At 72.6% G+C, this 51,543-nt stretch carries 50 protein-coding genes and 1 riboswitch (1 of these 51 running past the window's edge); of the genes, 26 read left to right on the top strand and 24 right to left on the bottom strand.

Features of this window, described 5'->3' with window-relative positions:
* The first annotated feature begins 219 nt into the window (after positions 1-219).
* The gene (locus V6N00_RS14695; RefSeq protein ID WP_334233412.1) at positions 220-1,146 is read left to right on the top strand and encodes a hypothetical protein; all 927 of its coding nucleotides are present in this window, start codon (positions 220-222) and stop codon (positions 1,144-1,146) included.
* A gap of 3 nt (positions 1,147-1,149) precedes the next feature.
* Here V6N00_RS14695 and V6N00_RS14690 read toward each other — a convergent pair whose 3' ends face one another.
* Positions 1,150-2,106, bottom strand: a complete 957-nt coding sequence (locus V6N00_RS14690; protein WP_334233410.1) for an SDR family NAD(P)-dependent oxidoreductase — start codon at positions 2,104-2,106, stop codon at positions 1,150-1,152.
* Between the two features lie 165 nt (positions 2,107-2,271).
* Here V6N00_RS14690 and V6N00_RS14685 point away from each other — a divergent pair, with 165 nt between their 5' ends.
* Together V6N00_RS14685 and V6N00_RS14680 are read left to right on the top strand one after the other, a co-directional pair.
* Positions 2,272-3,711 carry an anthranilate synthase component I family protein gene (locus tag V6N00_RS14685; protein ID WP_334233408.1) on the top strand — a complete coding sequence of 480 codons (1,440 nt, stop codon included), beginning with the start codon at positions 2,272-2,274 and terminating at the stop codon, positions 3,709-3,711.
* Positions 3,712-3,795: 84 nt separating this feature from the next.
* On the top strand, positions 3,796-5,517 hold the full coding sequence (locus tag V6N00_RS14680) for an HNH endonuclease signature motif containing protein (RefSeq protein ID WP_334233406.1): 1,722 nt from the start codon (positions 3,796-3,798) through the stop codon (positions 5,515-5,517).
* Between the two features lie 128 nt (positions 5,518-5,645).
* Here the strand turns inward: V6N00_RS14680 and V6N00_RS14675 are convergent, their stop codons facing one another.
* The 3 genes from V6N00_RS14675 to V6N00_RS14665 all read right to left on the bottom strand — a co-directional run bounded on the left by V6N00_RS14675 (position 5,646) and on the right by V6N00_RS14665 (position 7,465).
* The gene (locus tag V6N00_RS14675; protein ID WP_334233404.1) at positions 5,646-6,509 is read right to left on the bottom strand and encodes an aldo/keto reductase family oxidoreductase; all 864 of its coding nucleotides are present in this window, start codon (positions 6,507-6,509) and stop codon (positions 5,646-5,648) included.
* A gap of 90 nt (positions 6,510-6,599) precedes the next feature.
* Positions 6,600-7,088 (bottom strand): SRPBCC family protein, encoded by a 489-nt coding sequence (locus tag V6N00_RS14670; protein WP_334233403.1) that lies wholly within the window; start codon positions 7,086-7,088, stop codon positions 6,600-6,602.
* Positions 7,085-7,465 (bottom strand): ArsR/SmtB family transcription factor, encoded by a 381-nt coding sequence (locus V6N00_RS14665; protein ID WP_334233402.1) that lies wholly within the window; start codon positions 7,463-7,465, stop codon positions 7,085-7,087. The genes V6N00_RS14670 and V6N00_RS14665 overlap by 4 nt, the downstream gene beginning before the upstream one ends.
* Positions 7,466-7,570: 105 nt before the next feature.
* Here V6N00_RS14665 and V6N00_RS14660 point away from each other — a divergent pair, with 105 nt between their 5' ends.
* A complete protein-coding gene (locus V6N00_RS14660) occupies positions 7,571-9,019 on the top strand; it encodes an MDR family MFS transporter (RefSeq protein WP_334233401.1) in 1,449 nt (482 codons plus the stop codon).
* Here the strand turns inward: V6N00_RS14660 and V6N00_RS14655 are convergent.
* From V6N00_RS14655 to V6N00_RS14635, 5 genes are all read right to left on the bottom strand, one after another.
* Positions 8,937-10,625, bottom strand: coding sequence for a S53 family peptidase (locus V6N00_RS14655; protein ID WP_334233399.1), 1,689 nt, complete (start codon positions 10,623-10,625; stop codon positions 8,937-8,939). The genes V6N00_RS14660 and V6N00_RS14655 overlap by 83 nt on opposite strands.
* Positions 10,626-10,724: 99 nt before the next feature.
* Positions 10,725-12,434, bottom strand: coding sequence for a hypothetical protein (locus tag V6N00_RS14650; protein WP_334233397.1), 1,710 nt, complete (start codon positions 12,432-12,434; stop codon positions 10,725-10,727).
* A gap of 4 nt (positions 12,435-12,438) precedes the next feature.
* A complete protein-coding gene (locus V6N00_RS14645; protein ID WP_334233395.1) occupies positions 12,439-14,787 on the bottom strand; it encodes a transglycosylase domain-containing protein in 2,349 nt (782 codons plus the stop codon).
* A 131-nt stretch (positions 14,788-14,918) separates the two neighbouring features.
* The gene (locus tag V6N00_RS14640) at positions 14,919-15,122 is read right to left on the bottom strand and encodes a cold-shock protein (protein ID WP_334233392.1); all 204 of its coding nucleotides are present in this window, start codon (positions 15,120-15,122) and stop codon (positions 14,919-14,921) included.
* A gap of 89 nt (positions 15,123-15,211) precedes the next feature.
* The gene (locus V6N00_RS14635) at positions 15,212-16,324 is read right to left on the bottom strand and encodes a fatty acid desaturase family protein (RefSeq protein ID WP_334233430.1); all 1,113 of its coding nucleotides are present in this window, start codon (positions 16,322-16,324) and stop codon (positions 15,212-15,214) included.
* 210 nt (positions 16,325-16,534) lie between these two features.
* On the opposite strand from V6N00_RS14635, the gene V6N00_RS14630 reads away from it, so the two are divergent.
* Both V6N00_RS14630 and V6N00_RS14625 read left to right on the top strand, forming a co-directional pair.
* The gene (locus V6N00_RS14630) at positions 16,535-16,936 is read left to right on the top strand and encodes a ChaB family protein (protein WP_334233390.1); all 402 of its coding nucleotides are present in this window, start codon (positions 16,535-16,537) and stop codon (positions 16,934-16,936) included.
* Positions 16,937-16,977: 41 nt separating this feature from the next.
* Positions 16,978-18,150, top strand: a complete 1,173-nt coding sequence (locus tag V6N00_RS14625) for a M20 family metallopeptidase (protein ID WP_334233389.1) — start codon at positions 16,978-16,980, stop codon at positions 18,148-18,150.
* Between the two features lie 26 nt (positions 18,151-18,176).
* Here the strand turns inward: V6N00_RS14625 and thiE are convergent, their stop codons facing one another.
* The gene (thiE, locus tag V6N00_RS14620; RefSeq protein WP_334233386.1) at positions 18,177-18,869 is read right to left on the bottom strand and encodes a thiamine phosphate synthase; all 693 of its coding nucleotides are present in this window, start codon (positions 18,867-18,869) and stop codon (positions 18,177-18,179) included.
* Between the two features lie 14 nt (positions 18,870-18,883).
* Positions 18,884-19,009: riboswitch (TPP riboswitch) on the top strand.
* Here thiE and thiO point away from each other — a divergent pair.
* The 4 genes from thiO to moeB all read left to right on the top strand — a co-directional run bounded on the left by thiO (position 18,998) and on the right by moeB (position 22,457).
* The gene (gene thiO / locus V6N00_RS14615) at positions 18,998-20,185 is read left to right on the top strand and encodes a glycine oxidase ThiO (protein ID WP_334233384.1); all 1,188 of its coding nucleotides are present in this window, start codon (positions 18,998-19,000) and stop codon (positions 20,183-20,185) included. It overlaps the preceding riboswitch by 12 nt.
* Before the next feature lie 34 nt (positions 20,186-20,219).
* A complete protein-coding gene (thiS, locus tag V6N00_RS14610) occupies positions 20,220-20,486 on the top strand; it encodes a sulfur carrier protein ThiS (RefSeq protein ID WP_334233382.1) in 267 nt (88 codons plus the stop codon).
* Positions 20,487-20,562: 76 nt separating this feature from the next.
* The gene (locus tag V6N00_RS14605) at positions 20,563-21,285 is read left to right on the top strand and encodes a thiazole synthase (protein ID WP_334233429.1); all 723 of its coding nucleotides are present in this window, start codon (positions 20,563-20,565) and stop codon (positions 21,283-21,285) included.
* Entirely contained in the window at positions 21,282-22,457 is a 1,176-nt protein-coding gene (gene moeB / locus V6N00_RS14600) for a molybdopterin-synthase adenylyltransferase MoeB (RefSeq protein ID WP_334233380.1), read from the top strand. Before V6N00_RS14605 ends, moeB begins: the two co-directional genes overlap by 4 nt.
* Positions 22,458-22,482: 25 nt before the next feature.
* Here the strand turns inward: moeB and V6N00_RS14595 are convergent, their stop codons facing one another.
* Positions 22,483-22,971, bottom strand: coding sequence for a GNAT family N-acetyltransferase (locus tag V6N00_RS14595; RefSeq protein ID WP_334233378.1), 489 nt, complete (start codon positions 22,969-22,971; stop codon positions 22,483-22,485).
* Between the two features lie 119 nt (positions 22,972-23,090).
* Here V6N00_RS14595 and V6N00_RS14590 point away from each other — a divergent pair, with 119 nt between their 5' ends.
* Entirely contained in the window at positions 23,091-23,900 is an 810-nt protein-coding gene (locus V6N00_RS14590; protein ID WP_334233376.1) for an SDR family NAD(P)-dependent oxidoreductase, read from the top strand.
* A gap of 25 nt (positions 23,901-23,925) precedes the next feature.
* Here V6N00_RS14590 and nagA read toward each other — a convergent pair whose 3' ends face one another.
* The 6 genes from nagA to V6N00_RS14560 all read right to left on the bottom strand — a co-directional run bounded on the left by nagA (position 23,926) and on the right by V6N00_RS14560 (position 30,088).
* Positions 23,926-25,074 (bottom strand): N-acetylglucosamine-6-phosphate deacetylase, encoded by a 1,149-nt coding sequence (nagA, locus tag V6N00_RS14585; RefSeq protein WP_334233374.1) that lies wholly within the window; start codon positions 25,072-25,074, stop codon positions 23,926-23,928.
* Entirely contained in the window at positions 25,071-25,853 is a 783-nt protein-coding gene (gene nagB / locus V6N00_RS14580) for a glucosamine-6-phosphate deaminase (RefSeq protein WP_334233373.1), read from the bottom strand. Before nagB ends, nagA begins: the two co-directional genes overlap by 4 nt.
* A gap of 67 nt (positions 25,854-25,920) precedes the next feature.
* A complete protein-coding gene (locus tag V6N00_RS14575) occupies positions 25,921-26,625 on the bottom strand; it encodes an N-acetylmannosamine-6-phosphate 2-epimerase (RefSeq protein ID WP_334233371.1) in 705 nt (234 codons plus the stop codon).
* Entirely contained in the window at positions 26,622-27,593 is a 972-nt protein-coding gene (locus V6N00_RS14570; protein WP_334233369.1) for an ROK family protein, read from the bottom strand. Before V6N00_RS14570 ends, V6N00_RS14575 begins: the two co-directional genes overlap by 4 nt.
* On the bottom strand, positions 27,590-28,519 hold the full coding sequence (locus tag V6N00_RS14565) for a dihydrodipicolinate synthase family protein (RefSeq protein WP_334233368.1): 930 nt from the start codon (positions 28,517-28,519) through the stop codon (positions 27,590-27,592). The genes V6N00_RS14570 and V6N00_RS14565 overlap by 4 nt, the downstream gene beginning before the upstream one ends.
* A 72-nt stretch (positions 28,520-28,591) precedes the next feature.
* Positions 28,592-30,088 (bottom strand): MFS transporter, encoded by a 1,497-nt coding sequence (locus tag V6N00_RS14560; RefSeq protein ID WP_334233366.1) that lies wholly within the window; start codon positions 30,086-30,088, stop codon positions 28,592-28,594.
* 218 nt (positions 30,089-30,306) lie between these two features.
* On the opposite strand from V6N00_RS14560, the gene V6N00_RS14555 reads away from it, so the two are divergent.
* The 5 genes from V6N00_RS14555 to V6N00_RS14535 all read left to right on the top strand — a co-directional run bounded on the left by V6N00_RS14555 (position 30,307) and on the right by V6N00_RS14535 (position 34,227).
* On the top strand, positions 30,307-31,029 hold the full coding sequence (locus V6N00_RS14555) for a FadR/GntR family transcriptional regulator (protein WP_334233365.1): 723 nt from the start codon (positions 30,307-30,309) through the stop codon (positions 31,027-31,029).
* 81 nt (positions 31,030-31,110) lie between these two features.
* Entirely contained in the window at positions 31,111-32,151 is a 1,041-nt protein-coding gene (locus V6N00_RS14550) for an NADP-dependent oxidoreductase (protein WP_334233364.1), read from the top strand.
* A 9-nt stretch (positions 32,152-32,160) separates the two neighbouring features.
* Positions 32,161-32,820: a CG0192-related protein gene (locus tag V6N00_RS14545; protein WP_334233362.1), complete on the top strand. Its 660-nt coding sequence runs from the start codon at positions 32,161-32,163 to the stop codon at positions 32,818-32,820.
* Positions 32,817-33,251, top strand: coding sequence for a YchJ family protein (locus tag V6N00_RS14540; protein ID WP_334233360.1), 435 nt, complete (start codon positions 32,817-32,819; stop codon positions 33,249-33,251). The genes V6N00_RS14545 and V6N00_RS14540 overlap by 4 nt, the downstream gene beginning before the upstream one ends.
* A gap of 46 nt (positions 33,252-33,297) precedes the next feature.
* The gene (locus V6N00_RS14535) at positions 33,298-34,227 is read left to right on the top strand and encodes an NAD(P)-dependent oxidoreductase (protein WP_334233359.1); all 930 of its coding nucleotides are present in this window, start codon (positions 33,298-33,300) and stop codon (positions 34,225-34,227) included.
* A 199-nt stretch (positions 34,228-34,426) separates the two neighbouring features.
* On the opposite strand, the gene V6N00_RS14530 is transcribed toward V6N00_RS14535, so the two are convergent.
* The 3 genes from V6N00_RS14530 to V6N00_RS14520 all read right to left on the bottom strand — a co-directional run bounded on the left by V6N00_RS14530 (position 34,427) and on the right by V6N00_RS14520 (position 37,901).
* Positions 34,427-36,814: an excinuclease ABC subunit UvrA gene (locus V6N00_RS14530; protein ID WP_334233356.1), complete on the bottom strand. Its 2,388-nt coding sequence runs from the start codon at positions 36,812-36,814 to the stop codon at positions 34,427-34,429.
* A 222-nt stretch (positions 36,815-37,036) separates the two neighbouring features.
* On the bottom strand, positions 37,037-37,447 hold the full coding sequence (locus V6N00_RS14525; protein ID WP_334233354.1) for a VOC family protein: 411 nt from the start codon (positions 37,445-37,447) through the stop codon (positions 37,037-37,039).
* A 10-nt stretch (positions 37,448-37,457) separates the two neighbouring features.
* Positions 37,458-37,901: a helix-turn-helix transcriptional regulator gene (locus V6N00_RS14520; RefSeq protein WP_334233352.1), complete on the bottom strand. Its 444-nt coding sequence runs from the start codon at positions 37,899-37,901 to the stop codon at positions 37,458-37,460.
* 192 nt (positions 37,902-38,093) lie between these two features.
* On the opposite strand from V6N00_RS14520, the gene V6N00_RS14515 reads away from it, so the two are divergent.
* Positions 38,094-38,756, top strand: a complete 663-nt coding sequence (locus V6N00_RS14515; RefSeq protein WP_334233350.1) for a class I SAM-dependent methyltransferase — start codon at positions 38,094-38,096, stop codon at positions 38,754-38,756.
* Between the two features lie 162 nt (positions 38,757-38,918).
* Here V6N00_RS14515 and V6N00_RS14510 read toward each other — a convergent pair whose 3' ends face one another.
* On the bottom strand, positions 38,919-39,926 hold the full coding sequence (locus tag V6N00_RS14510) for an NAD-dependent epimerase/dehydratase family protein (protein ID WP_334233349.1): 1,008 nt from the start codon (positions 39,924-39,926) through the stop codon (positions 38,919-38,921).
* Positions 39,927-40,130: 204 nt separating this feature from the next.
* On the opposite strand from V6N00_RS14510, the gene thrS reads away from it, so the two are divergent.
* From thrS to pdxS, 5 genes are all read left to right on the top strand, one after another.
* Positions 40,131-42,152 (top strand): threonine--tRNA ligase, encoded by a 2,022-nt coding sequence (gene thrS, locus V6N00_RS14505; RefSeq protein ID WP_416385092.1) that lies wholly within the window; start codon positions 40,131-40,133, stop codon positions 42,150-42,152.
* On the top strand, positions 42,149-42,829 hold the full coding sequence (locus V6N00_RS14500) for an HIT family protein (protein WP_334233347.1): 681 nt from the start codon (positions 42,149-42,151) through the stop codon (positions 42,827-42,829). Before thrS ends, V6N00_RS14500 begins: the two co-directional genes overlap by 4 nt.
* Before the next feature lie 2 nt (positions 42,830-42,831).
* Positions 42,832-43,437: a phosphatidylinositol phosphate synthase gene (pgsA, locus tag V6N00_RS14495; protein WP_334233345.1), complete on the top strand. Its 606-nt coding sequence runs from the start codon at positions 42,832-42,834 to the stop codon at positions 43,435-43,437.
* 70 nt (positions 43,438-43,507) lie between these two features.
* On the top strand, positions 43,508-44,473 hold the full coding sequence (locus V6N00_RS14490) for an NmrA family NAD(P)-binding protein (RefSeq protein WP_334233343.1): 966 nt from the start codon (positions 43,508-43,510) through the stop codon (positions 44,471-44,473).
* Positions 44,474-44,673: 200 nt separating this feature from the next.
* Complete coding sequence (gene pdxS / locus V6N00_RS14485) at positions 44,674-45,615, top strand: pyridoxal 5'-phosphate synthase lyase subunit PdxS (RefSeq protein WP_334233341.1); 942 nt, start codon at positions 44,674-44,676, stop codon at positions 45,613-45,615.
* A gap of 114 nt (positions 45,616-45,729) precedes the next feature.
* Here the strand turns inward: pdxS and V6N00_RS14480 are convergent, their stop codons facing one another.
* Positions 45,730-46,212, bottom strand: coding sequence for a hypothetical protein (locus V6N00_RS14480; protein WP_334233340.1), 483 nt, complete (start codon positions 46,210-46,212; stop codon positions 45,730-45,732).
* On the opposite strand from V6N00_RS14480, the gene V6N00_RS14475 reads away from it, so the two are divergent.
* Positions 46,205-46,450: a hypothetical protein gene (locus tag V6N00_RS14475; protein ID WP_334233338.1), complete on the top strand. Its 246-nt coding sequence runs from the start codon at positions 46,205-46,207 to the stop codon at positions 46,448-46,450. The two genes, V6N00_RS14480 and V6N00_RS14475, sit on opposite strands and share 8 nt — an antisense overlap.
* 115 nt (positions 46,451-46,565) lie before the next feature.
* Here V6N00_RS14475 and V6N00_RS14470 read toward each other — a convergent pair whose 3' ends face one another.
* Both V6N00_RS14470 and V6N00_RS14465 read right to left on the bottom strand, forming a co-directional pair.
* A complete protein-coding gene (locus tag V6N00_RS14470; protein WP_334233336.1) occupies positions 46,566-46,952 on the bottom strand; it encodes a VOC family protein in 387 nt (128 codons plus the stop codon).
* Between the two features lie 119 nt (positions 46,953-47,071).
* A complete protein-coding gene (locus V6N00_RS14465; RefSeq protein WP_334233335.1) occupies positions 47,072-47,716 on the bottom strand; it encodes a TetR/AcrR family transcriptional regulator in 645 nt (214 codons plus the stop codon).
* A gap of 69 nt (positions 47,717-47,785) precedes the next feature.
* Between V6N00_RS14465 and V6N00_RS14460 the strand changes: the two genes are divergently transcribed.
* The 3 genes in view from V6N00_RS14460 to V6N00_RS14450 are tightly spaced (at most 8 nt apart) and all read left to right on the top strand, a layout consistent with a single transcriptional unit that may run on beyond the window.
* Complete coding sequence (locus tag V6N00_RS14460; protein WP_334233332.1) at positions 47,786-49,354, top strand: flavin-containing monooxygenase; 1,569 nt, start codon at positions 47,786-47,788, stop codon at positions 49,352-49,354.
* Between the two features lie 8 nt (positions 49,355-49,362).
* Positions 49,363-50,259 carry an alpha/beta fold hydrolase gene (locus V6N00_RS14455; protein WP_334233330.1) on the top strand — a complete coding sequence of 299 codons (897 nt, stop codon included), beginning with the start codon at positions 49,363-49,365 and terminating at the stop codon, positions 50,257-50,259.
* Positions 50,256-51,543 carry the 5' portion of a saccharopine dehydrogenase family protein gene (locus tag V6N00_RS14450; RefSeq protein ID WP_334233329.1) on the top strand. Its footprint extends 29 nt past the window's final position, so the window shows 1,288 of its 1,317 coding nt (coding positions 1-1,288); it begins with the start codon at positions 50,256-50,258; its stop codon lies beyond the right edge, outside the window. The genes V6N00_RS14455 and V6N00_RS14450 overlap by 4 nt, the downstream gene beginning before the upstream one ends.

Here is a 51,543-nt window from a genome sequence, read left to right as displayed (position 1 = left end):
CATCGTGCCGACCAGGAGCCCGTTTCCTCACCCCCACCCCACCGTCGGCAACGTCATGACCCACAACACCTAGGCTGAACCCATGCTGATCGCCGCGTCGGTCGCCGTCGCGCTCCACGAGCTGCCGGGACCGGGACCCGATCCGCTCGCTCGACGCCGTCCGTCCCGCGAGCGGGCGTGAGGGCGTCGCGGCGCCGGCCGCCTCGGTGGCTGCGGGAGATGGTCCGCGGCGTCAGCCTGCTGGCGTGCCTGGGCGTCCTCGGCGTCCTCTGGTTGCTCCCGGGCGTGCGTCGCCGTCGTGCCCGCCGCGCCGCGTCCTGCGGGCGGTGCGCCCGGAACGGCCGCGTCGCCGCCGTCCTGATCCCGGCCTGCGCCGTCCTGCTGCTGGCCGGCTCGTTCGTGCGCCTCCAGGCCGTCGTGTCCCCCCTGACGCCGTGCAGCGCGCACGTGTACGCCAACGGCGCCGCGGTGCCCGAGCCGCCGGTCCGGCTGGCGATCGACCCGACGTGGGACGTCGCCCGGCGCGTCGTGCTCGCCGGCCCGAGCGGCCTCGCCCTCATGGGCGGCCGGCTGATCGGCATGGACGAGTGCCAGACCACCCAGCCCATCCTGTTCTGGCGTCCCCCGACGACGAGCGCGGGCGGCTCCGTGATCGGGGAGACCTTCGTGGCCTGGGACGTCGTGAAGGACGGCGGACGGTCCTCGGAGCGCAACGGCTTCGGCATCAACCGCGAGGATCTCTACCTGCGGTTCGGCCCGAACATCGCCCGGGACCGCGCGGAACTCGAGGCCCTCGCCGGCCACGAATCCGTGCACGTCTCGCAGGCGGCGGTGCTCACGTCCCTCGGCGGGCCGGCCCTGATGCCGGTCCTCTACACGGTCGACGACGCCGTCTTCCCGCTCGGGCGCAACCACTTCGAACAGGCGGCGGGTCTGGACGCCGGCGGGTACGTCGAACCGCCGAACGGCCTTCCGGACCCGCAGTGGGACGTGCTCGGCGGCCTGGCAGCCGTCCTCCTGGTTCTGTCCTGGCGACGGCTGCGCTGGGCCACCCGCATCGCCGGTCAGGGTCGTGGCGCCGTGCGCGCGCACGAGCCCGGCCGCTGCCCCCGGCACTCCCGGGGCTGGTTCCGCCTCCGGGCGTGACCGTCAGCCGACGTCGTACCCCGCGTCGCGGAGCTTGCGCGCCGACAGGTCCCAGAGCCGTTCCGCGGCGGCCGGGTCCAGGGCCCACTGCCGCACGCCGGTCGTCTCGGCCGCGACGTCGGCGTCGTCGGCCACGACGAGGGACTCGCTTCCGTTCTCGAGGTACTTCCCGCCCACGCCTTCGAACTCGGGGGCGATCGCGGCGACCAGCGTGGTCGCCGCCCCCTGCTGCGGGGACTTCATCGACGGGCTGCCCTTCCACCCGTCCTTGATCTCGTCCGGCACGAACCGCTGCAGGTTGGTCATGATGCCGCCGGGCATCAGGGCGTTCGCGACGATGCCGTCACCGGCCCAGCGGCGGGTTGCCTCGACTGCGAAGAGGACGTTGGCGGTCTTGGCCTGCCCGTAGGCGCTCCACGGGTCGTAGGGGCGGTGCTCGTAGTCGACGTCCTCGAAGACGACGGGGGAGCCGCGGTGGCCGCTGGAGGAGACGGAGACGATCCGTGCCCCGCCGCCCGCGGCCGCGAGCGCGTCGTGCAGACCGAGGGCGAGCGCGAAGTGCCCGAGGTGATTGGTGGCGAACTGCAGTTCCCAGCCGTACGCCGTCCGGCGCAGGTCGGGCACCGCCATGACGCCGGCGTTGTTGATCAGCACGTTCAACGGTCCGTCCCACGCATCGACGAAGGCCGTGACGCTGGCCAGGTCGGTGAGGTCGAGCGGAGCGACCCGGACCGTCCTGCCGGTGTCGGCCTCGATGTCTGCCGCGGCCTTCTGGCCGGCGTCGACGTCGCGGACACCGATGGTGACGTCGGCGCCGGCGCGGGCCAGGCTGCGGGCGGTCTCCAGCCCGATGCCGGACGCGCCGCCGGTGACGACGACGCGCAGGCCGGACAGGTCCCGCCCGGCGACGACGTCGTCGGCGGTCGCCTCGAATCCGAACGGCGTGGTGATCCTGGGCACGGGGTGCTCCTCTCGTTGCGGCCACCCGCGGTCCGATCACGGCCGGGCTGCCCTGCACTGCCCTCAGCGTACGTCCGGCCCGGCCCGGCCCGGCCCGGCCGCGCCCGGTACACTCGCTGCGACGAACGGCTCGATCGACGGCTCGATCGACGGGGGAGGACGGCCATGCGCAGAACCCCGCTGCCCGTGCCCCCGGGTGCGACCGCCGACGCCGGGACGGTCTTCACCCGGGTGTTCGCCGCCCACCACGCCGACGTCTACTGGCTCGACGGCGGCCCGGACACCCCGAGCTACCTGGGCAGCGGGACCCCGGTGCCGCTCCGCAGCGGCCGCGTGCTCGAGGACCTCGCCGCGGCGCAGTCGGCACTGCGGACCGCCGACGACCCGGGGGCTGACCTCGACACCGACGCCTCCTTCCGCCTCGGCCTCGTCGGATGGCTCGACTACGAGCTGCGGCACGAGACCGTCGCCCCGCACCCGGGGACCGCGCGCTCACGACCGTCGTCCGGGCCGGCCTGGCCTCCGTCCCCGGCCGCGGCCTTCCTGCGCACCGACCGGGCCGTCGCCGTGCACCCCGACGGGCGGATCGAGCTGTTGACGGCCGACGACGTCGACCACGACGCGTTCGCGCAGGAGGTGCTCGACCGACTGGCGACACCGGTCCCCGCGGCGACCGCTCCTGTCGTCCTCGACGTGACCCGCGCCGACGACGACGAGACGTACCTGGCGAACATCCGCGCCGCGCAGGACGCCATCATCAAGGGGCTGGCCTACGTGCTGTGCCTGACGACGGAGTACCGGGTGCGCGGGCTGATCGACCCGGTCGGGGTGTACCTGGCCCTGCGACGGCGCAGCCCCACGCATCACGGCGGGTTCCTGCGGATCGGCGGAGTGGCGCTGGTGAGCGCGTCCCCCGAGCGGTTCCTCGAGGTGACGCCGGCCGGGTTGGTCACCACCCGGCCGATCAAGGGCACCCGCCCGCGTGGTGCGACGCCCGAGGAGGACCGCCGGCTCGCCGCGGAGCTCGCCGCCGACGAGAAGGAGCGCGCGGAGAACGTCATGATCGTCGACCTCATGCGCAACGACCTGCAGCGGGTGTGCCGGGTCGGCTCGGTCACCGTGCCCGCGCTGTGGGCGGTGGAGAGCTACGCGCAGGTGCACCAGCTGGTCTCGACGGTGCAGGGTCGGCTGCTGCCCGGCCGGACGGCGGTCGACGCGATCCGCTCGTGCTTCCCGGCGGGCTCGATGACGGGCGCGCCGAAGCAGGCGGCGACGGACCTGCTGTCCGCCCTCGAGCAGCGCGATCGGGGGCGGTACGCCGGAGCCTTCGGCCACCTCGGGCCGGACGGGCGGGCGGACCTGGCCATGACGATCCGCAGCATCGTCGTGGAGGGGGACACCGCGACCATCGGGGTCGGCGGGGGCATCACCGCGCTGTCGGACCCGCAGCGGGAACTTGAGGAGATGGAGCTGAAGGCCGGGGCGCTGCTGGAGGCAGTGGGGGCGTCGGCGGTACGGGTTGGGGTGCGGCCCGGCGGTGCCGGTGGGCACGGTGGCTCCGACGCCGATGCGGGCGTGCGACGACTGCGGGTCGTCGAGGGCTGACCGTTCTTCGCGTCCAGCGGTCGGGGTTCGCTGGGGCCCGCTGCCGGCGCGAGTTCTGTCGGTGGTGGCGTGTTGAGTGAGGTCATGGAGGACACCTCGACCCGGGGGCGCATGGTCCCGGCCACGCTGCCGGGACTGGACGACGGCGCGCCGTCGGTGTCGCGGACTCGTCGCGTTCCCGGCGATTCCGCTGCCTTCATCTCGTCCGACGCCGTCGCACCGACGGCACTTCTCGGTCGTCTGTCGACCGTCCTCGCTGAGCACGACACGGCGAGGACCACCCTCGATTCGGCCGTCAGCGCACTGGAGGACGTCCGCCGGCTCGAGGGCTGGTTGGCCGCCGCACGGCATCGAGCCACCCTGCTGGCCCAACGGGTGGCTGAGGAGAATCACCGGCGGTGGGTCGAGGCGCACCCGTCGGTACTCGAGGATCCCGCGAGTGAAGGGGGCCTGACCAGGCGGGAGCGCCTGGCTGTGGGGGACAGGTCAGGTGTCGCCGAGATCGCCTGTGCGCTGCGGATCAGCGAGGATGCGGCGCACGCCCAGCTCCGCTGCGCCGAACGGCTCACCCTGCTGCTCCCGGCGACGTTGGCAGCCCTGCAGACCGGGAGGATCAGCGCGCGTGCGGCCGAGACGATCGCCGATGAGACCGCCGAGTACGCGGACGCGTTGCCGGACTGCTCGGACCCCGAGATGCAGGAGCGGCTCGCTCGCGCCATCGACGTCACCGAGACGGCTCTGCTCCAGGCAGCGCGGAATGGGCAGACCGTCCGTCAGATGCGATCTCGTGCTCGCCGCGTACGGGAGCGGTGCCACCCGCGTACATTCGCCCAGCGTCATGCTGCTGCCCTTGCCGACCGTTACGTGAGAGTGACGCCGGACGGTGACGGGATGGCTCGGTTGACGGCGCTGCTGCCGGCGGTGCTGGCCTGGAAGATCGACGTTCGACTCTCAGCGCTGGCCAGACAGCTGGCCACTCAGCAGGACGACGTCGTTGTCTCCCTGTCTCCGGCAGTCGGCGTTACCTCGGCCGCCGGACCCACGCCCGGAGAGGACGACCGCACAGGGGCGACCCACGACGGCGATGACGACCGACGAACCGTCGCCCAGTTGCGAACCGATGTGCTGGCTGACCTGCTCGGCGGCCCGACGGAGGGTGACGCCGGTCGTCGCACCGGTACGGATTGGCAGGTCGAGGCTGCCCCGACGCCGCGCGTGCTGCTGACCGTGTCAGCAGCCGCACTGCTGGGCGGCGACGAGCCGGGATGGCTCGGTTCATTCGGTCCGATACCGGCGACCGATGCTCGAGATCTCGTTCGGCGAGCCACGTCCTGCATGCTCGGGGTGATCGCCGGGCCCGGCGGATTGTCGGTGTCGCCATCCGATGACACCGGCGGGCCGCCCGCCGCAGAAGGCACGCGGCCCGACGACCTGGACGACCCGCCACCCGATGGCATCGAACCGGCTTGCGTCATACCGGTCATGCTCACGACGGGGTTGCAGTACCGAGTTCCGACGGCGCTGCGGCGGGCCTTGACCGTCCGCGACGGAACCTGCCGGTTCCCGGGGTGTCGTCGATCGGCGGTGGCGTGCGACGTCGACCACGTGACCGCGTGGACCGGCGGTGGCACGACCGTGCCGGAGAATCTCGCTCACCTGTGCCGCAAGCACCACGTGCTCAAGCATCACTCGGGGTGGTCGGTCGAGTCGGCGGCGGACCACGCATTCGCGACGTCGGCACGTCTCCGGTGGACCTCGCCGGCGGGCCGGATCTACCTCACTGACCCCGAGCCTCCGCCGTTCTGAACGGTGCCCGGCCAGCCCCACCGAGCAGTGCCAGGAGCACCCGAGCGTCGCGGGTTCAGCACCCGGCAGCTGCACGCCGGGAATGACCCCGACGACATCCACGCCGCCCGCACGACGGCAACCCCACCTCAGCCGCCGATGCCCTCCAGCTCCACCAGGTCCTCGTCGGAGAGCGTGAGGTCGACGGCCGCCACGTTGGCCCGTAGGTGCTCCACCGAGGACGTCCCCGGGATGAGCAGGACGTTCGGCGATCGCTGCAGCAGCCACGCGAGGGCCACCGTCATCGGCGGTGCCCCGACCCGCTCGGCCACGCCGTCGAGCGTGCCGGACTGCAGCGGGGAGAACCCGCCGAGCGGGAAGAACGGCGTGTACGCGATGCCGTCCCCGGCCAGCTGGTCGATGAGGGCGTCGTCGTCGCGGTGGGCCAGGTTGTAGAAGTTCTGCACGCACACCACCGGGGCGATGGCGCGGGCCTCGGCCACCTGCTCCGCCGTCACGTTGCTCACGCCGAGATGGCGGATCAGCCCCTGCTGCTGCAGCTCCGCGAGCGTCTCGAACGGCTCGGCGAGGGAACCCTCACTCGGGGCGCTGACCCCGCCCACCCGCAGGTTGACGACATCCATCGCCTCCAGCCCGAGGCGGTCGAGGTTCTCGTGCACCGCCTGCCGCAGCTCGTCGGGCGCCAGCGCGGGCGGCCAGCCGCCCTTCTCGTCGCGGCGTGCGCCCACCTTGGTGACCAGGTGCAGGTCTTCCGGGTACGGGTGCAGCGCCTCGCCGATGATCTCGTTGGTCACGTGCGGGCCGTAGTAGTCGCTCGTGTCGATGTGCCGGATGCCGAGCTCGACGGCGGTCCGGAGCACGGAGATCGCGGCGTCGCGGTCCACCGGGGGGCCGAACACCCCCGGCCCGGCCAGTTGCATCGCGCCGTAGCCCATCCGGGAGACGGTCAGGTCGCCGAGGGTGAAGGCGCCACCGGGCAGGGTGTCGGTCATGAGTGCTCCGATCGTCGTCGCATCCATCTCACCACGCGGCGAGCTGAGGCGCGACGGCCCGGTCCGACCGGGCGGACCGAGCCGACGACCTCAGGCGGCGACGAGCAGGCCGTCCATCTGGCCCACGGCCTCCCGCAGCCCCTCGTCCATGCCCATCGCGATCAGCTGGTCCATCTGCGCGCGATCGGCGAAGTGCGTGGTCAGGGTCATCCGGGTGCCGCCGTCGCGCTCGGTGAGCCGCACGTCGGTGTCGCTCGTCGGCAGCTCGTCGTTCGGGCGGCCGTTCTCGTCGGCGAACCCGTCGGTGAAGGCCAGGGAGGACGGGGCGTCCACGGAGCCGACCGTCCAGTAGCCGTGGAATCTCTCGCCGTCCGGGCCGGTCATGAAGTAGGTGACCGTGCCGCCCGGGGTGAGGTCGTGCTGCTCGAACGTGGCCGGGTACGTCGGCGGTCCCCACCACCGCTCGAGCTGCCGCGGGTCCGCCCACAGCTGCCACACCCGGTCGGTGGGCGCGGCGAAGTCGGCGATCAGGGTCAGGGTGAGGTTGTCGAGGTCCTTGTCGACGCTGGTGACGCTCATCGGTCCTGTCCTTCCGGTGGTGCGGGTGGGGTGGTCGGTGACGGGTCGGGGTCGGCGAGCAGGCCGGCCATCCGGCCGACCCGGTCGCGCCAGGTGGCGGCGAGATCGTCGAGCGCCCGGTGAGCGCGGGCGACGGCGTCGGGATCGGATCGCACGAGCTGCTCCCGTCCCCGGCGTTCCTTGGCGATCAGGCCGGCGCGTTCGAGCACGGCGACGTGCTTCTGCACCGCGGCGAAGCTCATCGGGTAGAGCTGCGCCAGTTGCGACACCGACAGCTCGCCCCGGCTGGAGCGGCGGACGATGTCGCGGCGGGTCGCGTCGGCCAGCGCGTGGAAGATGCGGTCCACCGCGGCGTCGGCGGCGTCAACTACAACCATGTGGTTGTACGTTAGGTGTGCGCGTCGATGACGTCAAGAGGGCGGAGCGATCTCGCCGGTCGATCCGCGCTTGTCCCCGGCGCCGCGGCGGAGAAGGCTGGGACGATGACGCAGACCACCGGGCGGGACAGCACCACGGCCGACCGACGTCTCGATCCGGAGGTCCTCAAGGTCGCTGCCGCGCTCATCGTCGGGTTGATCGCCGTCATCTTCGACACGACCATCGTCGCCGTCGCCCTGCAGACCCTGTCCCGGGAGCTGCACACGACCGTCGACACCATCCAGTGGGTCACCACCGCCTACCTGCTCGCGCTCGGTGCGTCCATCCCGCTCGTCGCGTGGGCGCAGGCCCGGCTCGGCGGCAAACGCCTCTGGCTGATCGCCCTGACGGTGTTCCTCGCCGGCTCCGTGCTGTGCACCCTCGCCTGGGACGCGCCCAGCCTCATCGGGTTCCGCGTCGTGCAGGGCATCGGCGGGGGACTGATGACGCCGCTCATGCAGACGCTCGTGATGCAGGCCGCCGGCGGGAAGAACCTCGGACGGGTGATGGGCATCGTCATGCTGCCCGCGGTGCTGGGGCCGATCCTCGGGCCGGTGGTCGGCGGCCTCGTCCTGCACTGGCTGGACTGGCGGTGGCTGTTCCTGGTCAACGTGCCGGTGTGCGCGATCGGGTTCGCGCTCGCCGTGTGGCTGCTGCCCGCGGATCGGCCCTCGGGCCGCGCTCGGCTGGACGTCACCGGCCTGCTGCTGATGTGCCCGGCGATGGTGGGGCTGCTGCTCGGCCTCTCCGACGTCAGCAAGCCCGGTGGCGTCGAACGGCCCGACGTGTGGGGCCCGGTCCTGGCCGGTGCCGTCCTGCTCGCCCTGTTCGTGCGGCACGCCCGGCGCACCGGCGACCGGGCGCTCGTCCGGGTCGGGCTGCTCAAGCGCCGCTCGGTGGCGGCCGCGGCCGTCCTGCTGTTTCTCTCCGGCGCCGCCCTGTTCGGGGCGATGCTCCTGCTGCCCCTCTACTGGCAGCAGGTGTGGGGACAGGACGTGCTCGGAGCCGGCCTGCTGCTCGCCCCGCAGGGCGTCGGCATCCTCGTCAGCCGGCCGCTCGCCGGGCGGCTGACCGACACGGTGGGACCCCGGCGGGTGGCCCTCGTCGGGTTCGTCGTCGTCGGCGTGGCGACGGCCGTGTACGCGGTGGCCGGGCCACAGACGCCGTGGTGGGTGCTGCTGACGGCGCTCGTGGTGCGCGGTGCCGGCTTCGGGGCACTGATGGTGCCCATCACCACGGTCGCCTACATCGGCCTCGAACGGGACCTCGTTCCGCACGCGAGCATCCTCACCCGCATCTGCCAGCAGGTCGGCGGCTCGTTCGGCACTGCCGTGCTCGCCGTCGTCCTCACGGCCGGCACCGCCTCCGCCGGGCACGACCGCGCCCGGCTGGCCGCCGGGTTCGACGACGCGTTCTGGTGGGCGGTGGCGTTCACCGTCCTGGCGACGGCGGTGTGCTTCCTGATCCCGGGGCGCCCGAGCCCGTCCCGGCAGAACCCGTCCCGGCAGTCGTGAGGGCGTCCGCGAGTGCCTGACCGTCGGGGGTGCCGAGGCCGGTGCACGGATCCCAGCCGGGGCCGGCGGAGAAACTGCCGTTGTTGCCGCTGGTGATGTCGTGGAACGTGGCCGCGACCGACGCCTGGTAGAGCCGGGGCTGGAGCAGGCCGAGCGGGGCCCCGCCGCGCTGCTGCAGCCGGGCGACGAGCGCCGCCCACAGCGGCGCGACGGCGCTGGTACCACCGATGACGATGTCCTGCCCGTCCACGCGCACCCGGTACCCGGTCTGCGGGTCGGCGACGGCACTGACGTCCGGCACACCACGGCCGGAGCCGTTGCCCGACGCGTTGGTGCCCGCGCCGCCGGTATTGCCGCCGCCCTTGCCGCTGATCGCGGAGCGCTGCCAGTCCGGCACGGGGAAGGCGTCGCTGAAGCCGCCGCCGGTGGCCGAGTTGGTGCCGTCGTTCCAGACGGTCTCGGCGGTGATGGACCCGTTCGACGCGTCCGCCTCGAGCCGGGTTCCGCCGCAGGCGAGGGCGTGGGGGCTGGAGGCGGGGAAGTCGGCATGGTCCCGGCCGTCGGTGGCCGCGTCGGCGCTGCCGTTGTCCCCGGCCGCCGCCGTGACGGTGACCCCGAGGGCGGTCGCATCGGCGAGGGCGCCGTCGAAGGCGGTGCGGGCCTGGGCCGTCCAGTCGTCCTCGTTCTGGCCCCAGCTGATGCTGATGGCCGCCGGCGCCGAGCTGGCGTGCGCCGCGGTGGTGAGCGCGTCGAGGAAGCCGGCATCGGTGTTCGGGGCGAAGTAGACGAGGATCCGCGCCCCGGGAGCGAGGCCGCCGACCACCTCGATGTCGAGCAGCACCTCGCCGTCGGGGCCGTTGGGTGAGTTCTCCGGCGCGTTGGTGGCCCCGTCGACGGAGACGGCCTGCACGGTCGGGGTGGCGATCCCGAGGCCGCGGAAGTAGGTGTCGAGGTCGGCCTGCTGGTAGCCGCCGCCGAGTTCGAGGATGGCGACGTCGGTGCCGGTGCCGTCGGCGCCCTGGGGGAAACGGTAGATGCGGCCGAGGTCGACCGGTGTATAGGCGGTGCCGGCGGCCGCCGCCGGGGCCACCGTCTGGGAGTGGGTGCGGGCCTGCGGGCGGTTGTCCAGCCCGAGCACCGCGGTGACGACGCCGTCGAGCTCGGCCGGGACGGTCAGACCGCCGGTGCGGTGCCGGTGTTGCACGGCCCGTCCGTCCGGGGCGGTGCTGCTGACCGCGTCGAGGTCCGTGCCGAAGACGGCGCTGAGGGTACCCACGGTGCCGCCGACGCGCAGTCGGCGGGACGCGGCGTCCGCGTCGATGACCGTCAGGCCGGCGTCGGTGAACACCCGGGTGGCCAGGTCGAGGTCCTCCGGTGCGGCGCCGTGCTGGGCGGCCAGCTCCTCGCGGGTGAACACCCGTCCGGCGGCGATGTCGGCGTCGGGCAGGGGAGCACGCCGGCGCAGGACGACGGTGACCTCGGCTCGCTCCTGCGGGTCGACGGGCCGTCCGGCCGTGACGCCGGGGGCGGCGGGGCGCTCGGAGCCCGGCAGGGGCACGCCGCGCGCCGGGGTGGGGGTCGGGCGGGATTCGTCGGCAGAGGACACGGTCAGCTCCGATCGTCGGGTCCTCCTATCGTTGCCCTCCTGACGTGGGGAGGCAACGGTGACCGTCAGCGGAACCAGAGAGTCAGCGCCGGCGGAGACTCAGCGGGCGGACGCCGGGCGCGGGTCGGCCGGGGGCGTCGGCGGGGTCGGTACCGACGGCGGGTCCTGGTCGAGGATGGCCGGCCGGTCCGCGGGGCAGCCCTCCCGCGCCTTCGGTGCCGTCAGCACCGTCGTGATCACCCGCGCACCGGACCCGTCCAGGTAGACGGCGCCCTTCGTGCTGCCCGACGTCGTGTCCGACTTCTTCTTCGGCGGGGCCGCCTTCTTCGTGGGCGAGGGCGAGGGCGAGGGCGACGGGGACGGCTTCGCGGAGGGTGACGGGGAGGGCTTCGCCGACGGGGACGGGGACGGCTTCTCGGAGGGGGACGGTGAGGGCTTGTCCGACGGCGAGGGGGACGGCGACGGCTCGGGGGCCTCGCACCGGGCCACGGCCGTGTCGTAGTCGTCCTGGGCCTGCGACTGGCGCGCCAGGAAGTCGTCACGGGCGGCCACCGCGGACTGGTAGGCGGCGTAGTCAGCGCGGTACTGCGCCCACTGGCCGTCGATCACGGCCCATGCGGCGTTGACGGTGTCGACCTTGTCCCGGTACGCGAGGTACCCGGGGACGGCCTTCTCGTAGGCGGCGTAGTCCTTCCAGTACTGGCTGACCTGCGTCTGCCAGGCCCGGGCGTCGCCCTGCAGCTGGCTGCGTCCGGTGTCCTCGGCGCGGGCTCGGGCGGAGGAGATCGAGGCGGCATCCGTCGCGGGAGCCTTCATGCCGGTGAACGCCCAGCCGCAGCCCGGGCCGGTGGAGTCCGCCGCGGGCACCCGCACGTCCTTGGACGTGGGCGGGGAGGCGGACGGCGCGTCCGGCAGCACGGGCTCGTTGACGGGGGCGGGCATCGGTGGCCACACCGGGTAGTCGCGCGGTCCGGCCGGGGCCGCCGAGCGGTCGATGAGGCTCGGCGCGGGCAGCGTCGTGCTGCCGGTGCTCGAGGCCGGCGTCGACGGGTCGGGGATCCGCACCGTGCTCGTGACCGTGTACGGCAGGTACCCGGGTCGGTAGGGGGAGCGCGTGGCGTCCGCGGTCGTCGAGTCCTGGGCCGCGCAGACGGGCCCCAGCCGCGGCTCGAGGACGCCGTCCAGCTCGCGGGCGTACCGCGCGAGGTCCTGGGACGGCGTGCCGGAGAGGAAGACGAGCACGTCACCGCGCCGCCACGAGAGCACGGCGCTGTCGACGCCGCCGCGGGAGGCCGTGGCCAGGCGGGGGCTCTCGCCGGGCCCGGTGTCGCCCAGTTCCTGCTGATCGGCGCCGCCGGCGCAGCTGCCGGCCGCGGCGGCCAGGGTGTCCTGCACCTTGGCGCCCTGACCGGCGGTGAATGCCTGCGCGGTGACGATGACGGAGGCGTTGTCGACGGTGTACGCGGCACTGACCGAGGTGGCCGGGGAGGTACCGTCGGCCGGGCACGAGTACGGTGCCGGGGCGCCCGCACCGTGGCCGACGCCCCCGCTGCGGCTCCATCCGGACGGCGGGGAGGAGAGGGTCGCGGTGAGCACCTGGTCGGCCGGGGTCTGGGTCCAGGCGGCGGTGCGCGCCGTCGGGGCGGCGGTGGGTACGGCGGCGGCCGCGGGCGCCGCCGACGGCGGGGTGACGAGCAGGCCGAGCACGCCGACGAGGGCGGAACCGACGACGCCGATGATGACGAGCACGGCGGTCGCGACGAGGACGGTGCGGCGCGGGTCGTTGCGCACTCGCTGAGAGATCAGCACGGGGTCACTGTTCCTTGTCCGGGGGCCGGATGCTCGTGTCGCTGCCGGCCGAGAGGGTCAACCGGACCTCCTGGCGGTGGCCGGTCACGGCACCCGCGGCCGGGGTCTGCCCGACGACGACGCCGGGGCCGATGGGCGCCTGCGCCGGCGCCGGCCGCTTCTCGATGACGGGTTCGAGGTCGTTCGCCCGCAGCTGGGTCATCGCGGCCTCGACGGAGAGGCCACGCACGTCGGGCACGTAACGGGAGGTCGAGGAGGACGTCGCGGCGTCGTTCGCCTTCGGCATCGGCACCGCCTTGACGCCCTTGAGCAGGCCCGTCATCGTCTCCTTCCACACCGGTGCCGCGACCTCGGCGCCCGTCAGGTCGTAGAAGGTGCGGCCGTAGGCGTCGAGCTGCGTCAGGGGGTAGCTGGCGCCGCCGCGCGGGTCGCCGAGCCACACGGCGGTCGAGGCCTGCGGGGTGACGCCGACGACCCAGTTGGCCTGGTAGTCGTTCGTCGTGCCGGTCTTGGCGCCGGCCTCGCGGCCGGGCAGTCCACCGGTCGGTCCGATCGTGCCGCCGGGCGTGAAGGTCTGCTTGAGGGCGTCACCGACGGTGTTCGCGACGGCCGGGGCGATGGCCTGGTGGCAGTCGGCGTCCGGTGCCGGCAGCTTCGCGCCGGTGTCCGACCGGGTCACCGAGACGATCGTGTGGGTGCGGCACTCGGTACCGCCGGAGACGAACGTCGCGTACGCGTTGGCCATCTGCAACGGCGAGATCTCGTAGGCGCCGAGCGTCAGGTAGGCCTCGTTGCCGGTCAGCGCGCGCGGCCCGGTGCGGGGGATCGAGGTGATGCCGAGCCGGGCGGCCATGTCCGCGACGGGGAGCACGCCCGTCTTCTCGATCAGCTGGATGAAGTAGGTGTTGGAGGAGACCTTGATGGCTCCCCGCGCGTCGATCACGCCGAAGTCCTGCAGCCCGTAGTTGGAGTACCCGCCCTCCGGTGCGGCCAGGGACGCGGGCGTGTAGTAGGCGGAGGCGTGGAACTTCGTGGTCGCGGGGATGCCCTGCTCCAGCGCCGTGGCCAGCGTGATCGGCTTCATCGTCGACCCGGGCTGGAAGGTGCTGGTGGCGTAGGTGATCTCGGTCTTGCCGGGGCCGCTGCCCCAGCCGCGGTTCTGCGCGACCGCGGTGACCTTGCCGGTACCGGGGGTCACGACGGCGAGGCCGAGCGCTCCCCGGTTGGTGTCCTTCAGGGCCCGGTGCACGGCGGTGTTCGCCGACGTCATCGCCTTGCGGTCCAGCGCCGTGGTGATCGTCATGCCGCCGCGCGTGAGCCGGTCCTGCCGTTCCTCGGCCGTCGCCCCGAAGGACGGGTCGGTGAGGATCTCCTGCCGCACGAGCGAGCAGTAGAACGGGTACTCCGAGCGGCCGCAGCCGTTGGTCAGCGAGCCGCGGTGGATCGCCAGCGGCGCCGCGTCGGCGGTCGCGAGCTGGCCGGCGTCGAGCCGTCCGACGGCGTGCATCCGGCCGAGCACGACGTTGCGGCGGGCCTGGGAGGCGTCCGGGTGCGTGAACGGGTTGTAGACCGTGGGACCGCGCAGCAGCCCGACGAGCGTCGCCGCCTGCGGGACGGTGAGGTTCTTCGCGCTCGTGCTGAAGTAGGTGCGGGCGGCCGCCTCGACCCCGTACGCGCCGTTGCCGAAGTAGACGGTGTTCGCGTAGCGGGTGAGGATCTCGTCCTTCGAGAGCTGCTTCTCGAGGTTGACCGCGTACTTGATCTCGCGGATCTTGTCGTTGGGGGTGTCGCCCTGCGCTACCCGCTGCTCCGTCTCGTCCCGCGCGGAGTTGATGAGGATGTTCTGCACCAGCTGCTGGGTGATGGTGGAGGCGCCCTGGCGGGACGTGGAGCCGCTGTTGTGGAGGGCGGCGCGCACGATGCCCATGGGGTCAGCCCCGTGGTGTTCGTAGAACCGGGCGTCCTCGGTGGCGATGAGCGCGTTGACGAAGTTCGCGGAGATGTCCTCACGCTTCACGTCGATGCGGTTCTCGCTGTAGAACCGGGCGAACTCGTTGCCGTCCTTGTCCAACAGCACGGTGTGCTGCGGCAGCGACTTCTCCAGGGGGAGCTGGGAGGGCAGGGAGTCCCAGTACCCGGCGACGTCGTCGCCCGTGACCGCGGCCGCGACACCGAGGGGCGCGGTCAGCGCGCCCACGCCGAGGCCGATCGCGAGGGCGGCGCCGAGGTAGCCCCGGAGGCGCTTCCGCCGACGTTCGGCTGGGGCCTCGACCAGTGCCGCCTCGACGGCGGTCAGGTCCAGACCCGGAGAATCCGTGTCGCGCCTGGCGGCGCGGAAGTGCTTCTTCTTCATGAGACGGTTCCCATTTTCGCACGGGCCGGCGGCGGGGACGACACGGCAGGACCGGCGGCGTCACCCGGGCCCGGAACCCGACGAGCCGCCCCCGGGAGACCGGGGGCGGCTCGGATGGAGCGATGGGGTGCTCAGAGCGGGCGGATGTTCTCGGCCTGCATGCCCTTCGCGCCCTGCGTGGTCTCGAACTCGACCTTCTGGTTCTCCTCGAGGTTGCGGTAGCCGTTGCCGGAGATCGCGCTGAAGTGCGCGAACACGTCGGCAGAGCCATCATCGGGAGCGATGAAGCCGAAGCCCTTTTCGGAGTTGAACCACTTGACGGTGCCAGTTGCCATGATGCTGTTTTCCTTTTTTCTTCATTGCTGGCCACCATGTCGGTGACCTGCCCCCTCCGGAGGAGAGGACATCTTTCGGTGTTCGGTGCTCAGGACCGCCGCAGCTGGGCGATCACCGGGCATTCGAACGGATCCCGCGCCGCCAGCCCCACCCGGTTCAGGTAGGAGATGACGATGCCGTAGGACCGGAACAGGGAGGTCTCCGTGTAGGGGACCTGGTGGGCCTGACAGTACTCGCGGACGATGCCTCGCGCCCGTGCCAGGTGGGGACGGGGCATGTTGGGGAACAGGTGATGTTCGACCTGGTGGTTGAGCCCGCCCATCAGCGTCGATGCCCACCAGCCGCCCGCGATGTTGCGGGAGGTGCGGACCTGCTTGCTGAAGAAGTCCAGCTTCACGTCCCGGGGCACGACGGGCATGCCCTTGTGGTTGGGGGCGAAGGAGGCCCCCATGTAGACGCCGAACACGGCCATCTGCACGCCGAGGAACGCGAACGCCATGCCGACGGGCAGGAGCGCGAACAGCAGCCCCAGATACACCGCGAAGCGGGCGACGATGGACCCGATCTCGATCCAGCGACCCTTCACCTCGCCCGGCGAGGCGAGGGCGGCGAAGGAACGGTAGTGGAGGTTGAACCCCTCCAGCGTCAGGAGCGGGAAGAAGAAGTATCCCTGGCGACGGGTAAGTCGCGCCAGCAGACCCCGGCGCTTCGCCGCGTCCTCGGGGAGGAACGAGATGGTGTCCACCTCGATGTCCGGGTCCTTGCCGACCTTGTTGGGATTGGCGTGGTGACGCGTGTGCTTGTTCATCCACCACGCGTAGCTCATACCGACGCCCACCGTGGCGAGGATCCGGCCGAGCCGATCGTTCGCGGGCCCCGAGCCGAGGATCTGGCGGTGGGAGGCCTCGTGGGCGACGAAGGCGATCTGCGTGAAGATGATCCCCAGTCCGGCCGCGATGAGCAGCTGGAACCAGCTCTCTCCGAGCAGGACCGACCCGGTGATCGCGGCGACGAGGGCCAGGCCCAGCACGATGGCGACCGTGAGATAGAACCCGTGGGCTCGCCGCAGGAGATTCTGCGAACGCACGATCTCGGAGACCGCGGTGAAGTGGTTGGGGAGCTTAGACGATTGCTCGGTGGTGCGGGACGTCGGGGACGTGGCACCCTTCCGCCGTTCAGCGGGAAGTGTTCCAGAGGAGATAGGGGTTCCGCTCGTTCTGCTGATCTTCAGGCCCGGAAGGAAACGCGGCCACCCGCCGATCTGCGGTGGTGCGACATGTCGTATCCACATCGCTGCTCATGACACTACCGGGCCGGAGCCGGAAAAGACAGCGCTGTGGCATATCTTGCACCGGGCGCCTGCCACGGACAGGATGGCGTGACCAGGACCTGGTCGCATCAGGAGGATGCCGTGCCCGCTCGTGAGGAGATGCCCTCGACCGTCGCCCGCTCATCGCAGCACGCGCAGGAGGTGTGGGCGGCCGCGCACGACTCCGCGGTCGAGTCGTACGGCGAGGGGGAACGGGCGCACCGGACGGCGTTCGCCGCGCTCAAGCACCAGTATGAGAAGGTCGGGGACCGGTGGGAGAAGAAGGCCGAGTCCGGGCCCTCGGACGAGAAGGCTGCGGGCACCGTCGGCTCGCCCGGGCAGACCGCCGGCGGGGTCGACGCGAACGCGACCAAGGCGCACCTGATGGACGTGGCGAAGCGTCTCGACGTCTCCGGCCGCTCGTCGATGACGAAGGACGAACTCGTCGCGGCCATCCAGAAGGCCAACGACCGGGCCACCGCGAAGGCGCGGGAGAAGGACTGAGAGTCGACGACGGGCCGGGAGCCGGGGAACGGCGTGAGGCGATGAGCGACCTCGTGGCCGCCGCGCGGGACGCGCAGCAGGACATCCTCGTCGACGTCATCGACCTCGTCGGAGTCGAGAGCCACAGCTACGACCGGGCGGCCCTGGACGCGTGCCGGCGGCACGTGCAGACGCTCGCCGTCCGGCTGCTCGGGCCCCCGGACGGTGAGGACGTGCTCGACGGCGGCGAACGCGGGGACACGGTGCTGCTGACCTGGCGTGGCACCGGCGCCGGACGGGTGCTGGTCGTCGGGCACTACGACACCGTGTGGCCCACCGGCACGCTCGCGGACTGGCCGGTGCGCGCGGACGTGCGCGACGGCGTCGAGGTGCTGACCGGTCCCGGGATCTTCGACATGAAGACCGGCCTCGTGCAGAGCCTGTGGGCACTGAAGCTGCTGCGGGACCAGGGCGACGGCGTGGTGGTGCCGACGGTGACGTTCCTCCTCAACGGCGACGAGGAGGTCGGCTCCCTGAGCTCGCGCCCGCACATCGAGGCGGCGGCCCGGCAGGTCGACGCCGCGCTCGTGTTCGAGCCGACGCTCGACGGCGCGGTCAAGACCGGGCGCAAGGGCATCGGCTTGTTCGAGTTCCACGTCACCGGCGTCGAGGCCCACGCGGGGCTGGACCCGACGGCGGGCGCCAGCGCGATCCACGCCCTCGCCGAGGCCATCACCGCGGCGACGAAGGTCGCCGACCTCGACGCCGGCACCTCCGTCAACGTCGGCCTGATCAGCGGGGGCACCGGCACCAACGTCGCCGCGGGCCGGGCGTGGGCGCGCATCGACATCCGCGTCAGCGACGAGGCGGAGAAGGCCCGGGTGGACGCCGCCTTCGACGCCATCACGCCGTCCGACCCACGCGTGCAGCTGCGCGTCGACCACCGGTGGAACCGACCGATGATGGCGCTCGACACCACGATGCGGCCGCTGCTGGACGTCGTCGTCGCGGCCGGTCACGACGTCGGGCTCGACCTGGACCACGTGAGCGTGGGCGGCGGCTCGGACGCGAACTTCATCGCCGGGATCGGGGTGCCGGTGATCTGCGGGCTCGGCGCCGTGGGCGCCGGTCCGCACTCGCGGGACGAGTACATCGTGCCCGGCCGGATCGCCGACTACACCGCGCTCGGCGCCCGCGTGCTGCAACGCCTCGCGGACGGGCTGCCGACGTCCTGACGCGCAACGGGTGGCGGGTCAGCGGGTCACAGCGGCGGGAGCTGCTCGATCAGGCGCCGCGCCGCATCCTCGGGGTCGGACGCCTCGGTGATCGCGCGCACGACGACCACCCGGCGCGCGCCCGCGGCCACGACCCCGCCGATCGTGCGGTGATCGATGCCGCCGATCGCGAACCACGGGGTGGGGACGCCGTCGTTCTGCTCCGTCGCCTCGGCCGCCCGGCGGACCAGGTCCAGGCCGACGGCGGCGCGGCCCGGTTTCGTCGGGGTGGCCCACACCGGGCCGACGCAGAAGTAGTCGACGTCCGGGTTCCGCCGGGCGGAGGTCAGCTGGTTCGGGTCGTGCGTGGACAGCCCGATGCGGCACCCGGCCGGCAGCAGGGTGCGCGCCTGGGCCGGCGTGAGGTCCCGCTGGCCCAGGTGCAGGACGTCGGCTCCGGCGAGGCGGGCGATGTCGGCGCGGTCGTTGACGGCGAACGCCCGGCCGGCCCGCTCGGCCTCCTCGCGGACCACGGCGAGCGCCTCGAGCTCGCCGGCGCCCTCGATGTCCTTGTCCCGCAGCTGGACGACGTCGACGCCTCCGGCGTAGGCGGCCCGGACGAGGTCGCGCAGGTCGCCCTGTTCGCGGCGGGCGTCGACGCACAGGTACAGGCGGGCCGTGGCGAGGGACGGAGCGGGACGGTCGCTGCCGGCGGTCGTCGGTGTCGAGGTGGCGGACATGGTGACTACAGTAGGGGCCAGATCACGGGAGCCACGACGCGAGCCACGCTCGCCTGACGGGTGGCTGAGAGGGTGTCCGACACCGACCGTCCGAACCTGATGCGGGCCATGCCGCCGAAGGGAGAGCCATGTCAGGCGACCAGTCACACGCGACGTCCCGGGAACACCCGGACGAGCACCCGTCCGTCCTCGTGCTCGGCGCGGGCGTCGTCGGCCTCGGCATCGCCTTCACCCTCGCGCGCGCGGGCCACCCGGTCACGGTGGTCGACCCCGCACCGGCGTCCGGAGCGACGCACGCGGCGGCCGGGATGATCGCGCCGGTCGCCGAGCTCGCCCACCAGGAGGAGGCGCTGCTGCCGCTGACGCTCGACTCCGCCCGCCGGTACCACGCCTTCGCCGACGACGTCGCCGCGGTCGGCGGGCGCGACACCGGGTACGCCACGACGCCCACGCTCGTGTGCGGCGTCGACGGCGCCGACCGCGACGCGCTGGCCGCCCTGCACCGCCTGCAGCTGCGGCTCGGCCTGGAGGCCGAACAGCTGACCACGCGCGAGGCCCGGCGGCGCGAGCCGCTGCTCGGCCCGCAGCTCTCGGCGGCGTACCTGCTGCCCCGCGATCACCAGGTCGACCCCCGGCTGCTGAGCCGGGCGCTGCTCGCCGCCCTGACCGCCCTCGGCATCCGCGTCGTCGAGCAGCGGGCGGAGGCCCTGCTGACCGCACCCGAGCCGTCCGGCGTCCGCGTCATCGGGGCGCGCCTCGCGGACGGCTCGACGCTCGAGGCCGCCGAGACGGTCGTCGCGACGGGCGTGGCCGCCGCCGACCTGCCCGTCCCGCTGCCGCTGCGCCCCGTGCACGGGGACATCCTGCGCCTGCAGCCGCCGGCCGGCTTCCCCGCACTGACGCACACGGTCCGCGCGATCGTCCGGGGCATGCCCGTGTACGTGGTGCCCCGGCCCGACGGCACGCTCGTGCTCGGGGCCACCTCACGGGAGGACGGCGGGGCGGGACTGCAGGCCGGTGGAGTGCACGCCCTGCTGCGCGACGGCATCACCCTGCTGCCGGCCCTGGCCGAGGCCACGATCGTCGACGCCGTCGCCCGCGCCCGGCCGGGCACCCCCGACAACGCGCCCCTGCTCGGCCGGCTCCGGAACGCCGACGGCGCACCGACCGCCGGGCTGGTGCTGGCCACCGGCTTCTTCCGGCACGGCGTGCTGCTCGCCCCGGCCGCCGGCGCCGCCGTCCTCGGCCTGCTCGCGGGAGAGCCGCTGCCCGTCGCCGAGCCCTTCAGCCCCGACCGCTTCGCCCTGACATCCTGACCACCGCACCTGACACGCCTCTCCAGGAGATCCCATGAGCCCCGGCCCGACGGCCACCCCCGCCGTCACCGCCATCACCGTCAACGGCGAGCCGACGCCGCACCGGTCCCAGACCTGCCGCGACATCGTCGCCGAGCGCACCGGCCGGGAGGTGTCCGCCTCCGGCACCGCGCTGGACGGCCGGGCGCTCGGGATCGCCGTCGCCGTGGAAGGCGCCGTCGTGCCCCGCAGCACCTGGGCGACGGTCGTGCCCGCGGCAGGCGCGCGCGTCGAGATCCTCACGGCGGTGCAGGGTGGCTGAGCTGGCGACCCAGCCCACCACGAGCACCGACACGCCGCTGGTCATCGACGGCGTGACGCTCACGTCCCGTCTCATCATGGGCACCGGGGGCGCCCCGAGCCTGCACGGGCTGGACGCCGCCCTGCGCGCCTCCGGCACCGAGCTGACCACCGTCGCGATGCGCCGCCACACGGTCGGCCGGGGCGCCGGCCTGTTCGACCTGCTCGCCGGCATGGGCATGCGCGTGCTGCCCAACACCGCCGGCTGCATGACCGCCGCGGAGGCCGTTCTCACCGCGGAACTGGCGCGGGAGGCGCTCGAGACGAACTGGGTCAAGCTCGAGGTCATCAGCGACGAGACGACGCTGCTGCCCGACGTCGTCGAGACGCTCGAGGCGACCGAGCGGCTGGTCGCGAGCGGCTTCCGGGTGTTCGCCTACACGAACGACGACCCGGTCACCGCGAAGCGGCTCGAGGACCTCGGCGTGGCCGCGGTGATGCCGCTCGGGGCCCCCATCGGCACGGGCCTCGGCATCCTCAACCCGCACAACATCGAACTGATCGTCTCCCGCGCGGCCGTCCCCGTGGTACTGGACGCCGGCATCGGCACGGCCTCGGACGCCACGCTCGCCATGGAACTGGGCTGCGACGCCGTCCTGCTCGCCACCGCCGTGACCCGCGCCGAGGACCCGGTGCGCATGGCCACCGCGATGCGCCTCGCCGTCGAGTCCGGGCGGTTGGCCGCCGGCGCCGGCCGGATCCCGCGCCGGCGTCACGGCGCGCTCGCGTCCTCGCCGGTGGACGGGCGGGCGGACCTGTGAGCGTCCCGGCGGGCGCGACGCCGCTGCCGCCCCTCGTCGAGCCGGGCGAGCCCCTGACGCGGGAGGAGACCGCCCGGTACTCCCGTCAGGTCATCCTGCCCGGCATCGGGCTCGACGGGCAGCGGCGGTTGAAGAACGCGCGCGTCCTCGTCGTCGGCGCCGGGGGACTCGGCTCACCCGTCGTGCTCTACCTCGCCGCCGCCGGGGTCGGCACGATCGGCGTGATCGACGATGACGTCGTCGACGTCTCCAACCTCCAGCGGCAGGTCATCCACCGGGTGGACGACGTCGGCCGGCTCAAGGTCGACTCCGCCGCCGAGGCGATCGCCGCCCTGAATCCCCTCGTGACCGTCGTCCGGCACGCCGAGCGGCTCACCGCGGCCACCGCGCTGAACCTGCTGGGCCGGTACGACCTGGTGATCGACGGCACCGACAACTTCGCCACCCGCTACCTCGTCAGCGATGCCGCGGAACTGACCGGCCGGCCCGTCGTGTGGGGCTCGATCCTGCGGTTCGACGGCCAGGTCAGCGTCTTCTGGGGCGCGCACGGGCCCACCTACCGGGACCTCTTTCCCGACCCGCCCGAGCCCGGCTCGGTGCCCGACTGCGCGACGGCCGGGGTGTTCGGCGTGCTCTGTGCGGCGATCGGCTCGATGATGGCGACCGAGGCGATCAAGCTCATCACCGGCACCGGCCTCACGCTGCTCGGCCGCATCCTCGTGTTCGACGCGCTGACCGCGACGTGGCGGGAGCTGAAGGTCGCTCCCGATCCGTCCCGTCCCGCCGTCACCGGGCTCCAGGACGCGCAGGCGGACGCGTGCGCGGCTCCGGACGAGGCGGAGGTTCCCACCATCAGCGCCAGTGAGCTGGCCGCCCTGCTCGCCGAGCGCGACGCCGGGCGGGCGGACGTCGACGTCATCGACGTCCGGGAGGCACCGGAGGCCGCGATCGTCGCGATCGACGGCGCCCGGCTCGTGCCGATGGACGACGTGCTGTCCGGCCGGGTCCCCGTGGACCCGCACCGCCCGGTCGTGCTGCACTGCAAGGCCGGTACCCGGTCCGCCGTCGTCGGCCGCCACCTGATCGCCGCCGGTCACCCGGACGTGCGCCACCTCGACGGCGGGATCCTCGCCTGGGTGCGCGACGTCGAGCCGGACAAGCCGGTGTACTGAGGCTTTTCCCAACGGCCGCGGCGCGTCAGCGGATCATCCGGACCTCGGTCACGGGGTGGCCGGCTAGAGGGTGCTCACCCACGGTGCCGTCGCGTGCGAACCCGTGGCGACGGTAGAACGCCTGGGCGCGAGGGTTGGGGTCCGCCACCCACAGCGAGGCCGGACCCGCACCCAGGGCCGCGTCCAGCAGGGCGGCCCCGACGCCGGTGCCGTGGTGTTCGGCAAGGACGTAGAGGCTCACCAGTTCCCGTTCCCGCGGCGGGTTCTCTCCGTGCGGGGCGCCGACGGCAGCGAAACCCACGACGCGCCCGGCGACCAGGGCGACCAGGACGGTGTTCTCCGGCTCGCCCATCACCCGCCGCCACATCGCCGCGCGCGGCACCGGGTCGAGGTCGTCCAGCGCGCCCGGCGGCACCAGAGGCGCGTAGGTCTGCTGCCAGGACCGCACGTGCACGGCCGCGATGCCGTCGGCGTCCTGAACGGTCGCGGCGCGGATGACCGGATCGGTGCTCATGACCGCCATCCTGCCGGACCGGGCCGTGCCGGTACACCGGGCGACAAGCTCGGGCCAGGGAACACCGCGCTGCGGCGAACGGTTGCCCGGGGACACGACCGACAACCCGGGAGGCACCCATGAACATCGACCTGACCGGCCGGACGGCGCTCGTCACCGGCTCCACCCAGGGCATCGGCTGGGCGATCGCGCGCGGCCTGGCCGCCGCCGGCGCCACCGTCGCGATCAACGGCCGCAGCGAGGGCTCCGTGGACCGGGCCATCGCCGAGCTGACCACGTCCCTGCAGCAGGAGGGCACCGACGCGCCGGATCTGATCGGCGTCGCCGCGGACCTGGCCGACGAGGCCGAGGCCGCCGCCCTGGTGGACAAGCTGCCCGACGTCGACATCCTGGTCAACAACCTCGGCATCTTCGAGGCCGTCCCCGCCCTGGACATCACCGACGACGCGTGGCGGCGGTACTTCGAGGTCAACGTCCTCAGCGCCGTCCGGCTGATCCGCGCCTACCTGCCCGGCATGACCGCGCGCGGCTGGGGCCGGGTGCAGAACATCGCGAGCGACTCCGCCGTCGTCACGCCCGCGGAGATGATCCACTACGGGACGACCAAGACGGCGCTGCTGGCCGTCTCGCGCGGCTTCGCCAAGGAGGCCGCCGGCACGGGCGTGACCGTCAACTCCGTGATCGCCGGCCCGACCCACACCGGCGGCGTCGAGCCCTTCGTGCGCTCCCTGGTCGGTGACGAACTGCCGTGGGACGAGGCGCAGCGGACGTTCATGCGGGAGTACCGGCCGCAGTCGCTGCTGCAGCGGCTCATCGAGCCGGAGGAGATCGCCAACCTCGTGGTCTACCTGGCGTCCCCGTACGCGTCCGCGACGACGGGCGGCGCGGTGCGGGTGGACGGCGGCTACGTGGACGCGATCCTGCCGTGACGGGCGCGGCGTCGACGGGCGCTGGTCAGACCCAAGCTCCGGCGCGCATCACGCGCGTGACGGTGAGCTCGTCGTCGAGCACCACGAGGTCCGCCCGTGCACCCGACGCGAGCCGGCCGAGGTCGGACCGGCCGAGCACGTCCGCCGGCGTCGTCGACGCCGCGGCCAGCGCGGCCTCCAGCGGCAGTCCCGCCTCCCGGACGGCGAAGCGGACGGCCCGGTCCAGGGTCAGGGTGCTGCCGGCGATCGTGTCGGTCCCGGCGACCCGGGCGACCCCGCCGCTCACCTCGACGTCGAGCGGGCCCAGCCGGTAGGGGCCGTCGGGGGCGCCCGCGGCGGCCATCGCGTCGGTCACGAGCGCGAAGCCGCCCGCCGCGGAGGTCGCCGCGTGCCGGAGCATCGCCGGGTGCAGGTGCACCCCGTCGGCGATCAGCTCCACGGTCACCTCGGGCCGCTGCAGCAGCGCCAGGATGACGCCGGGCTCGCGGTGGTGCAGGGGCCGTTCGGCGTTGAACAGGTGGGTGGCGACCCGGGCGCCGGCGTCGATCGCCGCGTGCCCCTGCTCCAGCGACGCGTCGGTGTGCCCGACGGCGGCCACGACACCCTCGGAGGCGAGCAGGGCGACGGCGTCGAGCGCGCCGTCCAGTTCCGGGGCGATCGTCACCATCCGCACGGTGCCCGGGGCCGCGGCGAGCAGGCGACGTACATCGACGGCGGTCGGGGCGGTCAACAGCCCGGCGTCGTGGGCGCCGCGGTGGGCGGGGGAGAGCCACGGCCCCTCCAGATGCACGCCGAGCAGCTCGCCGGCCTCGACGAGCGGAGCGAGCGCGCGGACCTGCGCCTCGAGACGGTCCACGCCGTCCGTGACGAGGCTCGCGAGCACCGACGTCGTGCCGTGCCTGCGGTGAGCCGCGATGGCGGCGCGGGCTGCGTCCGGCCCGTCGGTGTAGGCCGTGCCGCCGCCGCCGTGCTGGTGCAGGTCGACGAAACCAGGCGCGAGCGTCACGTCCCCCAGCTCGAGCACACCGTCCGGCGAGCTGTTTCCCGTACCCGGTGCCGGCCCGTCGCCGACCCCGGTGATCACGCCGTCCTCCACGCGCACCCAGCCGGGCGCGAGCACGCCCGCGTCAGTGACGACGCGGGCGGCGGTGAGGACGAGCGGGGTGCCGGTCACTGCTGCCAGGCGGGACGGCCGGCGCGGGTCTGGCGGTAGTACTCGGCCAGCTGCAGGCGGGAGGCGGACGCCGCGTCGAGGATGACGGTGACGGCCGGGTGCATCTGGAGGATCGTCGCCGGCCACAGCGCGGAGATGGAGCCCTCGACGAGGTGGTGCACGGCCTCGGCCTTGGCCTGCCCGACGGCGACGAGCACGATCCGCCGGGCCTCCATGATCGTGGCGATGCCCTGGGTGAGGCAGTGGGCGGGCACGGCGTCCACGTCGCTGCCGAAGAACCGGGCGTTGTCCTCGCGGGTCTGCCGGGTCAGCGTCTTGATCCGGGTGCGGGAGCCGAGCGAGGAACCGGGTTCGTTGAAGCCGATGTGCCCGTCGGCGCCGATGCCGAGGATCTGCAGGTCGACCCCGCCGGCGTCGTGGATCGCGTCCTCGTAGGCGGCGCACGCGGCGGGGATGTCCGTGGCCAGCCCGTCGGGACCCTGCACGAGGGCCGGGTCGAGGTCGGTGCGGGAGACGAGATCCCGGTCGATGACGTTGCGGTACCGCTCCGGGTGGTCCGCGGGCAGACCGACGTACTCGTCGAGCATGAAGCCGCGCACCCGCGCCAGGCTCAGGGTGCCGGCCGCCACCCGCTCGGCGAGGTCCGCGTAGATGCTCAGCGGACTGGACCCGGTGGCCAGGCCCAGGACCGCGGTGGGCGTGCGGTCCACGAGCGCGGCGATCGCGTCGGCGGCGATGCGTCCGGGATTCTCGTGCTCGGTGGTGATGATGACGTCCATGGCCTGCCTCGGGTCGGGTCGTGACTGATCGTAGTGGGTGCCGTGCGCCGGCCCGGCCGGGCGCGCATCAGAGCGCGACCGCGAACCAGCCGGTGATGGTGGTGGGGTGCGTGATGGCGGTACCGACGACGACGGCGAGGGCCCCGGCGTCGCGCGCGGCCGCGGCCTGCGCGGGCGTGTGGATGCGGCCCTCGGCGATCAGCGGGACGCCGGGCAGGCGTTCGGTGATGCGCGCGATCAGGTCGAGGTCCGGGCCGTCGGTCCGCGGCCGCTCACCGGTGTACCCGGCGAGGGTGGTGCCGATCAGGTCGGCCCCGGCCTCGGCGGCGGCCAGCGCGTCCTCGAGGCTGCCGCAGTCGGCCATCACGAGGGTGCCGTCCCCGGGTGCGCCCTCGTCGTCCGCGTGGAGAGCCGCGACGGTCGACGCCAGGGTCAGCCCGTCGGGGCGGGGTCGGCGCGTGCCGTCGATCGCGACGATCGCGGCGCCGGCGTCGCGCACGGCGCGGGCGTGCCGCAGCGTGGGGGTGATGAAGACCCCCTCGGCGCCGACCTTCCACAGCCCGATCAGCGGGACGCCGGGCAGCCGCTCGGCGATCAGCGCGATGTCGGCCAGCCCCTGCGCGCGGATGCCCGCGGCACCGCCGGCCACGGCGGCCTGCGCGATCTGCGCCATCGTCTCGGGATGGCGCATCGGCTCCCCGGGATACGCCTGGCACGAGACGATCAGGCGCCCGTCGAGGGCGTCAAGGAGGTCAGTGGTGGACGCGGTCATGCTCGGCTCCTCGAGATCGGGTGGTCGCTGTCGTCGTTGCTCAGGAAGCCCGCGGCGCCGACCAGGGCGGCGTGTGGGCCCAGGGTCGCGGGCACGACGGGGCATCCGGCCGCCGCGGGGATGGTCTCGGCGTCCACCGCCTGCCGGAGCCGGTCCCACCATCGGGGTCCCGCCGCAGCCAGGCCTCCGGTGACGATGACGACGTCGGGGTCGACGGTGTTGATCCAGCCGCCGATGGCCCGGCCGAGGGCGACGGCGGAACGGTCCAGGCAGGCGGTCGCCCAGGGGTCGCCGCCGGCGGCCAGGCGCGCGACGTCCGCGCCCGTCGTGACGTCCGTCCCGTCGGCGCCCTCGCGGTAGCGGTCCCGCAGGCCCGTCCCGGAGGCGACGGCCTCGAGGTGCCCGGCCCGGCCGCACGAGCACGGCAGCCCGGTGGCCTCGGGAGAGGGGACGTGGCCGAGATGACCGGCGACTCCGCGAGCCCCCGTGACGACGCGGCCGTCGAGCACGAGGGCGCCGCCGAGCCCGGTTCCGGCGGCGACCAGCAGGACCGCCGCCAGCCCGGCACCGGCGCCGTACCGTGCTTCCCCGAGGCCATGGGCGTGCACGTCGTTGACCACGCGCACGGGCAGCCCGGTCGCGGCGGCCAGCCGCTCGGCCACCGGCGTGCCGGCCCAGCCGCGCAGGTGGTCGGTCGCGGCCGCCACGGTGCCCGTGGCGGGGTCGATCACCCCGGCGGCCCCGACGCCGAGACCCGCGACGGAACAGCCCTCGGCCGCCGCGGCGGCCACGATCGACCGGACGAGCGCGACCATCGCGGCAAGGATCGCGTCGGGGCCGGCGGTGGCAGGCGTCGGGACGGTCGCCGCGTGGCGCACGCTCCCGTCGGCCGCGACGAGACCGGCGGAGAGCTTGGTCCCGCCGAGGTCGACCCCGATGACGGGTTCCGGGAGGGGGCGCGGGCTCATGCCCGCGGGCCCACCTCGTCGAGCACGGCCTTGACCCGCGCGACGTCGGCGTCGCTGAACCCGTCGAACGGCTCGGGCAGCCGGCGCGTGGTGATCACGCCGAGCAGTTCCAGGGCGGTCTTGAAGGCACCCACCCCCGCACCCCAGCCGCCCGTGTCCTGGGCCACGAGGCAGATCTCCATCAGCCGGGCGAGGCGGTCCTGCTCGGTGCGAGCGGCCTCCCAGTCCCCGGTCGTCGCGGCCCGGTGCAGCCGGACGTAGCCGGCGGGGTCGACGTTGCCGAGACCCGGCACCACGCCGTCGGCGCCGGCCAGGTAGGCGCCGTCGACCACGAACTCATGACCGGTGAACACGGCCAGCGGAGAACCGGCGTCCCGGTTGAGCAGCGTCAGCCGCCGGAACGCGACGTCGTCGTTGGAAGAGTCCTTGACGCCGGCGATCGCCCCCGCCGACCCGAGCTCGACGAGCATCCGCGGGTCGAGCTTGGTGTGCACGCACACGGGGATGTCATAGGCGAACACGGGGACCGCGCTGCGCTCGCCGATGATCTCGAAGTGCCGTCGCACCTGGGCGGGTGCGGTGACGGCGTAGAACGGCGCGGTGGCGACCACGGCGTCCGCCCCGGCGTCGACGGCCGCGGCGACGTGCTCGAGCACGCGCGGGGTCTGCATGTCGATCACTCCGGCGATGACCGGCACCCGGCCGTCGACGATCCGCACCGCCTCCGCGAGGATCTGCGCGCGCATCGTGTCGGTGCAGAACGCCACCTCGCTCGTCGAGCCGAGCGGGAAGACGCCGTCCACGCCGGCCGCCAGCATCCGCTCGATCAGCCGTTCGAACGAGGGCACGTCGAGCGTGCGGTCCTCGGTCAGCGGGGTGACGAGCGGCGGGACGACGCCGGAGAGACGGAGGGGAGTGCTGGTCACGGGGAGTGCTCCTTGCTGGTGGTGCGGTGGTGGTGGTGGGGGTGTCGTGCGGTGTGGCGGTGGTGTCCGACGCTACTGCTCGGCGGTCCGGGTGAGCGTGGCGCCGTCGGTGGTCTGGACGACCCGGGGGACGACGTCCTCGCTGTCCGAGGGCCACACGTGGTCCGGCCGGATCGCCCGCTGCGCCCGCAGCGGGGCGTTGATCGCGAGCAGGACGATGACGATGGCGGTCAGACCGAAGGAGAGGACCGCCAGGGCGGTACCGAGCGGCATCGTGCTGGCGAGTCCCGCGCCGAGCACCGGGGCGACGGCGCCGCCGAGCGCGCCGACGTTGTAGGTGAAGCCCAGTCCCGCGGCGCGCTTGTCGACCGAGAAGTATCCGCCGATCCACTTGGGCAGCAGTCCGGCGATGCCCTGCCCGAACACCTGCTGCGCGAAGAGCAGGGCGCCGAGCAGCACGAGGCTGCTGCCGCCGATCAGGAACACCGGGAACACGAGCAGCTCGGAGACGATGAGGCTGACCCAGTACGCGCGCCGGGTGCCGAAGCGGTCGCCGGTGAATCCCGCGACGATGCAGCCCACGGCCGCGCCGAAGCCGGCGAAGAAGAGGACGTCGGCGACGTGGCTCGGGTCGAGGCCGAGATCGACCTTCAGGTAGGTCGGGAGCAGCGCCTGGATGGGCCACGAGTAGAGGAAGGCCGTGAAGACGACCACCATCAGCGTCACGCCGGTCGGCCAGCGGGGTCCCTCGAACTGGACCATGAACCAGACGAACACGGCGGCGCAGGCGAGAGCGCCGAGGACGACGACGAGCGTGGGCGTGCCGGTGACCGAGAAGATCAGGAGCAGCGCGGCGAAGGCGACGACGGTGAGCACGATGTTCAGGGCCGCTCGCGGCCCGCGGTAGAGGGTGCCGAACATGTTGGGCATCCGTGCGCCCGAGGCGGCGACCCGCTGCTGCGCGGCGGTCCAGTCCTCGGACTCGGGGAGGGACCGGCGCAGCCACAGGGCGATCGCGATGGGGATCAGGCCGACCGCGAAGAGGGCACGCCAGCCGAACTCGGGCACGACCAGCCGGTACACCTGGGCGGAGAGGACGGTGCCGACGGAGAAGCCGCTGATGAGGAAGCCGGACGCCTTGTTGCGCAGGTGCTGGGGCCAGGACTCGATGACGTACGTCGAGCTGGAGCTGTACTCGCCGGCCATGCCGAGGCCGATCATCAGGCGTGCGCCGAACAGCACCCAGTAGGCCGGGGCGATCGCGCAGAGGACCGAGCCGATCGAGAAGAGCACGATGCTGAACACCATGGCGTTCTTGCGGCCGAAGCGGTCAGCGAAGGCGCCGAGCGCCAGGCCGCCGAACCACCGGGAGATGAAGGCGGCCGAGACGAGGGTCGCTCCCTGCACGGTGGAGAGCTGGAACTCCTTGATCACCTCCGTCAGGACGAGCGTGATGATGACGAAGTCGAATCCGTCGAGCAGGTAGCCCAGCCAGGCGGCGACGAAGGCCTTCCATTGCCGGGGGGAGATGGCGCGGTACCAGGCTCCGGAGGTCGCCGTTGAACTCATGAGGTCTCCTGAGAAGGATGGATGGATATAGGACGTCAGACATCCGATGTCCGGTAGACTAGCCGAGCGATGTGTTCCAGGCAACACCATCGGAAGGCACCGCGTGGCGGCCGGGGCGCGACGTTCCCCGTTCGCCCACGTCGATAGGCTGAAAGGCAGTGATGGCTGAACAGGGTTGGCCGGTGGGGGAGATCCGGCCGGGGAAGAGGGGAGCGCGGATGGCGACGCAGTGGCCGGCACCCGACGACAGGACCGGTCGCGAACCGCTCAGTGTGGTGGACCGGATCAAGCAGTACATCCTGGTGAACCGGCTCTCCCCGGGCGACCCGATGCCCACCGAGAACGAGCTCAGCGACCAGCTCGCCGTCAGCCGCTCCCGCATCCGCGAGGCGATGAAGACGCTCTCCGCGCTCGACATCGTCGAGGTCCGGCACGGGTACGGCACCTTTGTCGGCACGCTCTCCCTGACCGGGCTGGCCGAGTCGCTCGCGTTCCGCGGCATGCTCACCTCCCACCGGGACAAGCACTTCCTGGCCGACCTCATCGACCTCCGGGAGCTCCTCGAGATCGACTGGGCGCCGCTGATCGTCGAGCGGCTCGACGTGGACACGCGCGCGGCGATGCGCTCCCTCGCCACCGCCATGGTGGATCTCGCGGCGCAGGGCCGCGAGTTCCCGGCCGAGGACCGGCAGTTCCACCAGCTGCTCGTCTCGATGAGCGGCAACGCCCTGGTCGGGCAGTTGCTCGACGTCTTCTGGCAGGTGCACTCGCTGGTCGACGACACCATCGGGCCACCCACCCACCTGGAGGAGACCGCGCAGGCCCACCACGCCATCATCGACGCGATCGAGTCCGGCTCTCCGGGCGAGCTCGAAGCCGCGATCCGGCGGCACTACGAGCCGATCCGGGACCGGATGCGCCGCTCCGCCGGCACCGACTGAGCGGACGCCGCCGGACGGTTTCTGACGGCCGTGTGACCGGAGCCACGGAACAGGACGCGCCACGGCCGTGTTGCCGCCGTCATGACCACGTCCAGCGACAACGGCGCCACCGCGCCCACCGTCAGCACCCAGATCCATCTCGCCTCCCGGCCCACGGGCTGGCCGACGCCCGAGAACTTCAGCACCGTCCGCGTCGATCTGCCCGACCTGCAGCCGGGCCAGGTGCGCGTCGCCAACACCTTCGTCTCCGTCGACCCCTACATGCGTGGCCGGATGAACGAGGGCAAGAGCTACGTGCCGCCCTTCGCCGTCGGCGAGGCGATGACCGGGGGAGCGGTCGGCGAGGTCGTCGCCTCGACCGCCGACGCGCTGCCGGTGGGCACCACGGTGCTGCACCAGCAGGGCTGGCGTGACGTGGCGCAGGGCGACGCCGCCGGGTTCACCGCGGTGCAGCGGGTGCCGGGTGTCTCCGACTCGGCGTTCCTCGGCATCCTCGGCATGACGGGCCTGACCGCCTGGGTCGGCCTGACCACCATCGCGTCGATCCGCGAGGGCGACACCGTGTTCGTCTCCGGTGCCGCCGGTGCGGTCGGCTCCGCCGTCGGGCAGATCGCCCGGCAGCTCGGCGCCAAGCGCGTCATCGGCTCCGCCGGGTCGGCGGAGAAGGTCCGCCTCGTCACCGAGCGCTACGGCTTCGACGCCGCGTTCAACTACAAGGACGCCCCCGTGCGCGAGCAGCTGCCCGAGCACGCGCCCGACGGCGTCGACGTCTACTTCGACAACGTCGGCGGCGACCACCTCGAGGCGGCCCTGGACGTCCTGAACCGCGACGGCCGCGTCGCCGTGTGCGGTGCGATCGCCCAGTACAACACCACCGAGAAGACGCCCGGCCCGGACAACATGGCCAACATCGTCAAGCAGGGCCTGACGCTGCGCGGCTTCACCGTCGGCTTCCACCTCGACCAGGCCGCGGAGTACCAGCAGGCCATGGGACCGTGGCTGCGGGACGGCAAGGTCGTGACCGACGAGACCGTGATCGACGGCATCGACCACGCGGTCGACGGCTTCCTCGCCATGATGCGCGGGGAGAACGTCGGCAAGATGGTCATCCGCACCCGTTAGCATCGGCCTATGGCACTGATCTACGACGCGGAACTGAAGCCCGGCAAGCTCGAGGCGGTGGCCCAGTGGCTGCCGCTGCAGGCGTGGTACGACGGGGACGAGGTGCCCGAGCTGACCAAGGTCGCCGCCTACCGGTTCGACGATCCGGACGGCGAGGTCGGCGTCGAGACGCTGCTCGTCAGCACCGGTGACGGTCCCGTCCTCCAGGTGCCGATGACCTACCGCGCGCAGCCGCTGCCCGAGGGTGGTCCCGCGAGCCTGATCACGACCATGGAGCACTCCGTGCTCGGCACCCGGTACGTCTACGACGCCACCGGGGACGCCGTGTACGTGCGGGCCCTGGCCGCTGCCATCCTCGACGGCACCGGTCAGGCCGACCAGGTCATGGACGGCGCGAGCACGCCGATGGAGCCGACGATGACGGTGCGCAGCGACGGCAGCCTGCCGGGTCACAGCCTCGAGGAGGCCGACGACGCGGCCGGGACGCTCGACGTGCAGTCGGCCGAGATCGCCGGCGAGACCACGGTGATCGACGCCGGCCTCATGACCGTGACGGTGCAGCACGTGCTCGACGAGATCGCCGACGCGGACGTCACCGCGGGCCAGGCGCGGCTGCTCGGCTCCTGGCCGGGTCACGACGAGCCGGTCGTGCTCGCCGCCCTCGCGTGAGCGACGGACCCGGCGGGTCCGACGACGCCGGGGTCGCCGGTGAAGGCTCGGCGGTTCGCTCCTGCCCGTGCGGCTCGGGCGCCGAGTACGCCCAGTGCTGCGGACCGCTGCACGAGGGCGGCGACGCGATCACCGCCGAGGCCCTCATGCGCTCCCGCTACAGCGCGTACGCGCTCGGCCTCGAGGGCTACCTGCGCCGCTCCTGGCACGCGAGCACCCGGCCGCTGGCCATCGAGCTGGACGACGGCACGCAGTGGCGCCGACTGCAGATCGTCGACCGGGACCGCGGCGCGGCCGGGGACGATGCCGGCGTCGTCGAGTACCGCGCCGCCTACCGCACTCCGCACGGCTCGGCCGTCCTGCACGAACGGTCGCGGTTCCGGCGCGAGAACGGCCACTGGTTCTACGTGGACGGCGACATCCTCACGTGAGGAACACCGTCCCCGACACTCTCTCGATCACTGCAGGAGGACGCGCATGAGCACGAACACCGACACCACATCCGACATCGCCCCGGGCCGCAGCCGGGTCGCCGTCCTCGGCACCGGCACGATGGGGGCCGCCATGGCCCGCCGCCTGCTCGGCGCCGGTTTCGCCGTCACGGCGTGGAACCGCACCGCCGAACGGGCCGAGGCCCTCGCCGACGACGGCGCCCGGGTCGCGACCGATCCCGCGGACGCCGTCGGTGACGCCGACGTCGTGCTGACCATGCTCTTCGACGCCGACGCCGTCCTCGAGACCGCCGAGGCGTTCCTGCCCGCGCTGCCGGACGGGGCCGTGTGGATGCAGTCGAGCACGACGGGCGTCGAGGGCGCCCACCGCATCGCTCAGGTCGCGGAGAAGGCCGGCGTCGCCCTCGTCGACGCCCCGGTCCTCGGCACTCTCGGGCCCGCCGAGCAGGGCAAGCTCACGGTCCTGGCGGCCGGTGCCCGCGAGCCGATCGACCGGCTCGCGCCGGTGTTCGGCGTCGTCGGCTCCCGCACCGTGCCGGTCGGGGAGCGTCACGGGGACGCGAGCGCGCTCAAGCTGGCGGTCAACGTCTGGCTGGGCACGCTGACGGCGGCGACCGCGCAGTCGCTGGCCATCACGCAGGCCTTCGACCTCGACCCGGACCTGTTCCTGACGGCGATCGACGGCACGCCGACCGACAGCCCGTACGCCCACGTCAAGGGCTCGGCGATGCTGGCCGACGAGCGCAGCCCCCAGTTCGCCCTCGACGGCCTGCGCAAGGACCTCACCCTGGCCCAGACCGAGGCGTCCGCGGTGCGCGGTGACCTGCTGGCCGCCGTTATCGCCGCCTTCGACGACGCCGCCGACGCCGGCCGCGGCGGCGAGGACATCAACGCCGTCAGCACCGCGTTCGACGTGCCCGAGGGTTCGACGGGCTCGGCCGACGAGGAGCACTGAGGGGTCGCACCGCTCTGTCGCGGTGACTCAGCGGTTTCGTGTTGACGTAGCGGTTCCCGCCCGGCCTCTGCGCTGAGTCAGCGGTTCCCGCCTGAAGGCGGTGCTCTTTGAGCCCGGCTTTCGGGCGGGAACCGCTGACTCGGCTGCCTGCGGGCCTGGTCGACCGCCGCTGACCTCTGCTGACCCTTGCTGAGTCGGGTCACGCCCCGACGTACGCTGCCAGGTGCTTGCCGGTGAGCGTCGTCTTCTGTGCCACCAGGTCCGCCGGGGTGCCCTCGAACACGACCCTCCCGCCGTCGTGCCCGGCGCCGGGGCCGAGGTCGATGATCCAGTCCGCGTGCGCCATCACCGCCTGGTGGTGCTCGATCACGATGACCGACTTCCCGGCGTCCACCAGCCGGTCCAGCAGCGCGAGCAGGTTCTCGACGTCGGCCAGGTGCAGGCCGGTGGTCGGCTCGTCGAGCACGTAGACGTCGCCCTTCTCGCCCATCTGGACGGCCAGTTTGAGGCGCTGCCGCTCGCCACCGGAGAGGGTGGAGAGGGCCTGCCCGAGCTTGACGTAGCCGAGCCCGACGTCGGAGAGCCGGGCCAGCACCTTCTCCGCGGCCGGGACCTTCGCGTCGCCGGAGCCGAAGAAGGCCAGGGCCTCGTCCACCGACATGTCGAGGACCTCGACGATGTTGGCCCCGCCGAGGGTGTACTCCAGCACGGCGTCCTGGAAACGGCGGCCCTCGCACTCCTCGCACGGGGTCTCGACGGTGTCCATCACCCCGAGCTCGGTGAAGATCACACCCGCGCCCTTGCAGGACGGGCACGCCCCCTCGGAGTTCGCGCTGAACAGGGCCGGCTTGACGTCGTTGGCCTTCGCGAAAGCCTTGCGGATCGGCTCGAGCAGCCCCGTGTAGGTCGCCGGGTTGCTCCGGCGCGACCCCTTGATGGCGCCCTGGTCGACGACCACGACGTCGTCCCGGTCGGCCAGTGCCCCGTGGATCAGCGAGCTCTTTCCGGAGCCGGCCACGCCGGTGACCACGCACAGCACGCCGAGCGGGACGTCCACGTCGACGTTTTTGAGGTTGTGGGTGGCGGCGCCGCGGATCTCGATGGCGCCGGTGGACGGTCGGGGGCTCTCCGTCAGGCGCGCCCGGTCGTCGAGGTGTCGGCCGGTGACCGTGTCGCTGCCGCGCAGCCCCTCGACGTCGCCCTCGAAGCACACCGTGCCACCGCCGGCGCCGGCGCCGGGACCGAGGTCGACGACGTGGTCGGCGATGGCGATGGTCTCCGGCTTGTGCTCGACGACGAGGACGGTGTTGCCTTTGTCCCGCAGTTCGAGGAGCAGCGCGTTCATCCGCTCGATGTCGTGCGGGTGCAGGCCGATGGTGGGCTCGTCGAAGACGTAGGTGACGTCGGTCAGCGAACTGCCGAGGTGGCGGATCATCTTGGTGCGCTGCGCCTCGCCGCCGCTCAGCGTGCCCGCGGGCCGGTCGAGGCTGAGGTAGCCCAGGCCGATCTCGACGAAGCTGTCGAGCAGGTGCTGCAGCCCCGCCAGCAGGGGCGCCACGGACGGCTCGTCGAGCTCGCGCACCCAGGTCGCGAGGTCGCTGATCTGCAGGGAGCACACGTCGGCGATGCTCTTGCCCGCGATGGTCGAGGAGCGTGCCTCGGGGGTGAGGCGAGTGCCGTCGCAGCTGGTGCAGGTGCCGAAGGTGATGGCCCGTTCGACGAAACGGCGCACGTGGGGCTGCATCGCCTCGACGTCCTTGGACAGCATCGACTTCTGGACCCGGGGGATCACGCCCTCGAAGGTCAGGTTCACGCCCTCGACCTTGATCTTGGTCGGCTCCGCGTACAGCATCGTGTCGAGCTGCTTCTTCGTGAACGTGCCGATCGGCTTGTCCATGGGCAGGCCCATGCCCTCGAAGAGCCGCCCGTACCACCCGTCCATGCTGTAGCCGGGTACGGTCAGGCCGCCGTCGGCGAGCGTCTTCTCCGGGTCGTACAGCGCGGTCAGGTCGAAGGCGGAGACCTGGCCCATGCCCTCGCATGCCGGGCACATACCGCCGAGGTAGACGGCGTCCTTGACCACCTTCTTCTCGACGCGGCCGCCTTTCTCGGTGCTCATGACGCCGCCGGCGCGCCGGGTCGGCACGTTGAACGAGAAGGCCGTGGGCGGGCCGACGTGGGGTGTCCCGAGCCGGCTGAAGAGGATCCGCAGCAGCGCGTTGGCGTCGGTGGCGGTGCCGACCGTCGAGCGGGGGTTGGCGCCCATCCGCTCCTGGTCGACGATGATCGCCGTCGTCAGGCCCTCCAGCTGGTCCACCTCGGGCCGGGCGAGGGTGGGCATGAAGCCCTGCAGGAACGCGCTGTAGGTCTCGTTGATCAGGCGCTGCGACTCGGCCGCGATGGTCGCGAACACGAGCGAGCTCTTCCCGGAGCCGGAGACGCCGGTGAAGACGGTCAGCCGGCGTTTGGGCAGGTCGAGGCTGACGTCCTTGAGGTTGTTCTCGCGGGCTCCGCGGACCCGGATCGTCTCGTGCGTGTCCGCCACGGTGGTGCCGGTGTCCGTGCTCGTCGTCGCGGCGCTGGTCATCGTCTCTCCTCGATCGGGGAACGGCGGGGATTCAGTCGCCTCCAGTATCGCCGGAGGACGGCATCCGTGGCGGGGGTCTCCGCGTCGATCGTGGTTCCTGCTGGGTCGGTTCCGCCCGGTGCCGCATGAGTCCGTCGGTTCCGCCTTCCGGGGGTGGTCATCGATCGTCGTGCGGGGGCGGAACCGACGGACTCAGCGGCTGCAGTCCAGGCCAGGTCGCACTCAGCCGACCTGCTGGATGCGGATCATGTTCCCTGCCGGGTCCCGCAGGGCGCAGTCGCGCACGCCCCACGGCTGGTCGGTGGGCTCCTGGACGATGTCGGCGCCGGTCGACTCGATCCGCGCGAAGGTCTCGTCCAGGTCGGTGGCCGCGAGGTTGATGCCGGCATAGGTGCCCTTGGCGATCATGTCGAGGATCGTCTGCTTCTCCTCGTCGGTCAGGCCGGGCTGCACCGTCGGCGGCGTGAGCACGATGGCGGTGTCGGGCTGGTCGGCGGGCCCGACGGTGAGCCACCGCATCTCGCCCTGCCCGACGTCGAGGCGCACCTCGAAGCCGAGGACGTCCCGGTAGAAGGCCAGCGAGGCCTCCGGGTCGGTGTGGGGAAGGAAACTGGAGTGGATGGTGACTGCCATGGCACCGACGCTACGGAGCGGGGACGGCGTCCGCTTCTCGATTCCTGATCGGTCGCGTCACCTGCTTCTCGACGCACGCGGGCAGGCCCGTGGTCGGGTGCGACTGCTGCGCGCGGTAGACGCTGGGCGGCATCCCGACGAGTTCGCTGAATCGGGTGCTGAACGTGCCGAGCGACTGGAACCCGACGGCGAAGCAGACCTCGGTGACCCCGAGGTCGCCGCGCCGCAGCAGGGCCATCGCCCGTTCGATGCGCCGCGTCATCAGGTAGGCGTAGGGCGATTCCCCGAAGGCGAGCTTGAACTGGCGGCTCAGGTGACCGGCGGAGAGGTTGACCCCGCGGGCGAGGGCCTCGACGTCGAGCGGCCGGGCGTACTCGCGGTCGATCCGGTCCCGGACACGCCGCAGCCGCACCAGGTCGGATCGGCGCTGCTCGGGGGTGGCGGGGGCGGTCATCGGCGCGATCGTGCCACGCCGTGCGGCGGCATTCAAGGAGGCTGCTGTCGACCGCGGCTCCTTTCCGATCGGCTCGGTCTTGAGTCCGCCGGTTCCGCCCGGCGGCCGTGGTCTTCGACCCCTCCCGAGGGCGAGGTGACGGACTCGGCAGAGAGTGGACGCCGCCGGCCCCCGACCTGAGACGATCGGCGGGTGAAACCGACCGATCACGACGCCGTCGCCGAGGACGTCGTGCGTTGCGCCTACGACACCGTGGCGGACGCCTACGCCGATGCCTTCGCCTCGACGGAGCCCGAGCTGCCCGTGGACCTGGCGATGATCGAGCACTTCGCCTCGCTGCTGGCCGAGCCGCGCGAGGTCCTCGACGCCGGATGCGGTGCCGGGCGGATGATGCCGCTGCTCGCCGGGCTCGGGTGCCGTGTCCAGGGGATCGACCTGTCCCGTGGGATGATCCGGCGGGCCCGGCGAGACCACACGCAGTTCCCGTCACGGGTGGGGTCGCTGTCCGATCTTCCGCTCCCGGACGCCGCGGTCGACGGCGTCTTCTCCTGGTACTCGACCATCCACACGCCCGACGCCGAACTGCCCGCTGTGCTGACCGAACTGCGGCGAGTCGTGAAGCCGGGCGGCCACGTCCTGCTCGCCTTCCAGTCGGGTTCGGGGGTGACGGAGGTGTCCGGCGCGTACCGTCAGCGCGGGCTCGACGTCGCCCTGTACCGGCACGACCGCACGGCCGACGACGCGGTAGCGGCGCTGCTGGCCGCGGGCATGGAGGAGGTCGCCCGACTGGAGCGAGCACCGGCCGCTCACGAGCGCACTGCCCAGGCCGTCGTCATCGCGCGCCGCCCGGTCTGACGTCCGGCGGTCTGCCGGCCTGTACGCACTCCGGCCAGGTGACTTAGCGGGTCGCACCCGAACGCGTTCTCCTGTCCGGCTGAGTCAGCGGGTCTCGCCCGAAAGCGGTGCTCAAAGAGCCCGGTGGTCGGGCAGAACTGGCGAACTCAGCACGATGAGCTGTCACGGTTGGCGGGTGCCGACCCCGGCGAGCATCGCCCGGTAACCCTCCCGGTAGGACGGGTAGGCCGGAGCCCAGCCGGTCGACCGGAGCAGGACGTTGGGCAGCCGCTTCCCCGAGGGCGACTCTTCCCCGGGGCTTGACGACGGCGCCCGCCCGACGGCGTCAGGCGAGCCGTTCGACGCACCGCTGGACTCGCCGGCGTCGGGTACGCCGGACGGAATGCCGTCGAGCGAGTCACCCGTTCCGCCGTACCGGGGGTCGTCGGAAGCGGCAGCAAGCGACGACGGTGCGACCGGGTGAGCGGCGTCGACACCCGCAGGCACACCGAGCTCACCGGCGAGGAACGCCAGGACGTCGGCCTCCAGGGCCGGCTCGTCGTCCACGCCGTGGTAGACCGGCGCCGGATCCGCCAGCGATGCGAGGTGCATGAGCGCGATCGCGGCGTCGTCCCGGTGGATCCGATTCGTCCAGTGCGCCGCTCGGCCGCCGTCACCGCTGCGCGCCCGGTCGATCAGCCGGGTACGCCCGGGCCCGTAGACCCCGGCGAGCCGGAGCACCACGGCGCCGGGGAGGGCGAGCACCAGCCGTTCCGCCTCGGCCAGCACCGCGCCGGTCGCGCTCGCGGGCTCCCCGGACCAGGACTCGTCCACCTCACGCCCGTCGTCGACCCCGACCACCGACGTCGAAGACACGAACAGCACGCGCGGGGACGCACCGGCCGCCGCCACGGCGGCCAGCGCCGCCCGCGTCCCGTCGAGATACGTTGCCCGGTACCCGTCGGCATCCCGCGACCCGGGCGTGAGTGCGATGACGACGACGCCGGTCGCGGGGTCCACCGGCGGCAGGGAGCCGGCATAGGTGACGTCGGCGGCCTGACCGTGCAGCTCGGGCGGCAGCACGGACGGGTTCCGGCGCCACCCGGTCACCGGGTGCCCGGCCGCAGCGAACCGGAGGCCGGCCTCGGTACCGAGGTCACCGCAGCCGACGATCAGGACAGGAGGCTTCACGAGAGACGATCATGCCAGCGGGAGCGCCGGCGGGAGCGCCGACCGGAGCGCCGACCGGAGCGCCGGCGGGAGAGGCCGGCCGGGAGCACCCGTGGGCGACGCCGATCGTGACGGGAGCCGGTTCGCCGTTGCTACGCTGGAGAACGGCGGGTTGCGGCGTCGTATGTCGTGAACCGTGACGCCGACAACCCAAGGAGACACCCCGTGGCCCAGAACACCCCGTCCGCCCTCGCGTCGCAGCACACCGAGGAGGTCGTGGTCACCACGGACACCACCGGCACCGAGCTGTTCGCCGACCGCCGGGACGTCGTCGTCATGCGCGTCGACGGGGAGCTGAAGGACCTCGCCACCCCGGTCAAGAACGGTGACGTCGTCATCCCCCTGACCATCGACTCCCCGGACGGGCTGAACGTGCTGCGCCACTCGACCGCGCACGTCATGGCCCAGGCGGTCCAGCAGCTGCGCCCCGACGCCAAGCTCGGCATCGGCCCGCACATCACCGACGGCTTCTACTTCGACTTCGACGTCGAGGAGCCGTTCACCCCCGAGGACCTCAAGGCCCTCGAGAAGATGATGCTGCGTATCGTCAACGCGTCCCAGTCCTTCGTGCGCCGCGAGGTGTCCGACGACGACGCACGGGCCGAGATGGCCGGTGAGCCGTACAAGCTCGAGCTGATCGGCCTGAAGTCCAACGCCGACGGGGCCGCCGAGGGCGCCGCTCAGGAGGTCGGCGAGGGCGGTCTGACCATCTACGACAACGTGGACCGCAAGTCCGGCGACACCGTCTGGAAGGACCTGTGCCGCGGGCCGCACCTGCCCACCACCAAGCTGATCGGCAACGCCTACGCCCTGACCCGCAGCGCGGCCGCGTACTGGCGCGGCAACGAGAACAACCCGCAGCTGCAGCGCATCTACGGCACCGCCTGGGCGTCCAAGGAGGACCTCAAGGCCTACCAGGAGCGCCTCGCCGAGGCGGAGCGCCGCGACCACCGCAAGCTCGGCCGCGAACTCGACCTGTTCTCCTTCCCCGACGAGCTCGGCTCCGGCCTGCCCGTCTTCCACCCGCGCGGCGGCATCATCAAGCGCGAGATGGAGGACTACGTCCGTGCCCGGCACGTGGCCGAGGGCTTCGAGTACGTCGGCACCCCGCACATCTCCAAGGACGGCCTGTTCCACACCTCCGGCCACCTGCCGTACTACGCGGACACGATGTTCCCGCCGCTGCACGTGGACGAGGAGCGCGACGAGGACGGCACCATCACCAAGCCGGGCCAGGAGTACCGGCTCAAGGCGATGAACTGCCCCATGCACAACCTCATCTACCGGTCGCGCGGCCGGTCCTACCGCGAGCTGCCGCTGCGGCTGTTCGAGTTCGGGCACGTCTACCGGTACGAGAAGTCCGGCGTCGTGCACGGCCTGACCCGCGTGCGCGGCTTCGCGCAGGACGACTCGCACTCCTACGTCACCGAGGAGCAGGCGCCCGACGAGATCCGCCACCTGCTCGACTTTGTGCTCGGCCTGCTGCGCGACTTCGGGCTCAACGACTTCTACCTCGAGCTCTCCACCCGGGATCCCGAGTCGAGCAAGTTCATCGGCTCGGACGAGCAGTGGGAGAAGGCCACCCAGGTGCTCGCCGACGTGTGCGCCTCGACCGGGCTCGAGCTCGTCCCGGATCCGGGCGGCGCCGCCTACTACGGCCCGAAGGTGTCGGTGCAGGCCCGTGACGCGATCGGCCGCACCTGGCAGATGTCGACCATCCAGTACGACTTCAACCAGCCCGAGCGGTTCGGCCTCGAGTACCAGGCGGCCGACGGCACCCGCAAGCAGCCGGTCATGATCCACTCGGCCAAATTCGGGTCGATCGAGCGGTTCATGGGCGTGCTCACCGAGCACTACGCCGGCGCGTTCCCCGCCTGGCTGGCGCCGGTGCAGGTGATCGGCATCCCCGTGGCCGAGGCGTTCGCCGACTACATGGCCGACATCGTCACCCGCCTGAAGAAGCAGGGCATCCGCGCCCAGCTCGACGACGGCACCGACCGGTTCCCGAAGAAGATCCGCACCGCCGCCAAGGAGAAGGTGCCCTTCGTGCTCATCGCGGGCGGGGAGGACGCCGAGGCCGGCGCCGTCTCCTTCCGCTACCGCGACGGCAGCCAGGAGAACGGGGTGCCGATCGAGCAGGCGATCGAGAAGATCGTCGCCACCGTCCGCGACCGGGTCAACTCGTGACGGAGGCGGGCCGGCAGGCCTCGGGGCACGGGGACGACGCCGCGACCGCGGCCTCCGACGCGGCCGTCACCGACGACTTCGCCCTGGCCGGGGACCGCGACGCCTTCGCGCGCCTGTGGACCCCGCACCGCCTCGCCTACATCACGGGGGAGGAGAAGCCGAAGGACGCGGACTGCCCGTTCTGCAACGCGCCGAAGCGCAGCGACGAGGAGTCCCTCATCGTCCACCGCGGGCGGACCTGCTTCGTGCTGATCAACCTGTTCCCGTACAACCCCGGGCACCTGCTGGTGAACCCGTACCGGCACGTCGCGGACCTGTCCGACCTCACGGACGAGGAGATCGTCGAGGTGCAGACCCTCACGCGCACGGCCATCGAGGTCGTGCGGCACGTCTCCCACCCGGAGGCGTTCAACGTGGGGCTGAACCTCGGGCAGGTGGCCGGTGGCAGCCTCGCCGCGCACCTGCACCAGCACGTGGTGCCGCGGTGGGCAGGCGACGGCAACTTCATGCCGGTCATCGCGCAGACCAAGGCCATCACCCAGACCCTCGGTGAGCAGTGGCGGCAGCTGCACGAGGCGTGGGACGACGTCGCCGAGCGGGTCGCGGGGGAGCGGGCGGACGCCGCCTCCTACACCCCGGTGTCCGAGACCGCCGTGTCCGACGACGCTCGAGCCTGACCGTGCTCAACAAGTACGCCCGGGCGTTCTTCGCGCGGCTGTTCACGCCGCTGGCGCAGTTCCTGCTGCGCCGGAACGTCTCACCGGACGTGGTGACGATCGTCGGTACCGTCGGCGTCACCGTGGCGGCGCTCGTGTTCTACCCGCTCGGGCAGCTGTTCTGGGGCACGATCGTCATCACGCTGTTCGTGTTCTCGGACGTCGTCGACGGCCTGATGGCGCGCGCCCTGGACCGCCACAGCGAGTGGGGCGCGTTCCTCGACTCGACGCTGGACCGGGTGGCCGACGCGGCCATCTTCGCCGGCGTCGTCATCTGGTACTTCACCGGCGGCGCCAACGCGGTGATCGCGGTCGTCGCGTTGATCTGCCTCGTCCTCGGCAGCCTGGTGCCGTACGCCCGGGCGCGGGCCGAGGCGATCGGGGCGAGCGCCGACGTCGGCATCGCCGAGCGCAGCGAACGGCTCGTCGCCGTCCTCGTCTTCACCGGGTTCACCGGCCTCGGCCTGCCGCCGGTGTGCCTGCTCGTCGTGCTGATCCTGCTGGCGGTGGCCTCCGCCATGACGCTGGGCCAGCGCATCCACGCCGTCCGCCAGCAGACGACGGCCTGAGGCCTCGGGCCACGTGAACCCCCGGGAAGCTCCCAGCCCGCCATCGACCCGCGGATGGCAGGATGGCGACATGGACGAGAGCGGGCAGACGACCCCGGAAACCGGACCCCGAACGGGTGCCGTCGCCGTCGCCGGAGCCGCCGGTGACCTCGGCGGACGCATCGTCCGCGCCCTGCTGGACCGCGGTGCCACGGTACGGATGCTGGTCGACGCCGGCGCCGATCCGGCGCGCACGGCCGAGTCCGTGCGACTCGGGGCGACGACGGTGCCGGTCACGTGGGCCGAACCGGCGAGCGTCACCGCCGCACTGGACGGGGTGGACGCCGTCGTCAGCGCCTGGAACGGCCTGCGGGACGTCATCGTCGACCGGCAGTCCGTGCTCGTGGACGCTGCCGTGGAAGCCGGGGTTCGCCGCTTCGTCCCCTCGGACTACTGCCTGGACTGGACCCGCACCCACCGCGGCGACAACCGCAACATCGACCTCCGACGCGAGTTCGCCGGGCGGGCGGACCGGGCGTCGATCGCGACGACGAGCGTGCTGGTCGGCGCCTTCACCGACCTGCTGACCGGTCCGATGCCGGTGCTGCAGCCCCGACTCCGCCGGGTCCTCTACTGGGTCGACGCGGACCAGCCGCTGGACTTCACCACCCGGGACGACACCGCCGCGGTGACCGCCGAGGTGGCGCTGCACCCCGGCGACCAGCCGCGATTCGTCCGCTTCGTCGGCGACTCCGTCACTGCCCGGGACCTGGCGCGCATCAGCGGGGAGATCGCCGGGGTGCCGTACCGGCTCTCCAGTGCGGGCGGTGTGCGCACCCTGAGCGCCATGATCGTGGCGGCGCAACGGGTCGACCGCGCGTCCGACGCCGTCTTCCCCGCCTGGCAGGGCATGCAGTACCTGCGCGACATGTTCACCGGACGCGGCACCCTCCAGCACCGGGACAACGCGGAATTCCCGATCGAGCCCACCGACGTCGCCACCTTCCTGCGCTCGTGGGAGAAGGCCGGAGACCGCGACGACGACGCCGGAGGCTGACACCGCAGCCTGACGCGGAACTCGGCGACGAGAACCGACGTCGAGCGGGCCACCCGTCTGCCCGTGGACCGGTGGGCGACGCGCATCGCGGCGACCCGATGTCCTACCCTCGACAGGGCGCTCCGCGTGCCCTCCGCCGCCGCGCACCACCGCGCGCACCGCCGCGTGACCCATTGATCGAGTCGAAGGAACGAACCGCTGTGACGAGTGAGACCACCTCCACCCCCGTGACCGGATCGGACCGCGTCAAGCGGGGAATGGCCGAGATGCTCAAGGGTGGCGTCATCATGGACGTCGTCACCGCCGAGCAGGCCCGCATCGCCGAGGACGCCGGCGCCGTCGCCGTGATGGCGCTCGAGCGCGTGCCCGCCGACATCCGCGCCCAGGGTGGCGTGTCCCGCATGAGCGACCCCGACATGATCGACTCCATCGTCGAGGCCGTGTCCATCCCGGTCATGGCCAAGGCTCGCATCGGCCACTTCGTCGAGGCGCAGGTGCTGCAGTCCCTCGGCGTCGACTACATCGACGAGTCCGAGGTGCTGACCCCGGCCGACTACTCCAACCACATCGACAAGTGGGCCTTCACGGTTCCCTTCGTCTGCGGGGCCACCAACCTCGGCGAGGCGCTGCGCCGCATCAACGAGGGCGCGGCCATGATCCGGTCGAAGGGCGAGGCCGGCACCGGCGACGTCTCCAACGCCACCACCCACATGCGCACCATCCGCGCCGAGATCAACCGGCTGCGTTCGATGGCGCCCGACGAGCTGTATGTCGCGGCCAAGGAGCTGCAGGCGCCGTACGAGCTGGTCAAGGAGATCGCCGAGACCGGCAAGCTCCCCGTCGTCATGTTCACCGCGGGCGGCATCGCGACCCCGGCCGACGCGGCCATGATGATGCAGCTCGGCGCCGACGGCGTGTTCGTCGGCTCCGGCATCTTCAAGTCGGGCAACCCGGAGCAGCGCGCGAAGGCCATCGTCAAGGCGACGACCTTCCACGACGACCCGTCGGTCATCGCCGACGTCTCCCGCGGCCTGGGCGAGGCCATGGTCGGGCTCAACGTCCCGCCGGCGTCGAAGGCCGGCCAGAACCCCGCCGACCTGCAGGGCACGTCGTTCACGCGGCTCTCCGAGCGCGGCTGGTGACCAGTCCGCGGTAGAAACACGGCACCGAGAAGGCGGCCGAGACGGCAACGTCCCGGCCGCCTTCTCCGCGTGTGACCTGCGACGATGCGCCCCTGAGCCGTTATGGTTCAAGGGTCACCGGTCCGGTTTCTCGGGGGGACCGCGTTGATGCGTCTCGCGATCGCGGGGCGCCGACGCTCGTGAAAGGAACTGGTTCGTGAAGCGATACCTCGCACCCGCCGCCGTCTGTGCGGTTCTGGCCCTCGGCACCCTGACGGCGTGTTCGTCCGGCTCGACCGGCGCCACCGGCTCCGGTTCGTCCGCAGCGGTGAGCGCCTCCGCCTCGGACACCGCCACCATGTCGGCCACGTCCTCGGACTCGGCGTCCGCATCCGCCTCGGACTCGGCTTCCCCAACCGCCTCGTCGTCGGAGACGTCCTCCGCCTCGGCATCGGAGAGCGCTTCCGCCTCACCGTCGGCGGCGGAGAGCTCCTCCGCCGCGGCAGCAGGGCCGGTCTCCTCCGCCCCGATCGCCGGGGCGAAGGCGCAGAAGCTGCCGTCCGCCGTCGGCAGCTGGACGAAGGACGCCTCCAGCTCAGGGCCGGCGACGATGTACAAGAACGACGGCAACCTCACCACCGTCGAGTACCGCTCCGGCATGGACTTCACCGCGTCCGTCGCGTACATCGTCACGGCGAAGAAGGCCGTGGGCTCCGGCTTCTGCGGGCAGACGGCCGGCAAGTCGAACGTCTGCTACCTGAAGGCACTGCCGGGCGTCCTCGTCGTGACGCCGGGGGACGAGCAGAAGGACCATGGCGTCGCCTTCGCGTCGTCCCTGGTCAGCGCCCTCGGCTGAGTTGCTCCGCACGCACGCGGTCCCGGACGGCTCGCGCTGGCCGGGACTTCGTGCGTTCTGGGTCCGGTGATGGCCGGGAGGCCGAGTGCCCGAGCGGGCCCTCACCGGGCCGACATCAGAACGTGTCGCCGCGGCGCCAGGCCATCTCCTGCAGCTCCAGAGTGTTGCCGTCCGGGTCGGCGAAGCCCGCGTAGCGCACGCCGCCGCCGACGTCCGTGACCGGGCCGACGTCCACGCCGCGCTCCACCAGCTCCGCCCGCGCCGCCTCGACGTCCTCGACCACCAGATGCAGCGCCCGCACGGTGCCCGGGGTGCCGGTGTACGCCTCCAGCCCGGTCCCGAACCCGACCGAGCAGCCCGAACCCGGCGGCGTCACCTGGACGACGCGCACACCGTCCGCCGGGGTCACGTCGACGTCGGCGTGGAACCCGAGCTTGTCGACGTAGAACGCCTTGGCCCGGTCGACGTCGGCGACGGGCAGCGGTACCAGTTCCAGCTTCATGTCCACGAGAGTGCTCCTGTCGGCGGGGCGTGTCACCGTGCGGCCATGCCGCAGCGAGTCGATGTCACCGCGAGCCTAGGCCACAATGTGAACGCTGTCCACATTGGCGTTCGGGCCGGTCAGGCCGGCGGTACCCCGTAGATCGCGGTGTGCCACAGGTGGAGCAGGGTGGGCACGACAGCGTCGCTCGCCAGCCGCAACGGCTCCTGCGCCAGGTCCGCCTGGATGACGCGCTCGTTGAGCTGGAGCAGCGCGGTGGCGATGTCGCGGGCCGGCAGTCCGGCCGGGGCGTTGCCGTGGGCGCGCTCGGATTCGATCGCCCGCGCCGTGTTCTCGACCCAGTAGTCCTGCACCCCGGCCCACACGGCGGAGAGCTTCGGCCACACGTGCCGGGCCTCGATCAGGGTCTCGCTCAGCCGCCGGTGCCGCCCGAACACGTCGTGGTAGCCCTGGATCACGCCGCGCCAGCGCTCGGCGCTGTCCGCGGGCGCGCCCGAGAACAGGCGTCCGACGGTTGCCTCCGCCTCGTCGACCACGTTCTCGACGAGGGCGATCAGCACGTCCTCCTTCGAGGCGAAGTAGAAGTAGAACGTCGGCCGCGAGATGCCGGCGCCCGCGGCGAGTTCGCCGATCGAGATCTCCTGCAGCGACCGGTCCGCCAGCAGCCGTTCGGCCGTGGCGAGGATCCTGCCTTCGCGCTCGTCGCCGTGCGGCCGGGAGCGGCTGCGGCGGCCGAGCGGCAGGTCGGCAGAGGGCTCGGTCATGGCGCCAGTCTACGATCCGGTAACCTCCAGCCCCTGTAACTCTCGACAGGGTGTTGATAGCGTGGCGTCATGACGACGTCGTCCCGTACCGAGTCCACCCCGGTCGAGCGTGCCGACCACGAACGCGAGGGTTCCGAGCACGTCGACCTGCTCATCATCGGCGCCGGGCTCTCCGGCATCGGGGCGGCCGTGACGCTGGGGGAGCGGTTCCCCGAGAAGTCCCTGGCGATCCTCGAGGCGCGCGAATCCCTCGGCGGCACCTGGGACCTGTTCCGGTACCCGGGCGTGCGCTCCGACTCGGACATGCTCACCCTCGGCTACTCCTTCCGCCCGTGGCGCGAGGCGAGCGCGCTGGCCTCGGGGCCGGACATCCTCGAGTACGTCCGCGACACCGCGCGCGAACGCGGCGTGGACCGGCTGATCCGCTACGGGCACCGTGTCGTCGAGGCCGCCTTCGACTCCGGGACCGGCCGCTGGACCGTCACCGTCGAGCGGGACGGGCGCACCACGACGATGACCACCGGCTTCCTCTACGTCTGCGCCGGCTACTACCGGTACGACGCCGGGTACACGCCCGAGTTCCTCGGTGCCGCGGACTTCGGCGGCCGGCTCGTGCACCCGCAGCAGTGGCCCGACGGGCTCGACGTCGACGGCCGCCACGTCGTCGTCATCGGCAGCGGCGCCACCGCGGTGACCCTCGTGCCCGCCCTGGCGAAGCTCGGCGCGCACGTGACGATGCTGCAGCGCACGCCGACGTGGATCTTCAGCCTGCCGTCGATGGACCGCACCGCCGTGAAGCTGCGCCGCCGGCTGCCGACGCCCGTCGTCGAACCGCTGCTGCGCTGGCGCAACGTCATGATGCAGATGGCCAGCTACCAGCTCAGCCGACGCCGCCCCGAGGTGATGAAGAAGCAGCTGCTGACCGCGGTGACGCGCAAGCTGCCGCAGGACTACGACGTGGACACCCACTTCCTGCCGCCCTACAACCCGTGGGACCAGCGGCTGTGCGCGGTGCCCGACGGAGACCTGTTCCGCAGCATCCGGGACGGCAAGGCCGAGGTCGTCACCGACACCATCGACCGGTTCACCGCCGACGGCATCCGCCTCACCTCGGGCCGCACCCTGCCCGCCGACATCATCGTCACCGCCACGGGCCTGCGGCTGCAGCTGCTCGGCGGCATGACGCTGCGGGTCGACGGGCAGACCGTGGACCCGTCGCAGCGGCTCACCTACCAGGGCGCCATGCTCGACGGCGTCCCGAACCTGGCCCTGGCGATCGGCTACACGAACGCCTCGTGGACCCTGAAGATCGATCTGGTCAACCGGTTCCTCGTCCGGGTGCTCACGCGGATGCAGCGCCGGCACGCCGACGTCGTGACGCCGGTGGCCCCCGACGTGCCGACCGAGGCGCGGACGCCGCTGCTGGACTTGAATTCTGGGTACATCAACCGCAGCGTCGACGTGCTGCCGCGGCAGGGACCGAAGGCACCGTGGAGGATCAACCAGAACTACCTGCTGGACCTGGCGATGTTCCGCTGGGGCCGGATCACCGGGCGTGGCCTGCGCTTCACCCGATCCTCCGGCACTGCCGGCACCGCCACCACCCGCACGCCTGTGAATGAGAAAGTGGTCGCATGATGGACAGGATGACGGTCGAGGGCGCCGACCTGCGGTACCGGACCACCGGGGAGGGGCCCGACGTCGTGCTGCTGCACGGCATCGCCCGCAGCCTCGAGGACTGGGACGAACAGCACGAGCTGCTCTCGCCGCACTTCCGGGTGACGAGCGTGGACCTGCCCGGGTTCGGTGAGTCGGGACCGCCGACGGCACCCAACACGATGGAGACGATGGCCCGCGCCGTGCTCGGCGTGATGACCGAACTCGGCATCGAGCGCGCACACCTCGTCGGCAACTCGATGGGCGGGGCCGTCGCGATGCAGGTCGCCGCCCTCGCCCCCGAACGCGTGCGCACCCTCGTCCTCGCGAACAGCGCGGGCTTCGGCCGCACCGTGACGCCCGCACTGCGGCTCATGGCGATCCGCCCCCTCGGGCGGTTCCTGCTCAAGCGGCCCAACACGAAGCAGATCTACAACGCCGAGCGCGGCCTCTACGTCAGCCGGGAACTGGTGACGCCGGAGCGGCTCGACCGCGGCATGCGGTTCGCCCGGCGGCCCCACGGCCCGGACGTGATGCTGACGACCCTGAACGGGATGGGCAACCTGTGGGGCGTGCGGGCCCGATGGCGCCGGGAGCTGCTCGCCCGGATGGTCGAGCTCGACATCCCGACCTTCGTGCTGTGGGGTCAGAAGGACCTCATCCTGCCGATCGCCCACTCCGAGGCGGTCGCCACCGCACTGCCCAACGCCACGCTGCATGTCTTCCCCAACACCGGTCACCTGCCCCAGGTGGAACGGGCCGAGGAGTTCTCCCGGCTCATCCAGACGTTCTGGGCCGCGAACAGCGATACCACCGGCGACGGCGTCGACGACACCCCCGATGCCGCCCCGCATCCCGACCACGACCCGGAGACCAGCGACCGATGACCGCGACGCCGTCCGACCCCCAGCCCGATACCCGGCCGGATACCGACGCCGCGCCCTCCGCGGCGCGCGAGTTCGACATCGTCCTGTTCGGCGCCACCGGCTTCGTCGGCCGGCTGACGGCGGGGCACCTGGCCGCGCACGCCGCCGCCGAGCCCGGCAGGCCGGCGGGAGAACCCGTGCGGATCGCCCTGGCCGGACGCAACCGGGCACGGCTGGAGGAGGTGCGGGCGGCCCTGCCGTCCGGCGCGTCGGGCTGGCCCATCATCGTCGTCGACGCCGGCGCCGAGGCGGGGCTGCGAGCGATGGCCGAGCGCACCCGCGTCGTCGTCACCACCGTCGGTCCCTACGCGACGCACGGGCTACCGCTCGTGCGCGCCTGCGCGGAGGCCGGCACCGACTACGCGGACCTGACCGGGGAGGTGCTGTTCGTCCGGCGCAGCATGGACGCGGCCGACGAGACGGCCCGGCGCACCGGCGCCCGCATCGTGCACTCGTGCGGCTTCGACTCCATCCCCTCGGACCTGGGCGTGGCCCGGGCGGCCGCCCACGCGCGGGCCCACGGGCTGGGGGAGCTCACCGACGTCACGACCCACGTGCGGCGGATGCGCGGGGGCGCCAGCGGCGGCACGGTCGCCTCGGCGCGCACGCAGATGGCCGAGGCGCGCGCGGACCGTGCGGCGGCGCGGACGATGCTGGACCCGCACGCCCTCGACCCGGCGGAGCCGGGAAGGAGCAGCTCTGCCCGGACCGACCGGCGCAGCAGCCGCTCCCGCTTCGGGGTCGAGGACGACGGCATCTGGTTCGGGCCGTTCTTCATGGCCAGCTACAACGAGCCGCTGGTGCGGCGCAGCAACGCCCTGACCGGCGGCGCCTACGGATCGCGGTTCCGCTACCGCGAGGTCACCGACACCGGACGAGGCATGCGCGGTGCGCTCCGAGCACGGGCGCTGCGGCGGCTGATGGCGCTCGGGTTCGCGGCGCTGGCCGTTCCGGCGCTCGACCCCGTGTGGGACCGGCTGCTGCCGGCCGCCGGTGAGGGTCCGAGCGAGCGGGCCCGTGCCAACGGACGCTTCCTGCTCGAGGCCGTGGCCGAGACGAGCAGCGGCACGACCGTCCGCTCCCGCGTCGGCGCACGCCACGACCCGGGCTACGACGGCACCGCGATCATGCTCGGCCAGACCGCCCTGGCGCTGGCCGCCGGTGAGGGCGACGCCGGGCGTGGCGGGGTGCTGACCCCGTCGTTCGCCCTCGGTGATGTGCTGGCCGATCGGCTCATCCGGCACG

Origin of the sequence: Tersicoccus mangrovi, from assembly GCF_036881825.1 — a bacterium.
Classification (GTDB): Bacteria; Actinomycetota; Actinomycetes; order Actinomycetales; family Micrococcaceae; genus Tersicoccus; species Tersicoccus mangrovi.
The sequence above is the reverse complement of the archived record's forward strand: the minus strand, read 5'-3'. Positions and strand labels throughout refer to the sequence as shown.

What these genes read in the sequence shown, in the direction of transcription:
- V6N00_RS14625 (WP_334233389.1), top strand. Translation starts at nt 16,978, where the DNA reads ATGAGCGACCTCGTGGCCGCCGCGCGGGACGCGCAGCAGGACATCCTC.
- nagB (WP_334233373.1), bottom strand. Translation starts at nt 25,853, where the DNA reads ATGGACGTCATCATCACCACCGAGCACGAGAATCCCGGACGCATCGCC.
- V6N00_RS14455 (WP_334233330.1), top strand. Translation starts at nt 49,363, where the DNA reads ATGACGGTCGAGGGCGCCGACCTGCGGTACCGGACCACCGGGGAGGGG.
- V6N00_RS14520 (WP_334233352.1), bottom strand. Translation starts at nt 37,901, where the DNA reads ATGACCGCCCCCGCCACCCCCGAGCAGCGCCGATCCGACCTGGTGCGG.
- thiO (WP_334233384.1), top strand. Translation starts at nt 18,998, where the DNA reads ATGTCAGGCGACCAGTCACACGCGACGTCCCGGGAACACCCGGACGAG.
- V6N00_RS14675 (WP_334233404.1), bottom strand. Translation starts at nt 6,509, where the DNA reads ATGACCGACACCCTGCCCGGTGGCGCCTTCACCCTCGGCGACCTGACC.
- V6N00_RS14475 (WP_334233338.1), top strand. Translation starts at nt 46,205, where the DNA reads ATGTACAAGAACGACGGCAACCTCACCACCGTCGAGTACCGCTCCGGC.
- V6N00_RS14680 (WP_334233406.1), top strand. Translation starts at nt 3,796, where the DNA reads ATGGAGGACACCTCGACCCGGGGGCGCATGGTCCCGGCCACGCTGCCG.
- V6N00_RS14670 (WP_334233403.1), bottom strand. Translation starts at nt 7,088, where the DNA reads ATGAGCGTCACCAGCGTCGACAAGGACCTCGACAACCTCACCCTGACC.
- V6N00_RS14575 (WP_334233371.1), bottom strand. Translation starts at nt 26,625, where the DNA reads ATGACCGCGTCCACCACTGACCTCCTTGACGCCCTCGACGGGCGCCTG.
- V6N00_RS14460 (WP_334233332.1), top strand. Translation starts at nt 47,786, where the DNA reads ATGACGACGTCGTCCCGTACCGAGTCCACCCCGGTCGAGCGTGCCGAC.
- V6N00_RS14590 (WP_334233376.1), top strand. Translation starts at nt 23,091, where the DNA reads ATGAACATCGACCTGACCGGCCGGACGGCGCTCGTCACCGGCTCCACC.
- V6N00_RS14660 (WP_334233401.1), top strand. Translation starts at nt 7,571, where the DNA reads ATGACGCAGACCACCGGGCGGGACAGCACCACGGCCGACCGACGTCTC.
- V6N00_RS14535 (WP_334233359.1), top strand. Translation starts at nt 33,298, where the DNA reads ATGAGCACGAACACCGACACCACATCCGACATCGCCCCGGGCCGCAGC.
- V6N00_RS14695 (WP_334233412.1), top strand. Translation starts at nt 220, where the DNA reads ATGGTCCGCGGCGTCAGCCTGCTGGCGTGCCTGGGCGTCCTCGGCGTC.
- V6N00_RS14490 (WP_334233343.1), top strand. Translation starts at nt 43,508, where the DNA reads ATGGACGAGAGCGGGCAGACGACCCCGGAAACCGGACCCCGAACGGGT.
- V6N00_RS14530 (WP_334233356.1), bottom strand. Translation starts at nt 36,814, where the DNA reads ATGACCAGCGCCGCGACGACGAGCACGGACACCGGCACCACCGTGGCG.
- V6N00_RS14570 (WP_334233369.1), bottom strand. Translation starts at nt 27,593, where the DNA reads ATGAGCCCGCGCCCCCTCCCGGAACCCGTCATCGGGGTCGACCTCGGC.
- V6N00_RS14665 (WP_334233402.1), bottom strand. Translation starts at nt 7,465, where the DNA reads ATGGTTGTAGTTGACGCCGCCGACGCCGCGGTGGACCGCATCTTCCAC.
- V6N00_RS14525 (WP_334233354.1), bottom strand. Translation starts at nt 37,447, where the DNA reads ATGGCAGTCACCATCCACTCCAGTTTCCTTCCCCACACCGACCCGGAG.
- V6N00_RS14545 (WP_334233362.1), top strand. Translation starts at nt 32,161, where the DNA reads ATGGCACTGATCTACGACGCGGAACTGAAGCCCGGCAAGCTCGAGGCG.
- V6N00_RS14640 (WP_334233392.1), bottom strand. Translation starts at nt 15,122, where the DNA reads ATGGCAACTGGCACCGTCAAGTGGTTCAACTCCGAAAAGGGCTTCGGC.
- V6N00_RS14605 (WP_334233429.1), top strand. Translation starts at nt 20,563, where the DNA reads ATGGGCACCGGGGGCGCCCCGAGCCTGCACGGGCTGGACGCCGCCCTG.
- V6N00_RS14685 (WP_334233408.1), top strand. Translation starts at nt 2,272, where the DNA reads ATGCGCAGAACCCCGCTGCCCGTGCCCCCGGGTGCGACCGCCGACGCC.
- thiS (WP_334233382.1), top strand. Translation starts at nt 20,220, where the DNA reads ATGAGCCCCGGCCCGACGGCCACCCCCGCCGTCACCGCCATCACCGTC.
- V6N00_RS14470 (WP_334233336.1), bottom strand. Translation starts at nt 46,952, where the DNA reads ATGAAGCTGGAACTGGTACCGCTGCCCGTCGCCGACGTCGACCGGGCC.
- V6N00_RS14595 (WP_334233378.1), bottom strand. Translation starts at nt 22,971, where the DNA reads ATGAGCACCGATCCGGTCATCCGCGCCGCGACCGTTCAGGACGCCGAC.
- V6N00_RS14465 (WP_334233335.1), bottom strand. Translation starts at nt 47,716, where the DNA reads ATGACCGAGCCCTCTGCCGACCTGCCGCTCGGCCGCCGCAGCCGCTCC.
- V6N00_RS14555 (WP_334233365.1), top strand. Translation starts at nt 30,307, where the DNA reads ATGGCGACGCAGTGGCCGGCACCCGACGACAGGACCGGTCGCGAACCG.
- thiE (WP_334233386.1), bottom strand. Translation starts at nt 18,869, where the DNA reads ATGTCCGCCACCTCGACACCGACGACCGCCGGCAGCGACCGTCCCGCT.
- V6N00_RS14645 (WP_334233395.1), bottom strand. Translation starts at nt 14,787, where the DNA reads ATGAAGAAGAAGCACTTCCGCGCCGCCAGGCGCGACACGGATTCTCCG.
- V6N00_RS14560 (WP_334233366.1), bottom strand. Translation starts at nt 30,088, where the DNA reads ATGAGTTCAACGGCGACCTCCGGAGCCTGGTACCGCGCCATCTCCCCC.
- V6N00_RS14550 (WP_334233364.1), top strand. Translation starts at nt 31,111, where the DNA reads ATGACCACGTCCAGCGACAACGGCGCCACCGCGCCCACCGTCAGCACC.